This is a genomic window from Vibrio sp. D431a (genome assembly GCF_030248655.1).
In the GTDB taxonomy this organism is placed as follows: Bacteria; Pseudomonadota; Gammaproteobacteria; order Enterobacterales; family Vibrionaceae; genus Vibrio; species Vibrio alginolyticus.
In genome coordinates, this window is record NZ_JAHGAP010000008.1 from 57,672 (window position 1) to 114,871 (window position 57,200).

Here is a 57,200-nt window from a genome sequence, read left to right on the forward strand (position 1 = left end):
CTCATTCAGTTTAGTCGGCGGCGCTGTCGGAGCATATCTGTTGCTCAACACGCCAGAATCGCTATTTATGGAAGCCATCCCTTGGTTACTCTTATTTGCCACCGTGCTTTTTCTCATCGGTTCTCGTTTAACAATGCTAATCAAAACTGTCGCGAAAGAGCACAAACATGCTGGCATACTCGGAGCAATCGCGTTGGGTTTACTACTTGTTGGTGTCTCTGCTTACGGTGGTTTTTTCAACGCAGGTTTAGGGGTTATTGTTCTGAGCTATCTGGTAGTAGCTGGCCACCAAGACATTAATTTAATGAACGGTTTGAAATTGCTCGTATCTACGTGTGTTTCACTCATTGCTATCGTGATTTTTGTTGCCAATGGCTCCATTGACTGGCACACAGGTAGTGTTGTTTTGGTCGGTACGTTGGTAGGTGGGTATCTTGCAGCTCGTGTCTCTCGTCAACTGAATCCTAATCATGTTAAAGGGTTTGTTGCTCTTTCTTCTATTCTCATCACTCTCTACTTTTTCATTGATGTTTATGTTTAAGCAAAACTTGTACAAGTGGATAACACTCCTACAAAAACGCCAGCGCGAAAGATTAATGCAGATGGCTTAACGATTTTTTGTGTCACTCCAGCGAGGTTAGGAATCTAATAGCACTACACTGAGCGGCTAATGAAACCATTTTGATCACAAAGTGCTCGGATGGAAGATCCTGTATCACGCTCCTTCGTCGCTGTACAGGATGACGAGAAATAGAAATATGCCACTCGCGGTTAAACGAGTGGCATTGATCGAGAAAGATGGCGTTTTACATCAATAATAAGAGAAAGTAACGCTTACTTAATCAGCCCTACTTCTTTGTAGTATTTGAGCGCACCTGGGTGAAGAGGCGCAGATAAACCGTCTTTTACCATTTCCTCTTTCTTCAAGTTTGCAAACGCTGGGTGGAGACGGCGGAAATCATCGAAGTTTTCAAATACCGCTTTAACCACGTTATAAACCACATCTTCTGGTACCGCAGTAGAAGAAACAAACGTCGCGCCCACACCAAAGGTTTGAACATCACTATCTGTGCCACGATACATACCACCTGGGACATTTGCGACACGATAGAAGCTGTTGTTTGCAACCAGTTTTTCTACATTAGGTCCAGCTACCGTTACGATATTACTATCACACGACGTAGTGGCTTCTTTAATCGCTCCACTTGGGTGACCAACGGTATAAATCATCGCATCAATTTTGTTATCACAAAGTGCTTTTGATTGCTCTGCTGCTTTTAACTCAGAGACAAGCTTAAAGTCGTCGTTACTCCAACCATACTGGTTCATTAGCACTTCCATAGTACCTCGCTGACCAGAACCAGGATTACCAATGTTAACGCGCTTACCTTTCAAATCATCAAAAGTTTTGATGTTCGCGTCTTTACGTGCAACGACAGTAAACGGTTCTGGATGAACGGAGAATACGGCGCGCAGCTCTTTAAAAGGCCCGCTTTCTTCAAACTTACTGGTTCCTTTGTAAGCATGATACTGCCAGTCTGATTGCGCGATACCGAGGTCCAATTCACCAGCACGAATAGTGTTGATGTTATAAATCGACCCCCCAGTACTTTCTACCGAACAACGGATACCGTGATCTTCTCGCGATTTGTTAACCAAGCGACAAATAGCGCCACCAGTCGGATAATAAACCCCTGTTACGCCACCGGTACCAATAGTGACAAACGTTTCCTCCGCAGACGCAGAAAAGCCTGTTGTGAGTGCCGCTAAAGAAGCAGCAAGTGCGATTTGCTTAAACTTAAACATTGAACATCCCTTTTACCTGTGTTGATGACCGTTTAAGTATAGCAACCGTTAACAATTTGATAACGTTTGAGTTCTCATCCTTGGCGGTTAGCTTAGTAATCACCATTTTATTGGCATATTCTGCCGTTATATAATGGCTCTATATAAGCGTAAACCGTATAGTCTAGAAAATTAAATCTTTAGACTGATATGTCCATTCTAAATTATCTATTAAATAGAAATACTCAGGTCAAATTACTATAATCTTGTTAAATAACCTTTATTCTATATAAATATGATGAGTTATAACTCCAGCCAGAAGACATGATGTACTTGAAATAAATAATACGAATGAGAGAACAAACAATCGTTGAATATGAATTGGAACCTTATCCCTCTTCTCTAACATTTTATATCGTTTCGCATGAAAAGTGCTCAGAAAAACAGTTCCATATTGTAATACTCCGTGACCTGATAAGAATATATTCAGAGTGTAGTATCGAACTCCATTATCAAGAGCATCTTCAAGATACTTCAACCACTTGGATTTCAAATAAATAACAAACAAAAACCAAGCAAATATACCTAAAATTCCAACCGTAGTCAGATAAATCACTAAATCTGATGCTAAACTGATATCTTCCATCTTCGACTACTTATTAAGTTGAGTTTTATATAATTCTGTTCCCAAATACTCACCAGTCGAACTACCATATTTTGTTATTGAGTATCTAATTACACCCTTCACTACAAAAAATTCTTAAACACACTTTTTGTGAATAATAATGGCACTTTAACTTAATTTTACGCAACAAGGCTACTATGAAGTTGTTAGCTTTGAGCTGAGTTCAACAAAAACAGTAACTTTTATGCAATGTAACTCACTACGTTATATTGCTTTACAAACAAATCACCCAGTAAATATCCGTATCTAGTTTAGATAGCTGAAATAAAAAAAGCGTTGTATAAACAACGCTTTGTAGTTAGTGAAACGGATGGTTACACCGTTGGGACTGATGCTCGCCACGCTTGGTTCTGGCTATCTGAGATAGATCGGAACAAGTCACGTAGCTCTTTCAATAAACCTTCTTGGAAACCAATGTTTTCATCGGCTTTCTGTTTGGCTGCTTGTGCGCGAGTCGCTTGTACTTCATCATCTTTGCTGCGCGCTTGCGCTTTGGTTTGCTCTACATTCGATGCTGAGTTTGCCATCTGGCCCAAAGCTTGAAGAATAGCGTTCTTCGCTTGGTTTGAGCTCATCAACTTATCGAACTTACGGCCACCACTTGTCAGCTGCGCTGTCGTGTCTGCGATATTGTCTTTCGCTAGTGAGTGCGCACGCTTAACCTGATCTTGCTGCGTTTTAGACAAGCTATTGTTATTTAATAACTCTTCTGCTTGATCGAAGCCAGCTTTTTGCGTTTTCAGTACATTATTGCTCGCCATTTCATTCTTGATTTCTTTCCCTGCTTTGAAAGAACCAAGGGCACCAATAATTGCGGTAGCACCCGCTAATACACCCGAAACGACTGCCATCGCGATCATTGCGCTTGCCGAATTGTTTAGCTCTGCCGCTTGGCTTTCTAAACTCGCGACGTTTGCTTCAACAGCAATTTCACGTTGTAGCACTTGCTGCTCACGGCTCAGCTTTGATACTTGATACAACAATGTTAATAGCGTCAACGATTGTGATACCGCATCTGATGGTGACTTGATCACCTCCTCACCGTTAAGTGCTTTCATCGTTGTGCTCACTAATGAGCTCACCGTCGGCGCAAGAGCGCTCATTAGGTTTGCAACAACTTGAGCTTGATTACTCACTGTAGGAGCTTTAGGTGTCTCTAACTGGTAGCGTGCTGCACCAGAAACACCTGACTCACTTTGGCTTTTAACGGCGCCCGCTTCAAGCTTTGTTTCCGGCGCTTTTTCTGCTTTGTTGGTTTTAATGGTATCGCCTAAACCGTATAGTTCACCACGACCCGTTCCGCCTACTTTATCTAGCATAATAAACTCCTTATACCGTTGCAGGACGGCTTAACACCGTTTGCATAGTTTCACTTTTCGCTTGAATCATTTGCATGATGAGGCTCATCAACTCTTGGAAGTCTTCCATCAACTTACCAATCTCTTCTTTGAGCTTATCAATGACAGCCTGGCTTAACGTCATTTTGGCTCGAAGGTCTGTGATATCAGCCTGAATCTCTGTCACGTGAGCATTGTTAGCAGCGTGGACACTGTCCGTTGCGCCTTTACCCACATTGACGGCAAGATCGACGGTTTCTGCGCCATAACGAATCGCTTTCGCTGTTGTTGTCGCAGCTTTTGTGCCCATATCCGCCACTTTCGCCATGTTTGCAGCGGCTTTCGTAGCGATTTCTGTGACCTTTTGAGCTACCTTACCAGCACCTTTTGCTGCAAGTTTCGCGATACCGCCAGCTGCTGCACCACCAAACGTCACAACAGCTCCAATAACCGCGACGGCGATTTCTAATGCCATTACGACTTTGTTTAGCACATCGACATTTATGCCCGCTTCTTTTAGCGCATCTTGAACGGCTGGCTCTTGCAGCGCCATGCTCACTGCTCCCATAACGCCACCAGCGATCATAAGTGCACCGGCTGCTGCACCAACACCCGTTGCCACCATTACGGCACCAACAACAATAGAAACCACCGCACTGATCCAACCAAAGATCTTCGCTGCTAAGCCTGATTTTTGGGCTTCTTTTGCAGCGGCTTCCGATTCTTTGATTTTGTCTTGGTTTTCCACCATCTCTTTTTCGTGTTTAGCTTTTGCGACCTTCACTTCCTGAATTTTCAGCTCGTTTTGAGCACTTTTCAGTTTATCCGTGATAGCAGCAAGCTCTACTTCAAAATCATCAGCAGATCCTGCGATGATTTTGACGGCAATCGAACCTGTTTGGTCTGCAACTGCATGGAGAGATTTTGCAATGGTATCGACGATCTTTTGCAGCTGTGCCATGGCTTTTAGCGTCAAATCATTCACTTTGTCACTAACAGCTGCGTTAGGTGCATCTAACTGAACTTTTACTTTTCCGGTGTTCAGTACATCTGCATCTTTACTCTTCACGTTTTCTACCGTCACAGAAGGCGTCGCTGTAGGCGCCGTTTTCTGCACGTTATCTAACGTGGCTTGGCCAGATTCAGGGCTATAAACCTGTGTCTGGATGCGGTCAAGTGCAATAGAACTCATAGTCTAATTACTCCTTTTTATTTCTCACCGCTTCTAACATGATGCCTGCACGCTCATGCAAATCTGCATATTGTGATTTTCCGGCAGACATCTCCTTCGCGCTGTAAAACCCACTCTCTGCTTCTGTCAGTTGTTCCAGTTTCAGGTGACATTCAGCAGAGTGAAAAGGTGGGCGTGGATCATTTACGTCCACTAGCGCTGCGTAGCTGTAGGCGTCTATTGCCTGCAGATACTCACCCAACTCCTGACGAGCCGCGCCAAGGCCAATGAAAAATCGCGCCTGATAATGATCAAGCATGCTGAGTAATTGAAATACTTTCGCTGCTTGCTCAATCTTTCCCGATTGGAAAAAGTTGTAACCTACGGCATAAATGTGTTCGATGGTGTCCTGAGACACATCGTGCAACATTTTTAGCGTGCCTCCCTCTTCCAGAAAAGACAGCAGCTCTTCTGCTTGCATTTGGGATGGATCGGTCGCGTTTGTTTTAGTCATGGTTGGTTATCCTTAAATGGCTCGTAGGATTTCTTGTAAAATACTGTGGTACTTCTGAACAAACTTGTTCATCGCTTCAACGGTCGAGTTGTATTGAGAACTGGTGTCGTTCAGCTCAGTGGTTTTGATTTGCACTTCATCGTTAAGCAACTTGGATTTAGCACTGACAGAACTAGAAAAATTAGACAGTTTTTTCGACTTCTCTTCGTCTTGGTACGACGCACCATCACCGATAGTAATACCTTGTGTTTGAAGGAAGTCTCGATGGTTTGTTATCTTATTATCCGTCAAATACTTGTACTCAGGTGAAGCTTCAAAATCCGTTTGATTGCTGTAGTTAAAGTCACTCGCTTTGAAGTTACTTTCTGGATATCCCGGTTTATAAACCCCATCAACACTTTGCGTAGAGTGAATTTTTGATTGCACAACACCAAAAACTTTAAGCTGTATTGTGAGATCCTCTAATGCCTCTTTCTGGTCATTACGTTTCTCTAAACGGTTAACACGACGCTCATTTAGTGCAAGCAGCACTTGCTCATCAAAACGGTCTCCAATGCTGGACTCAACAACGGCCAACAAATCACGAGCCGTTAGAGAGTGCTCTGCTCTCACCTCGCGATCCGCTTTCTCTTTATCGGTGATATTGAGTAGACGCTCTTTCAATGCCCCTAAGTTCTTGCGCAATGCCTCGTATCGCTCAGTAAATGAAGCCCCGGTAGATTCACCTTTTACTATTTTTTCAAACTGTAATCGGATATCTCGTTCGGTGTTTTCTTTGATCAAATTAACTTGAGCTGCCGTTATCTGTGTCTTTTGGACATCGGCTATCGCGCTGTCCTGGTAAAAGTCGTCGATTTCTATATTTGTTAAACTCACCGCGAAGTTGGCGAACAGACTAGAAAGGGTCAAAGGCTCAGTTCCACCAATGACAGTATTAAGTGCTGCTTTTAGATTGTTCGTTCCACTCGCCTCACCATAAGCTGCGCTATATTGGCCTTTCACTTGAGCGGCCATTTCATCTAACGCTTCTTTAAGCTGCTGTTTAGAAATACCAGGAGTCCAGGTAATTCTGCTAGCTAGCGCACTTGCGTCATCGGTGCTTAAAGTAATACCGATGCCTTGAAAACTACTTTTTAATTGAGCTGAGACTTGAAGAGCGAAACTCTCTTTAGTCAACAGAAAATCCGAGCTCTTCAGTTGCGCGAGATTAACGGAACCTAAGCTACTAAAGGCATTGCGAAGAAAAGAAATAGAAGCATCTCTCACTTCACGGGAGCCCATTTGATTAGCAAGCTCTGCAACAAAAAGAGAAATTTCTTTGGTGGCATTAGCCAGACCTGTCTCGGAGAGGTTGGTGATCTGCTCCGCTTGGTTACTCTGAGTCCCCAAATTGAATTGACTAACAAACTCAGTAGATAACGAGCTATCTACGTTTTCCGTCAGTAACTTACTAAACCAAGCCTGAAACTGATTTGATAGCGTTTGGTTTGTTTGAGCATTAAACTCGGCTGCGGTTAATTCGCCATCTGAGTTAGCACTTTGTAGCGACTTTATCCAAACAGATGCGGTGTCGGTCAATGATATACCAGCAAACGCGTTATTTTTCGCTTTTAGGTTTTCAAGCGTATCAACATAAAGCGCGATGCTTTGTGATTCCGTTTGTCCCGAGATAGTTGGCAATGAAGAGATTAGAGAGGCAAGTTGCTGAGTCTCAGCTTCACCCAGTACAGGGGTAAATGCCTCTATCAAGTTTTGTTGGAAAGTGGGTAATGGTGCACTACTCGCAGCTGTGTCTGTTGCTCCTGTCGTAGAGCCAGTCGTTTTCATATTCGTCATTTCCAAACCTCTAAATCATCATGCCGCGCATCACTGTGGGACGCTTTCTGCGTTTACCTGACGTACCTTGTAGCTGAGTTTGTTGTTGCCGGCGGCGCTGGACTTCGTCTATTAGCTCTTGCTCTGCACGTTTCATGGTATCTGCTGGCGCTTTTATACCGCCAAGTAAAACATCCCCCGCAACAGGACCAACACCTAAGCCTTCCAATAGCTCGTTAAAAATATCGGTTCTGTCTTCAGCTTTTCTAATGGCAAGCTCAGCGTTCTCAATCGCATCGGTAAACGGTTGCTTCATCTTGATTCCTATCTTAAAGCGGGTCATCTCATCGGTGCTGTCAGTAACAGTCGTGAGTTTTTACTTTTTCAACTTTTTCAAAGGTCTATAATCTGCTAGGCGTAAACAGTACCAGTCGTCTAGCTCATCATGGCTTGCACCGCATGCTTTTAGATAGAACTGTGCCAATCGCTGGCTGCTCATGTTGCTACCACGTAACACATCGACATTGCCGCGAATGACCCAATCGGAGGGATAAAGTTGAATGGCATGTTCAGCCAAGAGAAATAAGCCGGCAAAGGGGTTACTCAACCCCAATTTTGGACGAACGCGTTTCAGAAGAACGATGATGATTTCACCGTCCTCCACCCGAAAAACGAGCTCTAAGCCTTCAACTTCAATTCGATAACCAAGTTGAATTTCACTTTGTTGCCAAAAGTATGGCGTCACTTCGATCCCCGCTTGCGCCAGCGAGAGTATTAGTTTTGTTTTCATTACATCCCCACCCTTCCAAGTGGCTGAATATTGATTTGCTGGGTTAGTTCTTGAAATGACAAAACGGGCAGATCGTAGTATTCCGATTCAATAAGCTTTCGCACATATCGGCGTACATCCATAGACACAACTAGCACAGGTTTGTTCGGCATGCGGCTTAAGTCACCAATGGTCTGTTTCACATCACTGACAAATTGTTGCGTTACTGACGGATCTAACGCCAAGTAACTCCCTGCTGAGGTTTGACGAATACCGCTGCGTATCGTGTCTTCGAGATTTTGATCCAATAAGTAAGCGGGCAACATGTTTTGTCCGCTCGCGTATTTGTAGCAAATGTAACGTTTTAAGCTAGAACGAATGTACTCCGTCAGCTGTACAACATCTTTCTCTTTTTGGCCCCACTCAACCATCGCTTCCAAGATCACGCGAAGGTTTCGGATAGAAATGTCTTCAGAAACCAAGCGTTGCAAGATTTCCGTCATTTTTTGCAACGGAACAATACGCTGGGCCTCTTTAACGAGCTCCGAATAACTGCCTTCCATCTGCTCCAACAGATAACGCGTCTCCTGAATACCAATAAAGTCTTGTGCGTACTCCTTAAGAACATGAGACAAGTGGTACGTTAAAATCCTGTCGGGTGTGAGAAAACCGACATGACTGGCTACGAGTTTTTGCTCATAACTCTGTGCCACCCAAATGCTAGAAATACCGGGTAGAAAATCTTCATCTTGCTCATAAGGCACGCCTAATAAGTCGATCTGCTCATTCCCTTCTGTCACCAAGAGTTGGTCTTTTACAATTCGTCCTCGTGCAACCGGAACTTCTTGTAACTGAATTAAATATTCGCCATTTTGCATCCCCTCGTTAAAACGCAGGTGGATACCCGGGAAAGGCACGCCGAGGTCGAGATATAGTGCGCGCCTCACCCTTGCTAGCTCTTCATTTAATGCGACCGCTTCCAAGCTTTCCTGAAGGCTCGCGTCAAGATCAATCAACAGCGGGACCGTCATGGCGAACTCTTCTTGCTCACCTAACTTACCTTTACTGTTTCTAGAAGGCGTAGGTTTGCTTGGCTTCGCTGCTGGCGAACCGGCCCCTTGCGAAACAAAGCTTGATAAGTCGGTGCTATCTGATTCCGCTTGTTTTTTCTGTTGATAGAAAAGGAAGAAACCACCACCACCAACCACGGCGGCCAAGACCAGAAAAGTGATTTTTGGAAACCCAGGGATGAGTGCGAACAGCACCAAAAGCACACCACCAATAAGAAGTGCTCGTGGCTGAGCAATCACCTGCCCACCAATATCCGATCCAAGATCAGAAGAGTCTTCATGAGAAACACGCGTCACGATAATACCGGCGGTAATCGCGATAAAGAGTGCCGGGATCTGCGATACCAAACCATCACCAACGGTCAAAATCGCAAACAATTCAAGTGCTTCAGAAGCACTCATGCCTTTTTGCGTTACCCCGATCGTGACGCCACCTAAGATGTTGACCACAATGATGACCAGACCCGCAATGGAGTCGCCTTTAACGAACTTCATCGCGCCATCCATCGAGCCATACATTTGGCTTTCTTTTTCAATCAGTGATCGTCGGTGCCTAGCTTCGTGTACGTCAATTACTCCGGCACGCATGTCACCGTCAATACTCATCTGCTTACCAGGCATCGCATCGAGTGAGAAGCGCGCACTAACTTCTGCTACCCTCTCTGAGCCTTTGGTGATCACCATAAACTGAACAATGGTAATGATCAGGAACACAACAATACCGACCACTAAGTTACCGCCCACAACGAAGTTACCGAATGTATAAACGATTTGACCAGCATCGCCTTGTAGCAAGATCAAGCGGGTTGTCGTGATAGATAAAGACAGACGAAACAATGTCGTGATCAATAGCACCGCAGGAAATGCAGAGAACTCAAGTGGCGTGGTGATGTAAATCGCTAACATAAGCAGCACCACCGCAATGCTCATGTTGGTGCCAATCAGTACATCCACCAGTGCGGTAGGAAGTGGCAATATCATCATAAAGACGATCGCGAGTAACATCACCGCAAGCATGATGTCTTTGCGTTGCCCTACTTTGTTTAGAATATCGATCAACTTATTCATGTGATTCACTATTTAAAGATTGCAGATAGCGTCGGTGCGCTTGGCGTGCCCCATCGACGTCATTTTGTTTCCAACGCGCTTGGCTTAAACAAAACCAGAGTCCTGCCGAGTCAGGATGAAGGTCGGATTTTAATAAGTGCTCACACACCTCAATCGCCCGGGTATATCGACCACTTTGTAAACACGCCACAGCAAGTGTTTGCATCGCCTCTTTGTGCTGCGGTTCTATTTCTAGAACCGCATCGAGAATAGAAATGGCATGCTCTGGCTTTTGGTATTGAACTTGTAGCGCAGCGTGAACAAGTAAGAGTTCAATGTCTTTGGATCTCAACATGTTGGTTAGACCTGAATAAGGAGATTGAGCGCCATAGTGAGGTAACGCTGATCAAGTTGTGTACTTTGTAGCGTTTCAGATGCTTTGATAAAAGAAGCGGAGCCTGAATCCTGTGCAAGAACTTGCAGCTGAGCTAACGTTTCATCAAATTGTTGGCGGTACTTTTCTGGACGCAACAACTCTGAGTGCAGCAGCTTGGGCTTGGTTAACGCGATGAGATATTGGTCTGAAGGCCGGAGGTCATAGAGCTTCTCTAAATGTGTAGCGACCGCCTGACCATCAGGAAGCAATTGAAATCGCTCTGGGAAATCGGCCTTAACTTCACTATGAGTAACATGCGTAAAGGCTTCGATGCCTACGTTTAAAGTGCTGACTCGAGTCATGAGCCTGCCACATCGTTATGTAGACGAGCCAAAAGCGTAAACGCTTGCTCTAAGGTCGGAAGTGTTACTTCTTCTCCTTTTAGCCTTGCTGAAAAAACCAGAGTTTGTTCATCTAACAAGCCGGTTTTAATTTCGAAAGGCCAGCCCTGATCGGCATGACACAAACACAGTGCACTTTGAATAATGTCACTGGTTTGATGCCAAGATAACGCTCGAGACAACATCAAGAATAACTGCTCACCCTGTCGCTCAATATGCAGCGTACCACTTTGCTCAAAATCCAGCTGCACCCGTCCAGCTGATGAGAAATCGACGGCATCGAGCCCCATTCCTCGGCAAAATTCATCGACGGATGCATCAATCCAACTCATCTTCCCACGCTTCCTCTTCTTCTATATCAATGGCTTCGTCTAGCGCCTTTTGTACCGCTTGGATTAAATTCTGTCGTTGTTCTTCATCGGCGAATACGTCAATTGGGATTGCGCGAACTAACTTATGGAACTCTCGAAAAAAATCGATTTTTTGTTCTACCGCCGTCAATTCCATTGCGTTGGCGACTTTCCATATCTCATCACTGCTTACCCATCGCTGCTCTACCAACGCAATCACATCAGCCATCAAATTAGAAACTTGATAAGCCATAATTCGTCCTTTCCGGTTTAAACATTTGGAACAGCTGACTCACACGATCTTGCAACGTATTTAGAGTTTTGAGTTTTTGCATATCGGACATCAACCACTGCAACTTAACCGAATCGATACTGCTACCTTGAACACTAAGATCTGCACTCATGCCTTGCAGCATAAAGTCAACAGCGGTCGATACCTCCTGCTCACCAAAGCGCGCCACCACATCTTGATAAGCAGCGCCGAGCCCTTGATAACTATGAACGGTATCGCGGTAGAAGCCGCGCAGCTGATGCAAAGAGCTAAACTCTTGCTCTTGGCTGTATTCATCAGCAAAATTTGAGACACGGATTTCCGTATCAATTTGAGACCATGTATCTGGGTTTTGCTCGATTCTTAGAAGTGCTTGGTCAATCAGCGCTAGTAGGTGTTTACTTTCTGGACTCGCACTCAAAAACTTTTTCACGGCTTTTAACGCAAGGTATTGATGGCTTTTCTCCTCTGAAAATCCATTCAAATAAGCTTGCAATTGAGCGATGGTCGAGATATTCCCTCCCGCCATTTTTGTAGCCAAATCTTTGATCTTTTGGTTCTTTTCAAGATCAGGGACTTTTCGCAGATAGTCAGAAACGAGTTCGTGCGCTTCATTAACTCGAACACCACTGTCTTTCACTTTGCGCTTGGTCAGATCTTTCTCTGCTTTTTCGGAACCGAGTGAAGTGAGTTCTTCCATCGCATCAAAAAGTGATTGTGTGGCATTGTGAACACGGACGGTTTCACCGCGATAATTGCCTTTTTGTGAAACGTCGGGACGAGACGATTCCAACCCGTTTTGGATAGACGCATCAAACTTTGGATTTGTTGCGATATGATTGTTGATAATACTCATTCACTTGCACTCCTTCCGCACAATACAGGCGAATTATAGGAAGTGCGCTTTGTTGAAGCTGTCAAAATCAGACGTGTTTTTTTAGTGCGCTTTCAGTTTTCTAAAAACTCCCGACTGATATTCACTATAAATTGATTCTTATACTTTCTATCCTCTCAGCATCAATCATTGCGCATATTTTTACCTTGAACGATTTCTCATACATCACTGATATCCAACAATCTGCGATTAAACACACGCGTTTGATCCAAATTCGCGGGCGCGTTACACAAGTCACCGGCACCATTATCAAAGCTGTCGTCCCTGGCGTTCGTGTAGGTGAACTGTGTGAGTTGCGCAATCCCGATCAAACTCTGTCTTTGTTAGCGGAAGTGGTTGGCTTCCAGCAGCATCACGCTTTGCTCACCCCGTTAGGAAATATGTTTGGGATTTCCTCAAATACAGAAGTAAGCCCAATGGGCAAAATGCACGAAGTGGGTGTTGGCGACCACCTGTTAGGTACAACGCTTGACGGGCTTGGACGTCCTTTCGATGGTACGCAAAGTCAGGAACCAAGTGCTTGGTATCCTGTTTATCGCGATGCGCCACCACCAATGCAACGTAAACTAATTGAAAAGCCAATCTCTCTTGGCGTTCGATCCATTGATGGGCTACTGACCTGTGGTGAAGGTCAGCGCATGGGTATTTTTGCAGCGGCTGGCGGGGGTAAAAGTACCCTACTGGCAAAACTGATTCGCTCCGCAGAAGTTGACGTGACCGTTCTCGCCTTAATTGGTGAACGCGGACGCGAAGTGCGCGAGTTTATTGAGCATGACCTAGGCGAAGAAGGAATGGCCAAATCGGTTTTAGTGGTCGCTACCTCTGATCGCCCAGCAATGGAGCGTGCCAAAGCCGCTTTTGTTGCCACTTCTATCGCAGAATATTTTCGTGATCAAGGTAAACGCGTGCTACTGCTGATGGATTCTGTAACGCGTTTCGCCCGCGCACAGAGGGAGATTGGACTAGCCGCAGGCGAGCCACCAACACGACGTGGCTATCCGCCTTCTGTTTTTGCCGCTTTGCCAAAGCTGATGGAACGAGCTGGACAATCAGACAAAGGATCAATTACAGCACTGTACACCGTGTTGGTGGAAGGTGACGACATGACGGAGCCTGTCGCGGATGAAACTCGCTCAATTCTAGACGGGCACATCATTCTCTCGCGCAAACTTGCGGCAATGAACCATTACCCCGCCATTGATGTACTTCGGTCAGCAAGCCGAGTGATGAATCAAATCGTTGAACCCGATCATCAGGCGTCTGCTGCTCATATTCGCGAAATGTTAGCTAAGTATGAAGAAGTTGAGCTGCTAATCAAAATTGGCGAATACCAACATGGCGCAGATAGTCGAGCGGATTTGGCCATTGCACAAAGTGATGATATACGCGCCTTTTTACGCCAAGGCACTCATGAACCAAGCGATCTTGATGGCGCTATCGCTCAACTTAAAGGGATGGCGAAACAATGATAGAACGCTTATTAGAAATCAAAAAAATTCGCGCTGAACGTGCGGATAAAGCCGTCAAGCGTCAAGAATACCGAGTGTCAAACGCCGCAGCACAGGTTCAAAAGGCCGAACGTTCTGTCGCGGACTATCACGTTTGGCGCCAGGAAGAAGAAGAGCGACGTTTTGCTAAAGCAAAACAACAAACACTCGTTCTCAAAGAGCTAGAAACATTAAGACAAGAAATCGCGTTGTTAAGAGAGAGAGAAGCCGAACTTAAACAACGTGTGGCCGAGTCAAAAAAAGCGCTTGAAATCGAACGCTCGGCACTTAAAGAAAAGCAAAAAGAGGCGCGACAAGCCCATAAAACCAAAGAAAAATTCGTTCAGTTGCAGCAACAAGAAGTCGCGGAAAAATCGCGAGAAAGGCAATACAAAGAAGAACTCGAACAGGAAGAGTTTCGCACTGTCGACATTATCTAAAGGTTCACTATGCGCATTACCCCAACAACTGAAACATCGAATACGCTGCACAAATCAACGCCGGAACAAGTGCCTCTCGAGAAGGAGGCCGAGCTTCAATCACAATTCGAGCATGCAATGACGAAGAAGCCTAGCAAGGGAAAGGAGTCTATCGTTGGGAATCCCCAAAAAAATCATACTGGCGAAGAAGACATACCGCTAAGGCATAAGACATCTCAAAGTCTAGATAAGAAACATAACCTATCGAACCAAGAAGCCAACGCTGACAAAAACATCTCCACTTTAAAAGGCAAAAGTGACGTCGTTACTAAGAGAGACGTAGAGAAATCGCAAGACGACGCAGCAAATAGCGAAGAAATAATTAGCGAAAACAATAAACTGCTTAAAAATGACGGAAAAAGCGATGGCGACACAGTTCTAAGCTCCCCTTCTACCGAGCTTGTTGATCCTCACTTTCAAGCTCATTTGAAAGATGACAAACCGACGCCGATGGATAAACGTATCTCACCGGATTGTCTCTCTACGCTTGAATCTGGCTTGCTCCCCCAAAGTGCGACAGCGACAGAGCTCGCTCAAGATGGGATTAACATTGTTGGCTTAACAGAAAAGCAAACTGAAACAGCGCACAATAAACGCGCAACTCATTCGCTACAGAATACAGGCAAACGATTAGACCAAACTGATGGCCTGCCTGAAACCAAGCCTCTTGAAAAAATCGAGACGAAAAGCGCACTAGTCACCGTTAAAACGGATGAAGAAAAAGTACCTTCTCAGCCCTTTGCAAGTGCGGTAACACAAGGCGATGTCATCCTAAAAAGTGTTGCTTCGCAGGCTCAACCGAGCCCAACGCGAGACGTAAACCAATTACTCCAGCAATTGGTGGATAAAATCTATGTTGCTCTGCCAACCGCATCGGACAACAAAGAGGTTCGGCTGTTTCTAAGTGAAGGACAATTAAAAGGTGGCGAAATCCACATCAAGTTGGACGCTCAAGGGTATAGCGTGACGATTCGACAAGAGCATGCCCTTTCCATTATTAGCCAGCAAGCTAGACAAGATCTTGCTGAACGGCTAAACCGATTCGGTGGTGAGCAGCCACTTCGCTTAGCGATCAGCGAACAAACTCAACAGCTCGATCAACAACAACATGAACAACAACACTCACGCCAACAACGCAGCGTGTATGAAGAATGGCAAGCGGAGAATGACCTATGACACCGTTAATAATACCCAAAGTGGATGCAGAAAGTATCGCGCTCAGCAATCAACTTTGTGCAAAACAGTGCCACTTCCAAGGGACTGATGGTCAGAGCGTATCGATTACTGTTGCTCAAATCCCTTCATTTGAAGGGTTCCGTTTAACCACGTTGATTGGAGGGCAAACCCTACAAGTAGACTTTTCTCGTGCGCAGCTCCAACATTGGCTGAAATCGACCTTAAATGCTACTGCGTTTGAGTCCCTGCCTAACTCCCTCCAGTTAGCACTTTTGAGCTCACAGATAGAACCGCATAGTGAGGCAATCAAAGCGCTATTTGGTCAGTTACCCATTCTTAGTCAACTACAGCCGTTAGAGGCGAGCCAGGCCCAAGAGCATACTTTAATGTTAACCCTCAATAAGCCTAACGGCTCTCTTTGTTTGTGGGTTAGCGAAGGATCAGACGTGTTATTGGATGCGCTACCAAACAGCGCTGCTCTACAAGCTCGACACCTCGCTTTACCTGTGTGGTTAAGTCTTGGAAGGACCCATTTGACGTTAAGCGAATTTAATTCGCTCGAGCTGGGAGATGTCATCTTTTTTGACGATGGTTACATCGCCAAGCAACAAGCCATTTTTCAAGTATCTAACCAGAATCTCTGGCGCTGCCAGCTAGATGACCAAACTCTTCACATTATTGAAAAAGAAACCAATATGAATGACGTAAACACTTCAGAAATGTTAACCGACCACCAGCAACTGCCTGTGGAACTCACGTTTGATATCGGCCATCAAACCATCACGCTAGAGCAGCTTAACCAGCTTCAGCCAGGGTACGTATTCGAGCTAAACCAGCCTGTATCTAAGCCGGTAACATTGCGTGCCAACGGCAAAATCATTGGTGAGTGTGAACTGGTTAATGTTAACGAACATTTAGGTGTGCGCATACTGGAGCTGTTCGGTGGCACGCAGGAGCTAGCATGATCCAGTTACCCGACGAGCTCAATCTCATTGTCAGCTTAGCACTGCTGGCACTGATCCCATTTATCGCCATGATGGCGACGTCGTTTGTGAAACTCGCCGTTGTATTCTCACTGTTGCGTAACGCTCTCGGTGTACAGCAAATTCCGCCGAATATGGCGCTTTACGGATTGGCTATTATTTTGTCAATTTTCATCATGGCTCCCGTCGGGTTTGAAACCTACGACTATGTAAAGCAGCATGATATCTCCCTTGAAGATTCTGCAAGTGTAGAAGGCCTCATTGAAAGCGGTTTACAGCCTTATCGAGAATTTTTGAAAAAGCATATTCGGGAAACCGAAGCCATATTCTTCACTGATGCTGCACGCACATTGTGGCCACAGAAGTACGTAGACCGTTTAGAGTCGGACAGCTTATTGCTCTTACTGCCCGCATTTACCGTCAGCGAGCTTACTCGCGCTTTTGAAATTGGCTTTCTGTTGTACTTACCGTTCATCGCTATTGACCTAATTGTGTCGAATATCCTACTCGCGATGGGGATGATGATGGTATCGCCAATGACGATTTCCCTCCCCTTCAAATTGTTGCTTTTTGTCTTGCTTGACGGCTGGACAAAGCTCACCCACGGCTTAGTGTTGAGTTACGGTTAATCACGGAGAAAGTATGCATTCTGCTGAAATCATTCATTTCACGACTCAAGCATTAACCCTAGTGTTGTACTTGTCATTACCGCCGATTTTAGTCGCAGCATTGGTTGGTACATTGGTGTCGCTTATTCAGGCGTTAACTCAGGTCCAAGAACAAACGTTAGGCTTTGTGGTCAAGCTTATCGCGGTCATTATTACGCTGTTCGTCACAACGCAATGGCTAGGGGCAGAGCTCCACGCCTTCGCCTCGCTTGCTATGGATAAAATTCCTCAAATACGATGAGTTATCACGACTTACACCAGGCTTTATTTTTGTACAGCCTGACGTTACCTAGGTTAATGGCATGCTTCATCTTTTTGCCTATTTTGAGCAAGCAAATGTTAGGCGGCACCATGGTGAGAAATGGTGTGCTTTGCTCACTCGCACTGTTTATATTTCCGATGATTAATCAGCAAACCTTGCCTGCAGAAACCGGCGGCATTTGGCTGATAATGATTTTGGGTAAGGAGGTATTAATTGGGCTATTGATAGGGTTTGTTGCTGCTATCCCTTTTTGGGCGATAGAAGCGGCCGGTTTTCTGGTCGACAACCAACGTGGGGCTGCCATGGCAAGTATGTTTAACCCAACGCTAGGCTCACAATCCACACCAACAGCGGTATTACTGACCCAAACGTTGATTACCCTGTTCTTCTCTGGCGGGGGCTTTGTCACTTTTATCTATGCGTTATTCAAAAGCTATACATCTTGGCCGATCGTGGACTTTTTCCCAACCGTTAGCGACGCATGGGTGAGCTTCTTCTACGCGCAATTTGAACAGCTTATGTGGCTTGGTGTGTTGATGTCCGCTCCACTAGTGTTGGCAATGTTTCTTGCTGAGTTTGGTCTGGCGCTTATCAGTCGTTTTGCACCGCAATTGAATGTTTTTTTCCTTGCCATGCCAATAAAAAGTGCCATCGCGAGTGTTTTACTGATCGTGTATCTCGGAATTATGATGGATCACTTTGAAGTACAGTTTTACGGCATTACCCGATTCGCAGAACAACTCAATACCATTTGGCAATAACGCTTAGGATTCTTTATGAGTGCAGAAAAAACAGAGCAACCCACCGCAAAAAAGTTACGCGATGCTCGGCAGAAAGGTCAGGTTGCCAAAAGCCAAGAAATCGTATCGTCTGCATTAATTTTGGCGCTCATAATTGTACTGTTTGCGTTCGCCGATTATTACATGTCGCACATCTCAGCGCTTATTCTCCTACCAAGTAAGCTTGCTTATCAGGGTTTCCAAGATGCGCTAGTCGATGTCGCTATCGCCATCGCAAAAGAAATTGCCTATCTACTCGCTCCGATTATTCTGGTTGCTGCACTCGTCGCCATCTTTTCCAATATGGGGCAGTTCGGGTTCCTATTTAGTGGTGAATCCGTTAAACCCGACATCAAAAAGATCAATCCCGTCGAAGGGGCCAAACGCATTTTTTCCCTTAAGAGTGTGATTGAGTTTATCAAGTCGATCCTTAAAGTCTCTCTTCTTTCCTGCATTATCTGGGTGACATTACGCGGTAACATCAACGCTTTAATGCAAATTCCAACTTGTGGGCTAGAATGTGTCCCGACCATTACTGGCGTCATGATTAAACAATTAATGATTATCTCTTCGGTAGGCTTCATCGTCATCGCTGCCGCAGATTTTGCGTACCAGAAGTTTGATCACACGAAAAAGCTCAAAATGAGCAAGGATGAAGTGAAGCGTGAATACAAAGAGATGGAAGGCAGTCCAGAAATAAAAAGCAAACGTCGTCAGTTGCACCAAGAGCTACAAGCCTCCAATCAACGCGAAAACGTTAAACGTTCTAATGTATTAGTTACAAACCCAACACATATCGCGGTTGGCCTTTATTACAAGAAAGGCGAAACGCCCCTGCCCGTCATCACTTTGATGGAAACCGATGCGGTAGCCAAACGTATGGTCGCAATCGCTAAAGAGGAAGGCGTTCCTGTGATGCAAAAAGTCCCTCTTGCTCGTGCACTATACGCCGACGGTAACGTCGACCAGTACATCCCAAGCGATCTTATTGAGGCAACTGCGGAAGTGCTTCGTTGGTTGGCTTCGTTAGAGTCCGAGGCGGACTAACAAACCACATCCCATTCAAGATCTGGGCTTACAACTGCCCAGCTTTCAACGCTATAATGCGGTATCCTTTAACTGTATGTTGTTTTTATGAAATCTAGCTTAAGCATTCGCTCCTACACGAAACGTATGAGCCGACATACTCATAGTGATTATCATCAACTGGTGCTTCCTCTCCAGGGCAACATACATATTGATATGGATAGTTATGTCGGAAAGGTGGCGGTTGGCGACTGCATAGTCATCCCCAAAAGTTGTGCTCACGGTTTTAATGCCGAAGAGTCATCACGCTTTATTGTTGCGGATATGACCACTTTGCCCACTCATTTGATGGATAGTAGTGTGGCTGTGTTTTCGATTAGCCCGCCTCTACTGAGCTTTATCCAGTTTGTCGAAAAACAGCTTGAGTATCAGGTTAATGATGAAATTGAAAACTCAATGGTTGCAACCTTCTATCTGTTGCTGGAGCAACAAAAGCGGTCTCGCTCCGTAGATTCGCGTATTCGAGATGTACAGGTTGTGATCGCCGAGCAGCTTGATCAGCCACTCACCATTGCCTCATTAGCGAATGCCGCTTGCTTGAGTCCGACGCAGTTTAAAAAGCTTTTTAAAGAGCAGCTAAAAGTGAGCGTTCATAAATACATTACATTACAACGTATGGAAAAAGCCAAAGCACTACTGACTCATACAGACCTTCCAGTTCAGTTGATAGCTGAACGAGTTGGCTATAGTGACCTTTCCGCGTTTAGTCGACGGTTTTCAATGCATTTTGGCATGTCTCCTAGAGAGTTTTCCCGGTAGTCACTAAAATAGTCCTCTGGAACAAGTATTCCGTCTTTTCAGCACAAAAATCTCTATCGCTTTCTTTTATTCTTTCTACCCTAAAACAGCCATTCACTAGGTAGAAATTACAGTGTTAAAAAAACATTTCACCGACTATCAATTAGGAACTTTATCCATACTTTTTGCTTCAACCCTGTGGGGAACGACGGGCACCGCTGCCAGCTTGGCACCGGATGTCAGTGCTCTCGCCATTGGCGCATTTTCTATGGGTATTGGTGGATTTATGCAAGCATGTCTGTCTGCGAAGTCACTGAAGAGAGATTTTCGAAAAGTCGTACATAAGAAGAAAACGTTACTGGTTAGTATTATCGCCTTAGCCACCTACCCACTGGCTTTTTATTCATCAATGCGATTCGCCGGTGTGGCTATTGGTACGGTTGTTTCTATCTCCACTGCACCTTTCTTTTCTGCTTTGTTAGAGTGTCTCTTTAGCCGAAATCAGACCATAACCAAGCGCTGGATGATGAGTTTCGCAATCGGGGTCATTGGCATTACCTTGTTGTTGGCTTCTGAGTCATCCGCAAATAGCTTATTTGATCATGATATGAAGCATTGGGGTGTATTACTTGGCCTATTGGCAGGTTTGACGTACGCCATTTACTCATGGGGAGTAAAGACTATGATTGACCACGGCATTGAATCGCAAACGGCCATGGGAAGTGTTTTTGGTATTGGTGGAGTTTTGCTTCTACCAACACTTTTCATCACGGGCGATAATCTATTTGCATCATCAACTAATACGACGGTCATGCTCTACATGGCCTTGATTCCAATGGGGTTAGGTTACGTCGCTTTTGGGTTTGGGCTACGGTTTGTTACAGCCAGTGGAGCTAGCATACTCACGCTATTTGAACCTGTTATCGCAGCAGCACTAGCAGTTGCGATTGTTGGGGAAGAAATTTCTTTCATTGGTTGGGTTGGTATAACGTTGACACTTGTGTGTTTGTTTCTTCAGTCGAAAAGTTAAATTCAATGGACATGAGCCAGCCCCAAAAAGGAACGCTGACGGTAGATAAAGTAAGGAGCAGCACCTACCCCCTACTTTACCATTTGAAATTACACCCAGCCTTCAGCCAAGTACATCAATCGCAATTGACTTGGTGAGCCTAGTTTTTCTAGCGCATCTAACTGGACGTCACTCAGGTTTGGGCATTTATCAAGATAAACTCGTCCGTTTGCTGCATCTAGGGGGAGCTTGTAGGTTAGCTTTTCGTTTATTTTACTTGCTTCCCCTTTATCAATCGCTCGAACAGCTGGCATGAGCCAATCCCAATCTTCTCCTAACAGTTTTTTAAACGCCCCGTTAGCAATAGACTCGGTTTTACTTGGTGCATCCTCTGGGCTTAGCTTCAAGATAGAATCTACGTCAGGAACCAAGTGCTCACTTGGCTCTGAACCCAACATCTTTTTCAGTGTTAATCGAGCGGCTTCCATCTCTTGTGCTTCTTTAGGTGCTTGAGGAGAAGTCATTTCAGTATTCTCCTTAGGACCAAGGTACGCCATTAATGCGCGGACAGAAGCCGGATCTTGCATACTAAAGGTAAAGTCTCCTTTGGCATTAGAAACTTCAAGCCTTGGTAAAACACCAGACATCTCACCTTGCATGAGTTGTTCTTTGACTTCTGTATTTAGTCCGTATGCTCCAGCTTGGTTCGCAACAAAACCACCACCACTCATGATAGCAGTCGTTGCCGCAGAACCGATTGCCTCTTTTGCTATCGGTGTGACGCCCACCGTTGCTACAGAGCTAACACCGAACGTGCCCAGGCTCCCCGTCGCCATACCTAACGTAGCTCCAATGCCACCTTCAGCCGACAGTATCGCATGACCTTGAGCCAAGGTTTGCTGCATCGGCATAGAAAGACGTTGATCTCGCCCTGGCAGCTGTGAAATTTGTTCTAACTGATGATGGTAAGCCTCAGCATCACCATTTACGGCCGCTTTGTGCAGCTCTCGACCTGTAGAAATCAATAAGCCAACGCCAGGTAATGCCAAGTTAATAACGGCGTTCACACCAGAACCTTTTAGCTTTTCTTTGCCCATCTGTAACAGTTCAGCAGCGAAGCCATCCATTTTTCCTGGATACTGGGCTTCTAAACTCACCTGCATACGCGGATCTTTGCTGATCGCATCAAACGTATTTTTAAGCTGCTGGTACGCATCGCTGCTCACTTTTATTTCATCCAATAGGCTGACAACTTCTAAGATTTTACGCTCAGTAAGTGGCTCACCGCGATAGCCTGAAGGACTCACTAGGGAGTAAGCCAACAGCGCAACCTCAGGTTTTTCTTGCTTAAGTAGCGCCTGCTTTAAATCAAGGTGAGTTTTGATGTTTTCTTGGAAAAACTTAGTGTATTTGCTTCTCAATACGCCTTCGTGAATAGAAGCAAACTTATGACCTTTGTGGAATGTGGAAGGTTCTTTTACTTCACCTCTTTTACTGATCACTCGGTCATCTTTTTGCGCAGCAACTGCACGAAACTGTTCTAGATCAGGTACTGGGCTTTGGCTGATTTTTTGTGTTGTATTAACCATTTTTCTCTCCTACACACGAAGTGATTGAACATGAGCTTGTTCATGATTAGAGGTGGTTGGAATCGCTTGATCCAACATTGCGAAACGCGCTTGCCACAGCTCGGCCTGTTCAATAACTTCGTGAAACCAAGCGGTAAGGTTCGTCGTATTTAGATGCTCAACGGGTTTACGTCCTGCTAAGACAAGCTGTCGACCATTTGGAGCTAAAGCAAGTGCGAGGCTGCCACTACCAATTCCTTGATAGTTAGCATGAGCAAGAAGCTCTAAGCCTTTTAGTCGTTGTTCACCGGATTTTTCTAACCCTCCGAACGTTACAGACAACATCAAATCATCCGTATCTGTCGCGATGAAATACAACATGTAGCGATCATCGACCAGTAGCTGACAACGTTCATTTTCTTCAAAATTCAGTTCGGGCAACTCATTGAGTTGGCAAAACTCCAAGAGCAGTTGTTGAATCGTGTTCATAACTTTTTCCTTTTGTTTCAATAACTCTATTGAACAACGATTGCAGATTGAACGATGTCGGTAATGGCTTTATTTTTGTCACTTTTTCGCCTTCATTGTGAGGTTTTCCGCAGAAATCTCGCTCTAAAATCGAGTTGCCAGAGTAATAAAAAAGAGCAGCTCAGAGCTGCTCTTTCAATAAAGGTTAGATGCTTAGCATGGTGTATTTGCTCACTTCTTTTGCAGAGTGACTAACCCAGTTTATGGCTATCAAAAATGACTTCTGTTGGCGGGAACATATTCGAAACAGGTGGTCGTTGTGCATCTCCAAACATTGGTGCACCGAATGCAGATGTCGCCCACGGGTCAACAATTTTCACATCCTTACTCCACGTTGATGGATCTTTTATGTCGCTCCCCTCTTGTCGACCAACCAGTACATAAAGGTGTGTACCTGAATGACCCTTTTTAAACGCAACCACTTCTACTTTGGGTTCACTTTCAGGTGTTCCTGACATGCCTTGAATCATCTCAGCGGCGGCAGCAAAGGCAAATGTAGTACAGCAGCCAGCTTTCGCGGTTTGTACTGCCTTAGCAATGTTCTGTAGAGTGCTTAATTGCGGTGCGGTTCCTCTTTGTGCTGCAGCTTGAATTCCGTTTGCGGACATCGTCGCTCTGTGATCTTGCATGATTCGCGCTTGATCCGCGTGAAGCTCTTTTAGTCGTGGCTTTCCTTTTGTTTCATAAAACTGTGACCCCTTAACACCGAACGTATTTAAGTCCGTACAGGCAAAATCACCAAGCTTTTGAAGGTTGGCTCTATGTCCGTTGATAAGCGCGACACTCGATGAGGCTTTATTGGTTTTGGAAGAAGAGGCTGCCGTTTGTGCAGTGGGCCAATTTGAGCTAGGGCCAGACGACAATCTCTCAAGATTTTTCAGGCTCCCAAGCGTTAACTTGTTTTCACCATTCAACACATTTTTCAGCATGAGCTTCGCAACATCTTTAGGAATACCCTGCTTAGTAAGCAGGTTCACTACAATATCTTTCGCTTTATTCTGGTGGCTAATACGCGCGCTGATACTTTTATTTTTTGGTGCGCCCTCTTTAACAAAAATATCTTTGCCGTTGTGTGCTCGAACCTCTTTGTCGTCAGCCTGATTTTGTGTCGCCAAATGTGACGTTAACTGACTCAACGAGTGCATGTGCGATGTATTAATATTGACCATGTGTGATGCCTTAAACTTGAATAAATGCGTGTACGTCTGTTTGGCTAAAATCTACAACCGTGTTGTTTTGAAATAACTGTACCCAAGTATCAACTAATTCACTCAACTGAATGATTAAGTTAGCAATGTTGGTGAGTTCACTTCCAGCCGCGATAGCAACTTGAAGAACAACGTCTTTGCGTGTTGGATTCACACAAAACTGCACACCACCTGTTTCTCGATACAAAAAGTTGTATTCAAGTAAAACTTGAAGTTTATCTAGCGTAATATCATCTTGTTCTATAAGCAGGTTTTTGGAAATCAATAACTCGCCTTTTTCCTCTACGAGCAGAACATCGACACTGTTGTTTTCAGCAAAATGCAGTGACCACATTTGATCGTCATACGCTGTCACGCGCTCAAGGTTCAGCACTTCTCCTAGCTCAGAGAGAAGCATATTAATCTTTCCTGTATCCATGTTGTGTCCTGTCTAATTTATTATAACTAAGTGACATCGATATATTTGTTTCAGCGAAGCCACTTGGGTATAACGGCTCATTTAAATAAGCGAATAAGGATAAAAGAGATTTTATGGCGAGATAGAAACCGACACTTTATTTCAACGTCTCATTTTTATTGCTATTAGCCGTTTTATTGAGAAGAAAAATTAAGGTTAAGCTGGAAAATAAAAGAGCGGCAATCGCCGCTCCAAAAATTAAATAGAAGTAAAAAATCACTTAATACCGTGAAGGCTATTTTCTGCATCCATAGCTAAAGGATTGAACGAGTCGTTACGAAGTTCTGCTATCGCGTATAGCATACGCCCCATGCGACCATTTCCATCGGTAAAGCCATGGTACCCGATAACTCCGGCGAACAAATGTTTACCTAAGTCTTTATCTTCTACAGGGTTCTCTTTCAAAAAGCCTTCAATGTGCTGCTTTAACATGCCCTCACCGCCAATACTTGAAGGCAAAGTACCACCCGAAATATTTGGCCCTCGGTAATCACGCTCAACATTAGGCACCAATCGAGCGTGTAGCTCTTTTAGGTTTTCCATATTCAATAAGTCTTTACCATTAGACGCGTATTCTTTCAGTAAAGACGTAATATTTTCGGCATCGTTTCCTTTAGAGTTAGAAGCATTAATGATCCACGCCGCAGCTCTTTCAACATTATTGGTTACGCCACTTTTGTTAAACGCGTCCTCTGCCAGTCCTTCAGCGTATACACCTTGGCTTAGATCGGTGCTTGCTAGACCTTCGATATGACGTTGCGCCGATTTAAGATGCATCACCTCCATATCAAACACCGCTTGCATTTGATTAATGCTACCTGCCGGGTTTTTCTGCGCTGCAGATACACCACCGCCGTAGTCTTTTACTACACGTCCAGCAAGCGACTTCGCTGCACTTTCGCCAATCAGTGATGTGAGGTTTTTACCAGAATCGGTTTCTAACATTGCCTCTGTCATCGCTCGCTCTGCTAACTGGTTTAGCTCAGCAGAGTTCGACTGAACTGATTTACTGTCTAACTTCGCAAAGGCATTTAAGACATCTGATGCGGTTTTTATGCTTCCATCTTTGAAGAACATTTGTCCATGCTCAACAGAAGAAGCAGCTTGTAAACGCTGAGCTTGTCCTTGCTCATTATCAAATACGGCTTTTGTAAGGGCTTTCGCTACCGATTGTGGGCTACCTTCGCGAAACAGTTTTCCTGTCGCTTCAAAAAATCGCGCTACTGCACCATTCGTAGGATTGGCGCGAGTAAATTCTTGGGTCGCTGCGTTGATTTGGTATTCTTTGCCACCAATACTCAGCTTACCTTCGTTAAGTATCTCGTTACGAGCTTGCGGCATGGCAGCCTGCAACGCGCTAACACTTCCAAAACTGATCATGTTTCAAACCCTTAATGTGGAAAAATGAGTGGTATTCGTTTCCGGTACTTCGGTTGTTTTATTGGTTACTTCTTGTGTATTCGCACTTTTTAACCACTCGATGAAATTCGCAAATGACTCATCGAAAAAAGATGCAGTTAGCAGTTGCTGAGGCAGGTGTATGAAACCGATATATCCGGTCTCTTCCTCCCAGCATACCGCTGGAGAGCCTTGCGTTAAGGCATCTTTCATATGTTGATGCAAAATATCAGCACTCGGTTTATTACCTGAAATCAGCCCGATAAGCGTCACACGATCTTCTTGTGCACGAATTGTGATTGCTGTGTTTTGCTCAACGAGTAGATGGCAACAATCATCCTCATCAAAAACCAGCGGCTCCAATTGGCAGCGGCTGGCAAAATCTGTCAGTAAAGAAGTTATAAATCCATTAGCCATTCGACTAAATAATCCTATTTTTGTTGTTTTAGAGGCGCTGCTTGGTTGCAACACTTATCAACTAAGCAGCTTTCTTAGGTGTATTCTTAAGGATTTATGGCAGTGAATATTTTAGAAATGGTCGGATTTTTTTTGTTTAAAGGCATTAAAATGAAAAAACTCAGCAAGTGCTGAGTTTTTGAGGTTTATTCATGAATCGTAATTTTACGCTCGCTGAGCTGCTTCACCATGGCTTGCTTTAATGCATGCAGCTGTCCATCAATACTGGCGTCGATGATCCCAACTTCTGTTTCCAAAATGCAGCCTCCATTTTTCAAGCGCGCATCTGCTACCACGTCAACGTAACCGACTTCAGGGAAATCACTTAATACACCAACCACCTTTTCTCTCACCTCAACAACCTGTTCTGGGTGGACATGTAAAATGACCTGCTTTTGGTTACTCACCAGTTGCAACGCTTCTCGAACTACACTCACCGTGGTATCGACATCATCGAAGGTATCGATGATCTTGCGTACTGCTTCTAACACCACACCTGTCATTTTTTCTTCGACTTGCTGATAGTAGTCATTACAACGTGCTAAGGTTTCAACCATCGTTTGCGCATTTTCAATCTTGGCTTGTGCAAGGCCATCTTGATAACCACGTTGTTTTTCGGTTTCGTAGGCTTGCTGGGCATTAGCAATGATGCTTTCAGCTTTGGAGTTCGCGGCTTCAACTAAGTGTTGCGAATCCAGATAACTGGCATAATCTTTCGCTTTCAGCACCTTTAAGCCAGGTGCCAGCTGCAAATTGTCTGTTTTTATTTCAACAAATGAAACCATTGAGGAATAACCTGTTTTGCGATTTTTTTTGTGAGTCGATACGCCAGATCTCGTTGATCCGCTTCCAACCAGTTAGCTGTTTCCGCGTTTTCGCTAAGTTGCTTTTCTAATTTGAATTGCCAACGAAGAACAACATCTTCCGGTGAGTTAATCAAAATAAACCTCATCCAAAAATATCCTAGCGCCCTCATGCTTGCTTCAACAGACCTTTCATCCAATAGTTCTGGTAACGAACGCTGCCAGCCTTGCGGCCAGCTGGATAACAGCATCGGCCCGTTTTGAATTAAGAACCGAGCGCCTTCCAAACCAAAAACGTTGTTCAGAACCTGTTTCGGGCGTTTTAAAACAACGCCTCGCATTGCCACACAATGTAAAGCTCCGCCCACCATCAATACGAGTTGGTTCAACGCGTCTGTCGGGAGCAATGCCAAACTATGACAAGGTCTGTTAAAAGCCGTCTCAGGAACGGGAGATAACGTCCACTCATTGATACACCATTGGTTGAACATGGGGTTATCTCTCCAGCCTTCGATATTTAGTAGCCAAGGCTGCTTTTGCTCTATCCAACTTCTATGGATGTACTGGCAAGGCGCATAGTTAAACTGGTGTTGTACCTGCGCGAGTGGTGTTTCTGGTTTAACCACGCTTCGTGTTCCTACGACACCATGTAAAAGTAGCGATATTCGAGCCGATGAGTGCCGCTACCAAGAACACCAAAATGGCGATAAGATTATTCGCCGTCTCTTTGGTGACCTGAACCGACAAAATGCTTTTAAATTGATTGTTTTGAGTAGCAACTCGAACCTCTGATGAGGGTACCATCACTACGCTGATTCGATCGTAGTTCAACCCCTCAATACTGTTGTTCACTAATAATTTGATCTGCGGAACATATGAATCAAGCGCAATATCTGCCGCGTGTTTAATAAATACGGAGGCAGAAGCTGGAGTTGGGCGCTCTCCTGGACGCAGATCTTGATCTTCCAAAACAACATGAACACGTGCCACCAGCACGCCATCAATCTGAGATAAGGTTGACGAGAGCTCTTGAGATTTCGCGTACACCAAACGTGCTCGTTCTGCTAATGGTGACGAGATCAAATCGTCTTTAGGAAACACCTCTTTCAGTGTAGAAAACTGCTCTCTTGGATAACCTTTTCGCTTTAGCGCATCTACCGCGAAGGCGATTTGAGAACTGTCTACCATTAACTTGACGGTGTTGTCTTTGTCAGGTTCTTTTGTTGCAACGACACCTTCGGATAGTAAGATCGACAACATCTCATTACCCTCTTTCTGAGTAACGTTGGTGTATAACTCGGTCTGACAACCTACCAGAAACAACGTGAGCATGATGAAAACTGCTCTCATTTTATTCATCATCACTATTGTGCCTTCAATAAGGTTTCTACGTTTTGTGTGGTTTTACCCACGGTTTTCGCGATCAGCTCTTCTTGAAAAGTAATGCGTGTCAGCGCCCACTGCATTTGCAGTAATTGTGCCGGATCATCACCCACCATCTTCATGTTGTCTTGCAGGTTACTTTTCGCGTTATCGATAGTGTTTTTCAACTCGCTGATGTTTTCTAGCAAACCGCCCTCCAGGCCATTACTTGCCTCAGGAACCGACATGGCTTGCTCAAAACGTTCGCTTAAACCGTCTTCGACTTGCGCATCCTGTAACTTATCAATGTTGGTTTGCATCACCTCGGTGTACTGCGTGTTTATCATATGTACTCCTAAGATAAATCTAACTTGTGACTGTGAGTCATGATGTTTTTCACCATCGCATTTTTTTGGATCATGAAGCTAAGTTCATCACGAACCATGTCCAGTGTTGATGCCATATCAGGTAACGACTTCAACTCTGCCCAGCAATGCCATAAGGCTTGTTCTTTCTGGGCACCCAGTGGAAAATGCTGCGCTAGCATTGCTTTTAGTGCTGTTTTATCAGCAGGTGGTTCGGCAATAAGCTGTCCCGAAAAATTCCCTAGTAACTCCTGCTTCAACACCTTTAACAAATCAGATTGTGGCTGCTCGTTGCCTTTTGCACTCTTCGCCTCATGAAAGGCGTACCACATTGCCTCTCGTTTAACTTGAGGGTCGGAGAACGCTTCATTTAACGATGATAAGACACTTTGTTTACTGACAACCTCTGCGTCTTTTAATGATTCGTACCACGCTTTAATCTCCGCCAGTTTGGCTTCTGTTTTCTCTAGCGTCTCTTTTGGAGAAACATGTGAAACTTGCTCTTGCTTGTTACTTCGCTCCATGAGTGCTTTCATCTTGTCTTCATCGCTCCGCTCATAATGGCGCGACTCCGACTGACGCAAAGATTGGTGTTGAAGACTTAGGTTACTTGAATCAATGATCATCCAAGATTCCTAATGTCCTGAGAAAAGCTCGCAGCAAATGCTTGGCTTTCTTCGCTTCCTTGTGACGCAAGTTCTACCCAGCTTTCCGCTTTGCTCAGTAAACCGGCTTTGGCAGAAGCAAGAGCCGCTAAGCTGATCAGATCTGGATAGGCGTTACAAAGTGGTTCGAGTAATTGATGAGCCTCTTCATACAAGCCTTTATTCATGAGGCTCATTGCACGAATCATCGCAACGGTCTCTTCAGAACCTGAGCTTGCTTCAAGGCCATCTGCAATGGTGTTGGCTTCTTGATGACGATGCATACCTGTTGCCATCAGCGCGATTTCAGCCAGCAGTTGGCGCGTTTCTCGTTCCATGCTTTACACCTTCTGGAGAATCGACTGCATCACATCTTTAATCGCACGAGTGGTGGTCGCATTGATATTGTAAACAACAGACCATTTGTTGATCGCGTGCTGAAGCTCGGCAAGCTTTGATGGATCATCGGCATTGGTTTCTAGGTTCTTGATGGCTGCCGTCACTTCTGTGTTGGCATCTTTCGCTTGTTGTTCTAACTTAGCTTTAACATCATCAAGGTTTACACTGTTACTAGCATCGTAAAATGACATAAGACTTCCTCGTATTTTTTAGTTAGCTTCGTATGATTCAACGACCGCATGGGCGGCTGTGTAAGCTTCATACTGTTTGAGTAGCAATTGGTACTGCTGTGGTGAGCACCCTAAATCCAACTGACGTTTCACCACCGCTTGTGCTTCTAAGAGCTTGCTCTTAATCTTGTGCACTTCCGCACCGTTTGTGTCGTTATTTAAAATTTGTTCAAGATTTGTCATTGTTCGTCTCACCTTCATATCCAAGTTCTATTGTTATCACCCGCCCGCCTTTAACCAACTCAATACCAGCAGGTGTAACACTGGATATTCGGTAGCCCTGAGGCGTTCTTGCACCGACCATATAGCGAACGTTATCGGTCAGAATCACATATGGAACCTGGCCAAAGTTGACGCTACGAAACGGGAAATCGATGTTGGTGCCTTTACTCACCTTAGGTATGGATTTCAAAACTAAGTACGGTTTCTCACCATATTGTTCCCGGAAGTCTCGGGTCACACCGTAAAATCGAGTCGTTTCGATATCATCAAGCTCACCACGAACTTCGATGCGATCACCGCTGGTGACCAACTGGACTTTTTTCAGTAACTCCGCATCCGTCAATAACGCTTTTAGCGTATCCATGTAGGCACCCGCTCGCTGCAGTTCAACCTTCCACGCAATAAGACCCGGCACGTCTCGCTCCAAGATTTGTTCAACTTGGTTCCAGCGGCTTGCATCATCGATATAGCCCGTCAGCAGCAGTGTGCCGGTCTCATCGCCATTTTCGACTTTCACTTGGTGATAGCCGAGGTTGCGCAAAATAAATCGAACCCCGCGACGGATTTCTTCCATCGTTCTTAAGTCACTTTTGTAATTGATGCCCAATACATCAATTCGACCAAGCAGATCGAGTTTCTGTGTTCGGTCTTCAACATAGCCCTCTAAGACTGCTTGGCGTGCGGCGGCATTCCATTCCACACGAACGTCGCTAAGTTTGAGCTCGCCTAAGATGTTACGTACCAAAACAATGGGTTCTGCTTCTGTAACAATTTCATTGTTGTTTCCGTTAGCTTGGCTGTACCACATACCGGCAAAAATGACACTCGGGACAAAACTACAGAGCAAAGCGATGAGCGTTGTTTTTTTCCAGCTAGAGCGTTGCACAGCAACCACAGGTGTATTCTGTTGGCTAGATTCGTCGCTGACGTTACTCACAATTAACGCATCTTCCGCGTATCCCAGAGCGAACTTCACAACGCCGACCGAGACAACAGCATGGCGTGACAACTCGATACCATCACCTGCAACAGCGATGTCTTCACTGTTAATATTTGCCTCTTCGCAGCCTCGTAAAATGACCGAGTCTTGCTGGCAAACGAGGGTGAAATGGTTCGCTTCGACCCCAGCATCAGACAGTACAAGATCAGCAATAAAGTCGTCACTGCCAAGCACGAGAGCACCTTCAGGTAAGGTGACTTCTACTCCGGTATGCACGCCTGATAAAATACGAATTTTCCATTGCTGCATCGCGGTTAAGACTCCTCTGAAGAGCGCACACACTCACTTTGTGAGTCATCACATTCCAATACTTTCACCCGCCAACCCTTTTGCCCTGTTGGTAATTGGCACTGCGTTAATTGAGACGACTTTTGCTGTGACAATAAGTCTTGTTGATAGCGCTCGGCTTGAACCCTCGATGTGCAGCTATATACTTCCACTACCGATTTAAATTCAGCGCTATTGTTGGAGATGTTGTTAAGCTTGCCGATACTTGGTCGCAAGTCATATTCGTTGCCAATCAACACACTATCGCCAATACCATCCACAACAATTCGAGGTTCTAAAATAAACATTCGTACTGTGCGGCGCTTAGTGTTGGTATTACTTCTAAACAGCGCGCCTAAATATGGGATGTCTCCTAGCAATGGCACTTTACGTAACTGATGGCTCACTTCATCTCGGTACACACCACCGATAAGTAAGCTTTGCCCTTGTTTAACCGTCGCTAAGGTGCTGATTTCAGTTTTACGAACGGAAGGAAGATCATCGACGCCACCATCAGCGATCTTTGCACCGTCTTCGAGATGAAGGCTCAGGTTAATTTCAGGTCGTGCAGCAAATCTATCACCAACGATACGTGGGACAATTCTCAGTAACGTGCCATACGTGACCTCTTCCAGCGCTGCGGTTTCTTTACCAACCAGCTTGACGTAAAAAGTGCTGCTGTTGTTCAGTACCGCTTCGACATTTTCCTGAGTTAACAATGTTGGTCTTGAAACCACTTGAGCACTGCCTTTGGATTCCAATAAACGAATTTGAGCCAGCAAGTAATTTAGGTTGGTTGAATCAAGCAAGGACTTAAAGTTCTGTCCACTGCCGAGCGTCACATCCCCCGAATTCACATCACCTGTTGTTTTGATATCGACAATGCGGTTGTTTCCGACAGACACTCCCGCTCGCCAATCCACGCCTAACTGACTTAGATCGTTGGCACTGATATCGACAATCGATAGCGCGACTTCAATTCTTGATTGCGGCTGGTCTAATTGCGCGACCAGTTTACGATAGAGCGGTAATCGTGCTTGAGTATCACGAACGATAATCGCATTAAGACCCGGCTCTGCTTCAACTGTTGCGCCACCATGAACTGAGGCGGTTTTATTACTTTTTACAGGCTTATCTGGACTGGTAACTTCTTTGCTAGACGCACTCGCCACTTGCGTTTGAACACCAGACACGACCCGTTTTAACACCGATGCGATGCCCGGGACCGTAATTGTCTGATCTCGATATGCAATTTCTCTATCCGTTGCAGAAGCGTACTTCAAAGGAATTATCTCAACGAATAATTCGTCGGTTGAATTCGATTTCTGCAGCAAGCGCGTTTCCAATGCCTCCGCCGTTTGTACCACTAAGTCGACATAACGTGGAGGACCCGCAAGATAGACTAACCCTTTGCTCTCAGCAGCTCTCCAACCATAACGAGAATCCCAAACGCCGGTGGAAATTAACGTACTGCGTAGCTCTCTAGCCGTAAGTAATTCCAATTGAAGTAAACGTGAGCGAGTTTCTGTCGCCTTATAGACATGTAAGACGGCTCCATCGAAATACCACATCAAGTTGTACACTTGCGATAAGTAATCGAGGAATTCCGCCGGATCTTCAGGGGTAAAACGCCCATTCACTCGATCGTTGACTTTGTCACTAACAGAAACCGAGACACGATAATTTGCACCGAAGTTATTCAACAACTCTTTTAATGAGTCATTATCTGCATAGTAGCGGAACGGTTGTTCGGGCCAGTGTAAGTCTGTTGCTTGCGCGTATCCCAAAGGAACAACACTCACTGCGCATAACAATGCCTTTGTTGCAGCACGCCTAATGTTGGGAAAGATTTTTAGCATCATGGTAACCACACTGTATGGTTGATTGTGTGGTTCACGCGTTCTTGTTCCAATAATGCAATGTAACGCTCACATAGATTGACGTGCTTAGAAAGCAAAGCAGAGAACCGTTCCACCGAACAGTCCTCAACCCTTACTTTACTTTGCAAAATCAATTGCTGATCATCATTGGTTGTCAGTACGCCGCCATCCTCACGAATGGTTTTTAATGAGAGCTGCATGCAACGTTGTAACGCTTGTTCTTGTTGATAATCTAGATGCTCTTTAAACTGGAAGGGTAACGTCGCTTCCCATAAAATCCATGACGCATGTTGCTTGATGGTCAGTGATAACTGGTCAACCTCGATGTTGTAAGAACCATTTTCTGAGGCAATAAAATCCCCTACCTTTAGCGCTTCCGCTAAAGATTTCATCATCTTATCTAACATTTAACGCCCTATTTAGATCTGGCTGAGGTGATTGCAAGCCTGGCCGCACTGACCACTTTGAGTATCAAAATAGTAGTGATCGATATCACCAACAGTTTGCATGTTCTTGAACCATTGCCATACTTTCGCAACCGCATTTTGGTCGTTGTAAACCACATCGCATGCATCCCAAACTTCGTTCAGCTCGGGGGCTTCAAGTCGCACTTCCGAACACCAATTTTTCCACTCAGAAATAAATTGTTCGGTTGTAGAGGTGTACTCCGCGAACCCTTTCAGCTCGTCTAAAGACGGTTGCCACTTCTCAATTAACAAACGATGACATTCAATCACTTGCAACTGTTGTTCGCTTAACGTCCCAAGTTGCTTTTTAAGTTGATGCTGCTGGCTCTTAATAAGATCGAGTTGCTGTTGAACAAAGACGGCACTGGTGTCTTCCCCTGATAGCTTCGACCAATATTCCTTCTGAATATCGAGTTGATTGATAAGTTGTTCAACTTTAATCGAAGCATGAAGAGCACTTTGATCGACTTGTCGGTTAATCCACTCGTTGAGTGATAAATGGAAACAAAGCATCAACGTTTTTGGGACAGCCAAATTAAAGCGAAAGCCCAGACGAGAGTTGATGTAGTCCAGCCTTTGTTCGAACGTTGTGATTGTGCTGCTATCACTGAGCTGCGATCCAATCTCCAAAAATAAACGCATGGCAAACCGGTCTATCGAAGCACCAAGTTTTTGATACGTTTTAACTAACTGGCTAGCGCATAGGCTATCGACGACATTTCTATCCAACAAGCGTTGAAGTAAAGATAACTGCTCATAATTTATGACGCCTTCACTCAACAATTGTCGGTGATTGACGTGCACAACATTGAGATCCTGCGTAGGTTTCGAGGCGCTTTCATAACGAGCTCCTCTTTGTAAAACAGTCACTTTCCGCTGTGTCACTATGCTGTCTGGAAAAAGCGAACGGCGTCGCCAATGCTGCTTTTTCATTTATGTTCGTCTCCGCACCCCTTTCGAACAATCCAGAAAGAAAGAGATGTAATAATTTTTAATCGTTCGTTGTTACACGATACATAATAGAATTTACACTGGTGAGTGACTTTCAAAATTAGTCAGAAAATTTTAGTCCCAAGTCATTTCATTTCGCGATAGCCACTTGATCGTCTCCCGAACGTACGCGGCTTGGGGTCGTTCCAAAACGACGACGGTAACTCTGCGTAAAGTAAGACTGACTGGAAAACCCTGCCTCCATCGCCACATCTACGATGCTCATCTTGCTCGTCAACAGCAGTTTATGAGCATGCAGTAGTCGACGCTCACTGATCCAAGCTCTTGGAGAAATGCCATAGTGCTCATTAAAAAGCTCTTTAAAAGTGGTTAAGCTGGCACCAAACTCCTGCGCGTAGTCTGTCAACTTCCATTCTTTTAAGTAATGCTGTTCCATAAATCGACGTAACCGTTCCGACGTACGGTTTGTTTGTTGTGACAGCAACGCATACAGTGATTCTCCTCCTTTGCTGTGTAGCAAGAGAATGAGTAGTTCTTCGTATTTTAGGCACATAATGGCATCAGGGTACGCTTGTTGCTCAAGCGTCTGCATGCTAGAAAGCACTTGTTCAACGAGTATGTTCAAACCAAAAGTAAACAAACCAGAACAAACTTTGTCTACCTTAGGCAGCATCATCAAGAGATCACTGTGTTTTTGCAGCAACTGACTAACGAGTTCATTGTCGTAAGCAATAATCGACGCTTTGTATGCCCCATCTAGCGGAGAGTACTCTAACAAGTAATCCCCTTGAGATAGAAATACCCCATTTTCTGCAGCAACATCGATTGTGCAATCACCTGTTTGAACTCGAAGCTGACCATTGTGAACGACAACAATGTGAGACTGGTCTGAGTGAAATACTTCGTCAGATTTTTCATAGCAGGAAAAACTACGAATTTTTCGTGAACTCGAGTCGACCCTTTCTGAGTTTAGTTGGCCTGACACATCCATTTTCTACCCTTCATTATTTTGAGTTTCTCAGTGCAAATGTTGAGAAACTTTCAAAGCACTACTTTGATCGTTGTTATTTCTAAGTACTGCTGTATGAATTAAAGAAGCAAAGAAAAGAGCATAGAAGTTCTATCACTTACCATACCCCCCGAATAATTAGCAAATAACCCAAGCATTACCTTTACCTGAAGGTAAAGGTTTGACTTAGTAAATTTCTGCTGTCCGTCTTTATTATTTTTATCAGATAGCGTTTATCATTAGCCAAAACTTAAATATCATTTCGTTATTTAAGTTTGGTTGTTTTGTTATACATTAGAATACAATTAAATAGATTTCGGCACCGTTTCGAGAACAAAATTAAATTTCCAAAATCATAAAAATGTATATTTTATAGCCTAAAACGCCAAGCCAACGTGTTCAAGGAGCGAGATATAATCATAAAAAATACTGTTTTTGCAACAAGTATGAGTCTAAAAAACAACTGACCCGATGACTTCAAAGTCATGTAATTAATGTTTATAAAAGACAACAAATCTTTCACAACAGGAAAGATATAGTCTTTATTTTTATAAATTAGAAAATTCTAATAAAAATGTAGTGCTTAAAATTTTATCTGTTTATTTTTGGAACAAGAATCAAGTTTTCTTGTTTATTTCCCTCTAAAAATAAATAGTTCTTTTCTTTTTCCGCAACGAGCTCACCGTTTGAATAAAGCTTTCCAATAATCTTCATTTTTCCTTCACCAGCTTGAATTGGTGCAATTAAAAACGAATACTGCACAGGCAACTGAACGCCTTGGTAGCTCTGAGATACCGATTTAAGACATTGATTATCAATAACTTTACATATTTCCACTTCAAGAGAAGTAATCGAAGGTGGAAAGTAGCCGTCGACAGAAACCCAACCATAGACTGATGCCTGACTCTGTGTATCAAAGTCATCCACCCCATTGACGGACACAGTCTGACTGCACCCACTCAGTATGAATAACCCAATAAAACCAGCCCATATAGAATTGTTCATTATGACCCCATAAACTTATTTTATATAATCTAGCTCATTTGAAATCCACACAATTCTTTATGTAAAAATATAAAAGATCAACTTATATTTATACTACAAGCGGACAATAAATCGCATTTTTCAACAACACGTAGTTAACATGGACTGTAATTTCAAAAGCAGTTTCTGCTCACTTTCATTCCTTCCTTAATTGAAGTTTATTAGAGAAAAATGATATTCATATATATCATTACCATCGAGATATGCATCTGAACACATTTACTTTTGCCTTTCTATTTCTCTCAACACATTTAAAAGCCAAAATATAATAACAACCGACTAATATTGATAAACATGAAGAGATACATCTAATATTTTCCTTGATAAAATTTCAAAAGGGACTATTCCTATGTCAGCACGCCAAACTATCGATGAGATTTTGCTAAAGTTTGCTCATCAAATAGGCTTGCCTGCACTGCATCTAACGGAAAATGAAGTAAGCTTAGCCTTTGATGATAATCTAAGGGTGCATATCATCTTTCATCCTGAATCGACAACTCTGCAGCTCGAAGCTGAGATTGTTGGCCTTCAAATTGTAAATTCCGATCTTTATCGTTCTTTCTTGGCCTTTAATTATCACTGGCCTGAGCACCAGTTATTTTTTAGTTTAGATAACCACCGACATGTCCTATGTTTAAACCGACTCATTAACATTAGGCGACTGGATTACGAATATTTTGAAACAGCTTTAGCAGAATTGCTGACGCACAGCGAGTCGTGGGAAGCGTTATTGTCTTCTCATGTAACCATTGATGAGGCACCACCGATGCCACAAACTTTAGACTTGAGAGTTTAGGTGTCTTTATGTCCAATGACATCCAATCCACATACACCAATTCATCGGTTCATGACGCTCAACAAGCGCAGCAAAGTGATGCAGTGCCGCAAGGAACGTTTCATGGCCGTAAAGTCACCCTACTCTCCTCATCAGAAAGCAGTCTGATGCGAACAAGCTCTAAAAGAGAGCTTGGTGAATGTTTAAATCAATTTGCCAGTCTCGAATCTTGCAATCGCGTTTTGGACTTTGATCCACAACTCAATATTGACAAGCAAAACGCCGCCGTAGAAAAGCTTATGGAACGAAAAGTGGCGATAATTCAACGTTCCTGATATCACAATATAAGCAGGTTAAACATCTAAGTTACCCTTCAGCCGACAAGCTCACGCTAATAAAAAACCCCGAAGATTCGGGGTTTTGATTCATACTGCTTTTTCTTTATTAATTACTTAGTTTCACTAGAAGAAGCCTAACGGGTCGATGCTGTAGCTAATCAGCAAGTTCTTCGTGTTCTGGTAGTGATCCAGCATCATCTTGTGCGTTTCGCGCCCGATACCCGATTTTTTGTAACCACCGAACGCTGCGTGTGCAGGGTAAGCGTGGTAACAGTTAATCCAGATCCGACCAGCTTCAATATTACGGCCCATACGATATGCAACGTTCGCATCACGTGTCCAAACACCTGCGCCTAAGCCATATTCAGTGTCGTTTGCGATTTCCAACGCTTCAGCCTCATCTTTGAATTTGGTGATAGCAATCACTGGGCCAAAGATTTCTTCTTGGAAGATTCGCATCTTGTTGTGGCCTTCCAACATGGTTGGCTGAATGTAGTACCCCTGGTTGATAGACTCTGGCTGTTCTGACACTCCACCACCAAAGACCACTTTTGCGCCTTCTTCACGGCCGATTTCCAGGTAACTTAAAATCTTATCAAACTGTTCTTGAGAAGCCTGAGCACCGACTTGAGTATCGGTATCGAGCGGATTACCTTGTTTAATCAGCTGTGCACGTTCCGTCAGTTTCTCTACAAACTTGTCATAAATCGCTTCATGAACCAGTACGCGAGATGGACAAGTACAAACTTCACCTTGGTTGAAGAAACCAAGTAACGTACCTTCGATACACTTATCAAGATACTCATCTTCGTAATCGAAGATATCTGAGAAGTAGATGTTTGGAGATTTACCACCTAACTCAACTGTCGATGGGATCAAGTTGTCTGCTGCACATTTCAGAATGTGGTTGCCAACTTGCGTAGACCCGGTAAAAGCGAGTTTCGCAATGCGGTTGCTGGTTGCTAATGCTTGACCCGCTTCAGAACCATATCCGTTTACAACGTTGATGACACCAGGAGGAAGAAGGTCACCGATTTTTTCCATCAGAACCAGAATGGATGTTGGGGTTTGCTCTGCTGGCTTCAATACCACACAGCAACCCGCCGCTAGTGCCGGTGCTAGTTTCCAAGCCGCCATCAACATTGGGAAGTTCCACGGAATAATTTGACCCACCACACCAATCGGTTCTGGGAAGTGGTAGCTTGCGGTGTGCTCATCCAGTTCTGCCGCACTGCCTTCTTGTGCGCGAATACAGCCAGCGAAGTAACGGAAGTGATCCACTACTAAAGGTAAATCTGCCGCCAAGGTTTCGCGAACTGGTTTGCCGTTTTCCCAAGTTTCTGCAACTGCAAGCTCTTCTAGATGCTGCTCAATACGGTCAGCAATTTTCAGCAAGATGTTCGAACGTTCTGTCACGCTGGTTTTGGCCCATTTTGCTCTGATGTTGTGCGCGGCATCCAGTGCTAAATTAATATCTTCCTCGCCGGAGCGAGCAACTTTACAATACGCTTGTCCGTTGATTGGTGAGATATTGTCAAAGTACTCACCACCCGTTGGTTTTACCCATTCCCCACCGATAAAGTTATCGTAATGCGATTTAAAGTTAACAATGGCATTTTCACTACCTGGCTGTGCATAAATCATAACTCTTCCTTTTGTTTCTCGTTCAATGTGTTATTGCAGTGTCGTATCGCACTGTTCACAAAGAGCATTACGCAAGTCACACGCCAACTACGCCACACTTGTTGTTAATTAAATGTAAAACTATGATTACCAAGCGATAACAAACCAAGTGAGCGATGTTTGAGCGGATGTATGGTGTGAACACCAATGTTCAAGTGTTCCAAAATGGCACACCCTCACTGTGACAAAATGGTACAGTCATGGAACTTCAACACATTAGCGATAACAATTGGCTTTCAACTTCATGGGTCAGAAGTGAACAAGCGGGTTTAAAACAGCGTCGACGCCCTGAAGATATTCGAGTAACGCCAGCAACGCTCCAAGATAGGCGTCACCAACTCAATTTTTTGCTAGAGGCAGTCACTCAATGTGCACTCCCTTTGTTTAATCAGCTATTTGCTCATAGCGACAGTCGCTTAATTTTGACAGACTCAGATGGTGTCATCATCGGCAGTTGGGGACAGCCTAGATTTCGTGAGAAGTTAACGGAAATCTCGCTAAGCTCTGGAGCATGCTGGCAAGAAAAGGTCAAAGGCACCAACGCGATTGGTACAGCCTTGGTTGAAGCAAAGCCCGTTTCTGTTATTGGTGATCAGCACTTTATCCAACACCATCGTTTTATTAGCTGTTCGGCTAATCCTATTTTCGATCATCTTGATAACCTCATTGGCGTATTAGATATTACGAGCGAGCAAAAGAGACATGACTTCTCAACGCAAGTACTAGTACAAAACATGGTCCAGCAAGTGGAGAATCAACTACTTAACTTGATTCCACAAGGGCATATTCGTGTGGATTTAGCGTGCGAAAAAGGTTTACTGAATAGTGGTTGGCAAGGAATTATCATTGCAAATGAAGACGGACAAGTTTTGGCTCACAATCAAGTAGCCTCTCAACTTTTTGCGCAAAAAAGTATCATTGGGCAATCCTTAGACGACATTCTATCCACTCGGGGAAATGAGCACCCTTTCGTTTTCAAAACAAAACCGCTTACCGATAAAGATAGCAAGGTCAAGTCTCGTGCTGTAGCGGCGTCCAATGATCTTCATTATGGCGACTCCGCTGTTGAGCACTGTTGGCAGCAAGCCAATCGCGTCATCGATAAAGACATCAGTTTGTTGATTCTCGGAGAGACTGGTGTTGGCAAAAACGAGTTTGTGAAAGCGCTTCATAAAAACAGCCAGAGAAAAACGGGACCGTTGGTTTCCGTTAACTGCGGAGCGCTACCAAAAGATCTGGTTGAATCTGAATTATTTGGCTACGTAGCCGGTGCCTTTACTGGCGCAAACAGCAAAGGTTATCAGGGGAAAATTCGCCAAGCACACAAAGGGATTTTGTTTCTGGATGAAATCGCAGATTTACCCTTGGAAGCTCAAAGCCGCTTGCTCCATGTATTGCAAGATAAAACCGTGCTTCCCGTGGGTTCAAACCAAAGTATTCAAGTCGATACGCAAATCATTGCAGCCACGCATAAAGATCTGGAACATTTGGTCAGCGAAGGATTGTTCCGCCAAGATTTGTATTATCGCCTTAATGGCTTGATCATTGAGCTACCTCGCTTTGAGGAACGTGATGACAAACGACAACTGATTGAGAACATTCATCGGCGTCACGCCGAATCTGAACAACAGCTTTGCCCTCACCTACTTTCTCTGATGCTGTCTTACTCATGGCCAGGAAATTTGCGTGAACTCGATAGTTTAATCAAAGTATCCGCCTTAATGGCGCAAGGTGAAGAAATATTGGAACTCACACACGTCCCAGCCCACCTAAGTAAGAAACTCAGCCAAGCTCAAGAAGGAGCAGCATCCGCTGAACCAACTTCAGAACTGCGTGCAACCGTCGAAGATAAGTTGCTCAAAACATATCAAGCCAACCAGGGGAACATTAGCAAAACGTCTCGTATGCTTGGTGTGAGCCGAAATACCATTTACAGAAAGTTGAAAAGCCTTGGCATATTAAGTTAATTCTACGACCTCAGATACAAAAAGAGCACCGTTGCGGTGCTCTTTCTCTTTGAAACCTAGCTTACAGGCCGCCTTGTTGTTGTGCCTGTTTTACTAATGCCTGACGTTGAGTTTCCTTCTCAGAGATCACTTGATTGTCCTTGTGCATTTCCTGTTCCAATTCTGCTGGAATGAAAACAAAGTACTTGTTAAGAGTCATCTTAGAACCTCAATTTGCTGTGTTAATTACCTTCTTGGTCGACGTAAACAAAACCAGAAAAACATGTTTTACTGGATCCTTGTTGCTAGTTTCAAAAAATAAAGGATGTTCATATAATAAACATCCTCCATGTAGGCGCTAATTATAGGCGTAGTTTAGAGGCTTACCTAGCACTCTTTTTCACCTTTTGTGCAATCTGAGTTTCGATCGAAAAACAGATTTAATTGCCCGTAGTTACTAAGGTATTGTTAAACAGAGAAAAAAGCTTTTACTGTAACTGACGACAGGGATGAGCTTACGAGTGTAGGTTCACTTGCAATTGTGTATCGTAGAGTTCGAATACGATAATAATAGCGCTACATGCCCTTAATCTGCGTAGTTAAAAACTTTGAAGTGATAGACAACCGAAGTCATATCTGTGCAACTCAGTTTAACGATTTGTCTACCAGTTCAATATTTCACCTTTTTTGAGAAATCTTTAGCCACTTTTTTGTGTGAAACGTCCCAAAAGAGCAGACAATTAAAAGTGTGGCATATGACCACAATTGTCTATCCCCACTTAGCTTCGGGAGGCGTTTATGAAAAGTAACAAACTTGGCCATGTGATGTCTTTCAGCAGAATGTTTTCCTTCATTGCATTCTTGACGGCCACATTCGCATGGATTCTCAGCATGTACGCCCTATTCACTGTTTCTTTAGTGGCTCTTGTGGTCAGTGCAATTCTCTACCTAAAAGACAGATTTTATCAAAACAAGAAAACGACCACTGAAAAGAACGCCTAGGCGCTCTTTTCTATTGAATGTCATTTCTATGTGACTTGATATAGTTATCAATCCGTTCGAGTTCGTGAAAATAACCATACATACCAATACGATTAATTTCTGGTTCTATACAGTATTTTTCTTCTTTTACCATAGCTTCTACAAACATTCCGCTTGATGCAATTGTGAAAGGTGGACATGTCAAGTAACCGTTGGTTTCGGCAATATTTTGCAGTCGTCCGAACTCCCAAAGTCTTCCAGGAATAGCAACTAGCAAAGCAAGTACAGTTGCAAAACCCATCCATTTGATCGATACACTTGAAGATTTAAAAATAACACGAGAAGCTATAAATACACTTAAAGTCGGAGCTAGAATCAGGCCACTAACACTAATCACATGAGACGTACTTAAATATATGACTAAAAAGTTACTATTTATTTGATGTTGGAGAGACTCTAATGTTAAATACTCATACAACCGATAACTTGAGTACGCACTCAAGGTAATACATATTACCAAAACGAAAGCTGAATGCGCCGGGTGCTTCTGTTCTATCATAAGAAAATAGCCTTGGTGGTAGCACGCTTAAGTTGACTTATAGATTTGCGTCTCACAATGTCTTCATTGATTTCGTCAATTGCTTGTATAGCCCTCTTCTCAAAGTGCTCATCGATAGCCGCAATAACTTTTTCTTTCAATTCGAGCTTTCCTTCCAAAGAATTTAGCACCTCTCCAACTAATAAAGCAGCAACAATACCAACTCCAATAGGTAATAATACGACTCCTGTAGCACCTATAAAATAAGCTCCTGCTAAGTATCCAATTGTCGCTGAAATTGAAGCTTTTATAACGTCAGAACTCACATTGACAACCCAATTACTGAACAAATAATCTTTTTTAAATGCAAGCTCTAGAGTTCGATAGGGGACTGAATAAATAATTGTGAGAAACACTCCACCTTTAGCACTCACTTTCAGACCAGCTTGTCCTATTCCTAAAGCCAAAATGTTGGCATTGTTCAAAAGGTAACGTGTGCCTTTTACTATACTTCTGAGTCTGTGGTTGCCTTTAAAGGTGATGTAACTTTTAGAACCATTCCTAGTTATCTCATATTTCCCGATTATCGTCCCTCCTTTATGAAGGTCTTCTGCGAGTATATAGAATGCGGCAATATCATGTAATAAACTTCCCCTCGAGCTAACAAACTCAGCAACTTTCATAGATGCTGCAAGATCCTTAACTTGTTCTTCACTTAATCCTTTGAATCTTTTTTCAAATATCCAAAGATCAACGAGGCCTCTGCTATCTAATACATATATATCTACTTCATTTTCTTCAATTTTCTTTAAGCAACCATTTCTTTTAACTTTATTTCTTTTACTCAAACACTGAAACTTATCGGTGGTCATCTCCACTATTCCTTAGACTTTTTAACTCGGCATATTCTAATCGGAAGAAAAAAACCTGCTCTCCCATTTCTGAGAAGTGCGTGACGAATCAACGTTTAATGTAACTTTTAAATCTACCAATATCTTACAGACACAAAAAAGGATGCCACTTGGGCATCCCTTTATATCTTTATATTTAGTCGGTTTACTTAAAACGATTACACGTCGTAAGTTGTAGACGCTGTGTCGCCGCCTGTACCAGTCCAGTTAGTGTGGAAGAATTCACCACGTGGACGGTCAATACGCTCATAAGTGTGAGCACCGAAGTAGTCACGTTGAGCTTGAAGCAGGTTCGCTGGTAGACGAGCTGTTGTGTAACCGTCTAGGAAAGATAGCGCAGAAATCGTACATGGCATTGGGATACCAGACTCTAGAGACTTCGCTGCTACTTTACGCCATGCTGCTAGGCTGCCTTGTAGGATGTTTTTGAAGTACTCATCAGAACCTAGGAATGCGATGTCTGGGTTCGCTTCGTACGCATCACGGATGTTGCCTAGGAACGCAGAGCGGATGATACAACCACCACGCCACATTAGGGCTACGTTACCGTAGTTTAGGTCCCAACCGTTCTCGTTCGATGCTTCGCGCATTAGCATGAAGCCTTGAGCGTAAGAGATGATCTTAGAAGCTAGTAGCGCTTGACGTAGTGCATCAACCCACTCTTGCTTGTCGCCTTCAACTGGAGTGATTGTCTTACCGAATAGAGATTCAGCTTCAACACGTTGGTCTTTCAGTGCAGATAGACAACGAGAGAATACAGACTCAGAGATAAGTGTTAGTGGAATACCTAGGTCTAGTGCGTTAATACCAGTCCATTTACCAGTACCTTTTTGGCCTGCTGTGTCTAGGATCTTCTCAACGAGAGGCTCACCGTCTTCATCTTTGTAGCCAAGGATGTCAGCCGTGATTTCAACAAGGTAGCTGTCTAGTTCAGTCTTGTTCCAATCAGCGAATACTGCTTGCATCTCGTCAGCAGACATACCAAGACCGTCTTTCATGAACTGGTAAGCTTCTGTGATAAGCTGCATGTCACCGTATTCGATACCGTTGTGTACCATCTTAACGAAGTGACCAGCACCGTCGTTACCAACCCAGTCACAACATGGCTCACCAGCGTCAGTTTTCGCAGCGATACCTTGGAAGATAGGCTTAACCGCTTCCCATGCTTCAGCAGCACCGCCAGGCATGATAGATGGACCGAAGCGCGCACCTTCTTCACCACCAGATACACCAGTACCGATGAAGTGGATACCTTTTTCACGTAGTGCAGCAACACGACGGTTTGTATCTGGGTAGTTAGTGTTACCACCGTCAATAATGATGTCGCCTTTGTCTAGCAGAGGTACTAGCGCTTCGATGAACTTGTCTACAACGTCACCAGCGCGAACCATCAACATTACTTTACGCGGCGTTTCTAGCTTCTCTACTAGTTCTTCTAGAGAGTATGCACCGATGATGTTCGTGCCTTTTGCTGGACCTTCCAGGAACTCGTCTACTTTAGCAGCAGTACGGTTGTGAGCAACCACTTTAAAGCCGTGATCGTTCATATTTAGGATAAGGTTTTGACCCATTACTGCTAGGCCAATTACACCGATATCACCTTTCATTGTTTCTCTCCAATTTTATTTCATCGACGAGCAGCGTCTTAAGCAATTTTTGCTGCCGCGTCTAAATCTAAATACCATTCCGTTAGGCCCGATTTCGCTTGAATCTTAGCCGCTGGGTATGGCAGTGCGTGTGCTGGTGAACTGTTAATTTCTTCAACAATGTCCGCTTTTCCTGCACCAAGCACTAAGTAACTAATGCGTTTCGCTGCTTCTAATACGCGTGCGGTTTTCGACACACGAAGTTGGCCCGATTCAGGATGCGACGCCACAAGAGATAGGTTCGCATCATCATAATTCGTTTGGCCAGGGAACAGAGAAGCTGTATGACCATCTGCACCAACGCCTAATAAGATCCAGTCAAACACAGGTGTGCCGTTTTCATTCGGGATTACCTCTGCCATCTCTTTTGCAAAGCGCTCGGCTTCTGCTTTAGGCTCATCTTCGCCACGGATGCGGTGAATGTTTTCTGCAGGAATATTTACTTGGCTAAACAACAACGTGTTCGCTTCACCGTAGTTGCTTTCTGCATCGTCAGGGGCAACACAACGTTCGTCACCCCACCAAAAGTGGAGGTTTTCCCATTGAATGGAGGTTGCGTAAGCCTCTGAAGCCAGTAGTTTAAACAGCATTTTAGGAGTGCTGCCGCCAGAAAGAGAGATGTGAACAGGTCTGCCCATTTCGCTAAACGCTTTCATATCGTTAGCTAGGCTTTCAACTACCTGTTCTGCTGTTTGGTAGATCTTATGGTTGATCATAGTTCACAGTAATCCGTATCTGTTAAGTTTTTACATGGGAAACGCCAAGCGCGGCCATCACGCTGTAACAAGTCATCTGACTCTTTAGGTCCCCAAGTGCCGCATGCGTACCCGAAGAGGGATTGTGGATCTTGCTTAAAATCTAAGATTGGCTGTACGTATTGCCAGCACGCTTCCACCGCATCACTACGTGCAAATAGCGTAGCATCACCATTCAAAGCATCAAGTAGAAGGCGCTCGTATGCCGTTAGCATTTGCGTTTCTTGCAGGTCAGCGTAATGGAAGTTCATTTTCACTTCCTTCGCTTCAAAGCCTGCGCCTGGCTCTTTCAAGCCAAAGCTCATTTGAATGCCTTCGTCTGGTTGAATACGAATGATCAGCTTGTTTTCTGGTGCGTTTTGACCAAACACAGGATGCGGTGTTTGTTTAAAGTGGATAACCACCTCAGTAACGCGTGTTGGAAGACGCTTACCAGTACGCACGTAAAATGGCACGCCATTCCAACGCCAGTTGTTGATGTACGCTTTCAAACCGATGTAAGTCTCTGTACGAGAGTCGTCTGCAACTCCCGGCTCTTCACGGTAGCCGCGTAGGCTTTGCCCACGGACTTCAGACGCCGTGTATTGGCCTAATACTAGATCGTTGCGCAGAGCGTTTTCGTCTAATGGCTTTAGGCATTGAAGCACTTTTACCACTTCATCACGCATCGAGTCTGCATTGATTTGCGCTGGTGGTTCCATACCTACCATTGCTAATACTTGTAGCAAGTGGTTTTGGAACATGTCGCGCACAGCACCAGAGTTGTCGTAGTAACCACCACGCTCCTCTACGCCAAGGAATTCTGCGCCTGTGATTTCAACGTAATCAATGAAGTTACGGTTCCAAAGCGGCTCAAACATCGCATTAGAGAAACGAAGCACAAGTAGGTTTTGTACCGTTTCTTTACCTAAGTAATGGTCAATTCGGTAGATTTGATGCTCTTGGAAGTGCTCGTGAATTTCTTTGTCCAGAATACGCGCCGATTCAAGATCATAGCCGAATGGTTTCTCAATGATCAGGCGTTTCCAGCCATCCTCTTCACTGTTAAGACCATGTGCTGCAAGACTTGCAGGGATCACACTGTATAAACTTGGTGGGGTTGCTAAGTAAAAAAGCGTATTGCGTTGCTCGAATTGATATTCGTCCGCAAGTTGGTCTAAGCGAGAAGATAGCTTACCGTAATCTTGTGTGTCAGAAGTATTAATTGCTTGGTAGTGCAGATGGTTAATAAATGCATCAAGCGTTTCTGGCTCAGTCTTTTCCATTTCCTGAAGCGATTTTTTCAGCTTCGCGCGGTAAGACTCATCACTGTATTCAGTGCGACTTACACCCAGAATGGCAAAATTCTCTGGAAGCTGCTTGTTCGCGTAGAGGTGGTATAAAGCAGGAATGAGCTTACGGTACGTAAGGTCACCTGAAGCACCAAAAATAACGATGCTGCTGTTTTCTGGTATTACCATCATCTTTCCCTTAAAAACGAGGTACTTATTGTGTGCCCGGATACGGCTAGAGAATGAGCCAACCCTATCAATGGCACCTCAAAATAGAAAATTGGTCTTACCTATTACGTTGATAGGTAAAGTCTATGGGCCCAAAGAACCTCAAGAAGTTGCATTTCCGATTCTTGGAAACACGACGTATTGAGGTCATTTAAGTCACTTATGTCTCAAAAGTACACACTGTACTCGCTGGAGGAGAGTCCGACACGGGGCAATATTGTCTACGACTATTTGATTTACATCAACACTTGCCAGTGCAAACGTTTAAATAAGTTGCACAAAACGTCATAAGTGATTGTATTTTATTGATAAAAAAAGTTTCATCTGAACGCTCCAAAATTTAAGCAAAAACTCTAATATGGGCAATAATTACTCATCCTTGCAATCCATTACAGTTTTATCGTGATCTGTGTTACTTACTTTTTATTTCATCACCCTATTGATAATGATACTCAATTAAAGATAATGAAATCACTATTAATGTGAAAGTAGAACGCCATGAAATCAAGCGCCATTAACCCACATCCCATAAACCGAATACAATCGGTGCTTGACTACATTCACACCAACTTAGACAGCACTCTGAGCGTAGATGAAATATCGAAAGCAAGTTGTTGGTCGCGCTGGCAACTGCAACGCGTATTTCAACAACACACTGGCGTATCCGTCGCTCACTACATCAGAGAGCTTAAACTTAGCCTTGCGGCTGAGCGCTTAATCCATACTTCTGACCGCTCGTTAGATATAGCGATAGAAATGGGATTTACATCTGAACACGCATTTAGCCGTGCGTTCAGGAATATGTTTTCAAAAAGCCCCCGCGAATATCGAAAAACGCAACAACTCTCCGGGTTGAGGCAACCTTTGACGCTGCGTAAGACACCAGAAGAAGAGAAAAAACATCAGCGCTTTATTGAAGTTCGAATAGAAACAAAACCGGCTTTTGAACTTGCTGGTTATCATGAACCTATTCACGGATTGTTTTCCGCTACGCCCGATTTCCAATCCAAAGTACCGTCACTTTGGTCACGTCTTTATTCATCTGAAAACCTTAACAATTCGGAAAGTAGTTACTTTGGCGTGATTGATGTGACTCAAGCGTATTCAAACAACCAACAACTTGAGTATTGGGCAGGTTATGAGTGCAGTCCAACAGCAAACGCACCAAGATCAACGAACTCTTCCAACTCGGGGTTAGACCTCTTGGCTGTTCCTGAGCAAACCTACGCCGTCATTACACACATAGGCAAAGCATCAGAGCTCGCCTCAACGCTGGAATGGTTTATTTTACATTGGCTACCCTACTCTAATTATCATGCTATCGATGGTTATGAGTTAGAGCTTTATCCAGAAGGTTATGATGTTGATAGCGAACAAGCACAAATGCAGTATTGGATTCCTGTAGAGCCAAACGACGCGCTATCTTTAAAACCTAAGAACAGAAGAATAAGTTCCAAAGATTAGTGTTTTGCACCAAATTGTTAACTTTTCCTATTTCTTTGAATATAGAATACAAATAACAATCATTATCAATAAATAGAAAAAGTAGTGGAATTTATAAATATGGAAAGTCCGATTCGATTTCATCGTTCAGCGGTTGCTATCGTCGTATCCGCATTGCTCGCTGGCCACGCCAATGCAACTGAGAGCACATCCCAACACGAAACGATTACGGTGCTAGGAGAAACATACCGAAACACCGCAACTAAAACCGTTTTAGAACCGGAGGAAACACCGCAAGCGATCACGGTAATCACTAAAGATGACATGGACCTGCGCGGCGTAAACTCGGTGAGCGAAGCATTGCGTTATGCACCTGGCGTAAATACAGAATTGCGTGGCGGTGCCGTTTCCCGACTTGACCTATTCAATATTCGTGGTTTTATTAACTACACCAACTTTTATGATGGTCTTCCTTTGCTGTACAACGGTTGGAACCTTCAACCGCAGGTCGATTCCGTTGCTCTTGAGCAAATCGAGGTTTTTAAAGGGCCAACGTCTGTTCTTTACGGCAATATTCCACCAGGAGGTATGGTCAACATTATCGCCAAGGCGCCTCAGTCAACACCCTCGCACTCTGTCTCGATTAGTACAGGGACTAACAGCCTAAAAGAACTGACGTTCGACACCACAGGACAAGTTGGTGATTCTAATGTTGATTACCGTATCGTCGGCCTGGCAAAACAGCGAGATGGTCAAGCCGATACGTCTGAAGACGAACGTTACGTACTCGCCCCATCTTTCAATTGGCAAGCGACAGAAAACACATTAGTGAACGTGAATGTTTACTATCAAAATGATCCATCAGCAGGTATCTACACGACTGTGCCTGCGTCTGGCTCAGTGATTAAAAACCCACTTGGCTCGATGTCACCAAGCACTTATTTGGGGGATGAGGACTGGAACACTTACGAACGCGAAGTTCTGATGATGGGTTACAAAGTCCAACACGACTTTAACAACAATTGGCAATTTCTACAGAATGCCCGCTACATGACCGCCGATGCCTATCAGGAAAACACATATAACGGTGCACTTGAAGCGGATAACCGTACCGTTGGTCGAAATGCCTATTTAACCGATGAAAAGTCCAAATCCTTTGTGATTGACAACCAACTATCTGGCTACGTTAAAACAGGAAATTTTGAACATAACTTATTGTTCGGGCTTGATTATCAGTATCTAGACTCAGATGTAAAATACAAAGACACGCTTGGGTATTCGCTAACTCAGGACATTTTTAATCCTGACCACAACAGCATTGATCGTAATGCACTGAATTTCCAATACAAACAAAACTTAGATATCAAAACGAAGCAGATTGGCGTTTATTTCCAAGATCAAGTTCGTTACGACCAACTTGTAATGATTGCAGGTCTTCGTTGGGATAAATACGATTCAAATACAGACGCCGTTAGCGATTATCTAGGAGCAGTATCCAACAGCAAGGAAGAGTTAGACGATACCAACGTATCTTTCCGAGTCGGTGGTTTGTATGAGCTAGACTTTGGCCTCTCGCCATACCTTACTTACTCGGAAAGTTTTGAGCCAATTGCGGGTGCCGACTCTTCTGGTAAAGCATTTGAGCCATCAACCGGTCATCAATGGGAGTTAGGCTTTAAATACGCACCATTATCTGGTGATATCTCAGGTAACTTAGCACTCTTCCATATTACGAAGAAAAACGCGATCTTGACCGATCCGAATAATCCATATGCACCGAACTATCAAGCGGGCGAAGTGGTATCACAAGGTATTGAACTTGAGGCAAAATGGCAAGCCACAGCACAAGCTGATTTCACTCTAGGCTATACATATACCGATATGGAGATTACCGAGGACAGTTATTACAACCAAGAAGGTAAAACGCCGGTTTGGGTACCTGAGCAAACGGCCTCTCTATGGGCAAATTACTTCTTTGAAGGAAATCTTTCAGGCCTTCGTACCAGTGCTGGCGTTCGCTATGTCGGAGAAGCACAAATTGATGCACAGAATAGTCAAAAAGTACCGGACTACACCTTGTTTGATTTAGCAGCAAGTTACGATTTCTCAACGGTATCTGAATCAATGAAAGGGGCTAGCGTCACGCTTTCTGCAAGCAATCTATTCGATAAAGAATACTATTCTTGTTACGACAAAAATAACTGTTGGTTTGGCGCTGAGCGCTCTATCGAAGCGAAGTTAGAATACAACTTCTAACCTCTTAGAGCGGAACAGCAGTAATTTGTAAAGCGATGGTTTCTAAAACAAGCCATCGCTTTTTATTTTGCATAGAGCATCAATATAAATGCTACCGTGTCACTTTTTTATAGCACCTTTCTGGCCTACCAACAGAGCCATAGTTTAAATCAGCCTCTAGTTCACCAGTAGTGATAAGATACTCCAAATAACGCCTTGCCGTTGTTCGGCTCACTCCGATTTTTTCACCTGCCTCATCAGCGGTTAGCGCACTGCCATTTGGAAACAACTCCCTGATCTTGTCTAGCGTTACACCATCAATCCCTTTCGGTAATCGGTTCGGCAAGTTGTCTTGATTGGCGTGAGACTGCAGCATTTTATCAACGAGGTTCTGATCCAAACTCTCTACGATGTCTAGTTGTTGGCGTTGGGACACATACTTTTTCAGTGCGGCATCTAAACGTGGAAACATCACTGGTTTTAGCAGGTAATCGACAACGCCACCTCTCATTGCCTGTTGTAACGTATCGACATCCCTTGCGGCTGTAATCAAAATGACATCACACGTTTGGTTACTTGCACGCAGTGTATTTAGTATCTCAAGCCCTGTGCCATCGGGAAGATAGACATCCATCAATAGTAAATCTGGCTTAAGAATGTCGAGTTGCATTTCCGCTTCCATTCTCGTGGTCGCAATTCCAACCACTTCCAAACCTGTCAGTTGGCTTAAGTATTTGTGGTGCAGCTCAGCAATAGCCAGATCATCTTCAATGATCATTACGCGAGTCGCCATACTCATAATTGTTCTTCCTTGGGTAAGTACACCGTTATTCTTGTCCCATAATTTGTATTGGGTATCATCTCAACATGGCCGTGATATCGAGTAGCAAGCTGATTGACAAGGTGCAACCCAACACCTCGATTTTGACGAGATTTCGTTGAAACGCCTTTTGTAAATAATGTTTGTGGATCCATTGTTTTTGGGAGGCCACAGCCATGATCTATCACCTCAAGTATCACTTCATTTCCGTAATCGCTAACGGACACATCAATGTTTCTGCGTTCTGACGCAACATTTGATTCATCGCGAATTGAAGTTAACGTGGCATCGAAAGCGTTATCAATCAAATTACCCAAAATTGTGACAAGATCTTCCGAATTTAGCCACTCAGGCAGGGGCTCCAGACGACTGCCTTCCTCAACCACCAGTTGTAAGCCTAACTCGCGAGCGCGTTCAGTTTTTCCAAGCAACATACCTGCAATTAGCGGGTCCTTAACGGTATCTCTTAAAAACTCAATCATTGCTTGATAGTGTGCGGTTTCTTGTCCAATTAACTTTTGCACCGCATCAAGCTCACCCATTTGTACTAGCCCGCTGATAGTGTTTAGCTTATTGCGATGCTCATGGGTTTGCGAACGTAACAAATCTGCATATTCCTTGGTTTGTGATAGCTGCTCGGTTAGATCATTGATTTCATCCCTTAAACGGAAACTCGATACCGCCCCCACGATTTTTCCATCAACATAAATTGGAGAGCGATTTGCAATCAGGCGCTTATGATTAAGGAATATCTCAATATCATGATCTTCCTGCCCGCTTTCTAACACTGTATATAGATCGCTATCACGCAGCGTATCAGTCAAAGGTTTATTAAGCGCTGATTCTCTATCAATACCGAGAATCTGGCAGGCACTACGATTTATCGAGCGAAGTATCCCTTGGGCATCAATGCTTAACACGCCCTCTTTGATGGTGCTCATCGTCACTTCTAATTCGCCGTACAACCGCCCTATCTCTTCAGGCTCAAAGCCTAAAATGGCGCGCTGAAACTTTCTCGACGCATAATTGGATACAATGGCGTTAGCGACGACAACTACGATGACCATTAAAATCAAAAAGGCCAAAAATGGTTCGATGCGGTCTTGCAGTCGGTCGAGCAAATAGCCAACCGAAACCACACCAATGATGTTCCCTTGCTCGTCAAAAATCGCAGCTTTACCACGAACTGAATAACCTAACGAGCCCTGTGCCGTCGAAACATAAGACAACCCCTGTTCTAGCGCTCGACGATTGTCGCCACCTCTCATTGGCTTGCCCAACCGCTCATCAACAGGGTGGATTAAGCGTACTCCCTTATGGTCGCCAATAACGATGAATGCAGCACCTATGGCTTCGGTTAATTCTCTAAAGCGAAGTTGGTATGGCTGGGGGTTTTGGGTTTCGATCATTTCACGAACAACCGCTGAGTCCGCTAAAAAACGGGCAACACCCAGTGCTTTTTCTCCCATTTCTTGCTCTTGATTGATTTTGAGATAAGTGAACCCCGCGGCGACAAGCAATAACAGCTCTATCAACCCCGATAGCGTCATGATAATGAGCATCCGCTTACGAAAGCTGATGGTTTTCCAACTCATTGATACATCCTTGTGATTCACTCTTGAGCGTAACGTTAACACTCAGTTAACAGCATGACGTTGTCGCGGTGATAAATCTGTGAGGAAGGCAAACAAACCGCAGAGTTTACGGTTAATTAATCGACGAGCTGAAACATAAAATTACAACCATTCACCAAATTTAGCATTCCTCTCTGATACTCAATTCCATACATAAATTGCCCTTAAAATCATGATCGCGATCACACCGATTTTAGCGGTTTTTGAGGCGTTTTTAGACTTTACAACGTATAATTTTTAATCAACGAAACCAATGAGAGTTTCGGTTTGAAAGCAGTGAAGCTGGAAGTCTATTAAAAGCTCAACATTGATGTCAGTGATTTGGACACAAATAAAACAAAACACAAATACTGACTATATGACAAACACTTAGACACCATCTGAAAACTGGAAAACTATAAACAGAGGTGCATTTATAGTTAGAAGGAACACCAAACATGGAACGCGATACCTTTGGAATATGCCTGAATAAGGCGATGCTGTCAGAGAATATGTATTCAACATTTACACACGTCAGGGCTTATGAAAAAAACGGAGGCGGTACTTCTGATCTAAAAGTCCTGTTATCGTTCCCTCAAATGAGTGGAAAAGATCTATTGAATACGATGCGAGGTTCTCGTCAGCTCGAGTGGAGAGCAGAGTTTCACTGTCCATATACAAAATAAATTTGTAACATCTCCCGCGCCCAGCACAAATATAACTGGGCGCATACTACTGCCCAATTTTCCCTCCTACTTAACACGCAGTTACGAATCCTTTATATTAGAGCTAATACTCTACGACAAAGCAGCCATTATGAAAAAAACAGGAAAGGTTTGGATACTGGGCTTACTTAGCAGCTCGATTTCCCTTGCCTGTCATGCGGCACCGATCACTTTTGATACCGCATGGCAGCTATTGCTAGAAAACAACTATTCTCTCAAAGCTCAACGCTCAAACGTCGAGAACTACCAATACCAAGAGAGTGCCACCAGCAATCTCAACTTACCTCAGGTTACTATTGGCGCGAATTACACGCGTTTAGATACCGATATCACGCTGTCGGGAAAACAGATCCTAGACAGCACAGGAGCACACACTAACGTACCTCCTGCTTTTCAGCCTATTTTTGGTGCCTTAGCTAATACCACTTCGACCATAACCGAGCGCGATATTTTCTCTTCGTCTATTCGTGCCATTTGGCCAATTTTTACTGGTGGTCGAATTTCTGCGGCTCAATCAGCAGCAGAAGGCAAAACGGATGAGGCGAAAAGTCAGCTTTTAATGGAACAACAAGCGCGTTTTGAAGATTTATCGAAGTACTACTTTTCTGTCGTACTGGCAAAGGAAGTACTCGCAACGCGGCAAGCGGTTGAAGCAGGGCTAAAAAAGCATCGAGATTTTGCCATTAAGCTTGAAGAGCAAGGACAAATCGCGCACGTTGAGCGCCTGCAAGCAGAGGCTTCTTTAGATAAAGCATCTGTAGAAACACGTAAAGCAGCCAGCGATTTGAGTATCGCTCAGGCTGCATTAGGTAAATTACTCGCGCAAGATGATGCCGTAGAGCCCGCTGAATCTTTGTTTATCAACGACAGTCTTCCCCCTCTTAGCGCTTTTGTCGATCAAACGCTGCTTACCTATCCGGGGTTAGAACTTCTGAGCGCTAAACACAAACAAGCCTCTAGCTTAATCAAAGCAGAAAAAGGGAAATACTACCCTGAAGTTTATCTTTACGGCGACTACAGCTTGTATGAAGACGATTCTCTCGCAAGCCAAATGAAGCCTGACTGGTTAGTTGGTGTTGGTGTCAGCATTCCACTGATTGAATCATCAGGGCGAAGCGAAAAAGTCAAAGCCGCTCAAAGCGTCGTCTCGCAGGTCGACTCATTAAAGTCCCAAGCCAAACAAGACTTATCGCTGTTAGTCCAAAAGACATACTTGGAGGCTCAGCAAGCCATTGATGAAGTACAAGGGCTCGCATCTAGCATTGAACTCGCTAACGAAAACCTGCGCTTGCGTGAAAAAGCATTTACTCAGGGTCTGTCGTCTTCTCTGGATGTTGTGGATGCACAACTTTATGTCGCGAGTATAGAAACACAGCGTTCAGCGGCGCGTTTCCGCTATTTAATATCTTTAACCAAGCTACTCGCATTGAGCAGTGAAATGAACAGCTTCGAACAATATCAAAATACCGCTTATATCCCTGCTTCAACATCCAAAGAGGTGAAATAAATCATGGCAGCTAAATCACTAAAACCCGTTTTACTCTCACTTTGTGCTTTGGGTGTTGCCTCTTGGGTTGGGTATCAATTTTACCAAGCCTATCAACCGGAACCGATCCGCTTACAGGGATTAATTGAAGCCCAGCAATACAGTATTTCCTCAAAAGTTCCAGGGCGTATTGATGAGGTCATGGTACGTAAAGGCGACGATGTAGAGAAAGGTCAGCTTATTTTTACCCTTCATAGTCCTGAAATTGAAGCGAAGTTAGAACAAGCAAAAGCAGGTGAAAAAGCGGCGGACGCCTTAGCTCAAGAAGCTGAGAAAGGCGCACGTGAGCAACAAATCCAAGCAGCAAAAGATCAGTGGATGAAAGCCAAAGCCGC

General features: G+C 44.1%; 63 protein-coding genes (2 of these 63 cut by a window edge). 20 read left to right on the top strand and 43 right to left on the bottom strand.

Translation table 11 applies throughout. From position 1 onward, the window contains the following. Positions 1-541, top strand: the 3' portion of a protein-coding gene (locus tag KJB35_RS05790) for a sulfite exporter TauE/SafE family protein (protein ID WP_213908117.1). 230 nt of this gene lie to the left of the window's left edge; 541 of the gene's 771 nt are visible here — the last part of the coding sequence; the start codon falls outside the window, past its left edge; its stop codon occupies positions 539-541. Between the two features lie 293 nt (positions 542-834). On the opposite strand, the gene KJB35_RS05795 is transcribed toward KJB35_RS05790, so the two are convergent. The 14 genes from KJB35_RS05795 to sctW all read right to left on the bottom strand — a co-directional run bounded on the left by KJB35_RS05795 (position 835) and on the right by sctW (position 12,447). Continuing rightward, positions 835-1,806, bottom strand: coding sequence for a TAXI family TRAP transporter solute-binding subunit (locus tag KJB35_RS05795; RefSeq protein WP_017821698.1), 972 nt, complete (start codon positions 1,804-1,806; stop codon positions 835-837). A 259-nt stretch (positions 1,807-2,065) separates the two neighbouring features. Continuing rightward, positions 2,066-2,431: a hypothetical protein gene (locus KJB35_RS05800; protein ID WP_017821699.1), complete on the bottom strand. Its 366-nt coding sequence runs from the start codon at positions 2,429-2,431 to the stop codon at positions 2,066-2,068. Positions 2,432-2,784: 353 nt separating this feature from the next. Next, positions 2,785-3,789, bottom strand: a complete 1,005-nt coding sequence (gene vopD, locus KJB35_RS05805; protein WP_017821326.1) for a type III secretion system translocon subunit VopD — start codon at positions 3,787-3,789, stop codon at positions 2,785-2,787. A 10-nt stretch (positions 3,790-3,799) separates the two neighbouring features. Continuing rightward, the gene (gene vopB, locus KJB35_RS05810) at positions 3,800-4,999 is read right to left on the bottom strand and encodes a type III secretion system translocon subunit VopB (RefSeq protein ID WP_017634540.1); all 1,200 of its coding nucleotides are present in this window, start codon (positions 4,997-4,999) and stop codon (positions 3,800-3,802) included. 7 nt (positions 5,000-5,006) lie between these two features. Further along, positions 5,007-5,492 carry a SycD/LcrH family type III secretion system chaperone VcrH gene (gene vcrH / locus KJB35_RS05815; protein WP_005377258.1) on the bottom strand — a complete coding sequence of 162 codons (486 nt, stop codon included), beginning with the start codon at positions 5,490-5,492 and terminating at the stop codon, positions 5,007-5,009. A gap of 12 nt (positions 5,493-5,504) precedes the next feature. Continuing rightward, positions 5,505-7,328, bottom strand: coding sequence for a virulence-associated V antigen (locus tag KJB35_RS05820; RefSeq protein WP_274615494.1), 1,824 nt, complete (start codon positions 7,326-7,328; stop codon positions 5,505-5,507). Positions 7,329-7,338: 10 nt separating this feature from the next. After that, positions 7,339-7,623, bottom strand: coding sequence for an LcrG family type III secretion system chaperone (locus KJB35_RS05825; protein WP_053304395.1), 285 nt, complete (start codon positions 7,621-7,623; stop codon positions 7,339-7,341). 60 nt (positions 7,624-7,683) lie between these two features. After that, positions 7,684-8,097 (bottom strand): LcrR family type III secretion system chaperone, encoded by a 414-nt coding sequence (locus tag KJB35_RS05830; RefSeq protein ID WP_053304394.1) that lies wholly within the window; start codon positions 8,095-8,097, stop codon positions 7,684-7,686. Further along, on the bottom strand, positions 8,097-10,223 hold the full coding sequence (gene vcrD, locus KJB35_RS05835; protein WP_086013006.1) for a SctV family type III secretion system export apparatus subunit VcrD: 2,127 nt from the start codon (positions 10,221-10,223) through the stop codon (positions 8,097-8,099). Before vcrD ends, KJB35_RS05830 begins: the two co-directional genes overlap by 1 nt. After that, on the bottom strand, positions 10,207-10,548 hold the full coding sequence (gene vscY / locus KJB35_RS05840; RefSeq protein WP_005377248.1) for a type III secretion system chaperone VscY: 342 nt from the start codon (positions 10,546-10,548) through the stop codon (positions 10,207-10,209). The genes vcrD and vscY overlap by 17 nt, the downstream gene beginning before the upstream one ends. Before the next feature lie 5 nt (positions 10,549-10,553). Beyond that, positions 10,554-10,931 (bottom strand): type III secretion system protein VscX, encoded by a 378-nt coding sequence (vscX, locus tag KJB35_RS05845; RefSeq protein ID WP_005377246.1) that lies wholly within the window; start codon positions 10,929-10,931, stop codon positions 10,554-10,556. Next, complete coding sequence (sycN, locus tag KJB35_RS05850; RefSeq protein ID WP_005377240.1) at positions 10,928-11,302, bottom strand: type III secretion chaperone SycN; 375 nt, start codon at positions 11,300-11,302, stop codon at positions 10,928-10,930. The genes vscX and sycN overlap by 4 nt, the downstream gene beginning before the upstream one ends. Continuing rightward, on the bottom strand, positions 11,289-11,573 hold the full coding sequence (locus tag KJB35_RS05855) for a TyeA family type III secretion system gatekeeper subunit (protein ID WP_005377239.1): 285 nt from the start codon (positions 11,571-11,573) through the stop codon (positions 11,289-11,291). The genes sycN and KJB35_RS05855 overlap by 14 nt, the downstream gene beginning before the upstream one ends. Beyond that, entirely contained in the window at positions 11,554-12,447 is an 894-nt protein-coding gene (sctW, locus tag KJB35_RS05860; RefSeq protein ID WP_017821331.1) for a type III secretion system gatekeeper subunit SctW, read from the bottom strand. The genes KJB35_RS05855 and sctW overlap by 20 nt, the downstream gene beginning before the upstream one ends. A gap of 185 nt (positions 12,448-12,632) precedes the next feature. Here sctW and vscN point away from each other — a divergent pair, with 185 nt between their 5' ends. The 10 genes from vscN to KJB35_RS05910 all read left to right on the top strand — a co-directional run bounded on the left by vscN (position 12,633) and on the right by KJB35_RS05910 (position 21,174). After that, a complete protein-coding gene (gene vscN / locus KJB35_RS05865; protein ID WP_017821332.1) occupies positions 12,633-13,955 on the top strand; it encodes a SctN family type III secretion system ATPase VscN in 1,323 nt (440 codons plus the stop codon). After that, complete coding sequence (locus KJB35_RS05870) at positions 13,952-14,413, top strand: type III secretion protein (RefSeq protein ID WP_025768127.1); 462 nt, start codon at positions 13,952-13,954, stop codon at positions 14,411-14,413. The genes vscN and KJB35_RS05870 overlap by 4 nt, the downstream gene beginning before the upstream one ends. 9 nt (positions 14,414-14,422) lie before the next feature. Continuing rightward, complete coding sequence (locus KJB35_RS05875) at positions 14,423-15,628, top strand: type III secretion system needle length determinant (protein ID WP_213908120.1); 1,206 nt, start codon at positions 14,423-14,425, stop codon at positions 15,626-15,628. Further along, positions 15,625-16,593, top strand: coding sequence for a type III secretion system cytoplasmic ring protein SctQ (gene vscQ, locus KJB35_RS05880; protein WP_213908121.1), 969 nt, complete (start codon positions 15,625-15,627; stop codon positions 16,591-16,593). Before KJB35_RS05875 ends, vscQ begins: the two co-directional genes overlap by 4 nt. Continuing rightward, on the top strand, positions 16,590-17,240 hold the full coding sequence (gene vscR, locus KJB35_RS05885) for a SctR family type III secretion system export apparatus subunit VscR (RefSeq protein WP_005377232.1): 651 nt from the start codon (positions 16,590-16,592) through the stop codon (positions 17,238-17,240). The genes vscQ and vscR overlap by 4 nt, the downstream gene beginning before the upstream one ends. A gap of 13 nt (positions 17,241-17,253) precedes the next feature. Next, entirely contained in the window at positions 17,254-17,520 is a 267-nt protein-coding gene (gene vscS / locus KJB35_RS05890; protein WP_005377227.1) for a SctS family type III secretion system export apparatus subunit VscS, read from the top strand. Further along, on the top strand, positions 17,517-18,302 hold the full coding sequence (gene sctT, locus KJB35_RS05895; RefSeq protein ID WP_203345978.1) for a type III secretion system export apparatus subunit SctT: 786 nt from the start codon (positions 17,517-17,519) through the stop codon (positions 18,300-18,302). Before vscS ends, sctT begins: the two co-directional genes overlap by 4 nt. Before the next feature lie 15 nt (positions 18,303-18,317). Then, positions 18,318-19,367, top strand: a complete 1,050-nt coding sequence (gene vscU / locus KJB35_RS05900) for a SctU family type III secretion system export apparatus subunit VscU (RefSeq protein WP_005387129.1) — start codon at positions 18,318-18,320, stop codon at positions 19,365-19,367. Between the two features lie 87 nt (positions 19,368-19,454). Beyond that, positions 19,455-20,165, top strand: coding sequence for an AraC family transcriptional regulator (locus KJB35_RS05905; RefSeq protein WP_031781101.1), 711 nt, complete (start codon positions 19,455-19,457; stop codon positions 20,163-20,165). 106 nt (positions 20,166-20,271) lie between these two features. Further along, positions 20,272-21,174 carry a DMT family transporter gene (locus KJB35_RS05910; RefSeq protein WP_372035280.1) on the top strand — a complete coding sequence of 301 codons (903 nt, stop codon included), beginning with the start codon at positions 20,272-20,274 and terminating at the stop codon, positions 21,172-21,174. An 89-nt stretch (positions 21,175-21,263) separates the two neighbouring features. On the opposite strand, the gene KJB35_RS05915 is transcribed toward KJB35_RS05910, so the two are convergent. From KJB35_RS05915 to KJB35_RS06010, 20 genes are all read right to left on the bottom strand, one after another. Further along, on the bottom strand, positions 21,264-22,742 hold the full coding sequence (locus KJB35_RS05915; RefSeq protein WP_238951947.1) for a CesT family type III secretion system chaperone: 1,479 nt from the start codon (positions 22,740-22,742) through the stop codon (positions 21,264-21,266). 9 nt (positions 22,743-22,751) lie between these two features. Next, the gene (locus KJB35_RS05920) at positions 22,752-23,210 is read right to left on the bottom strand and encodes a CesT family type III secretion system chaperone (protein WP_005387141.1); all 459 of its coding nucleotides are present in this window, start codon (positions 23,208-23,210) and stop codon (positions 22,752-22,754) included. Between the two features lie 230 nt (positions 23,211-23,440). Beyond that, positions 23,441-24,418 (bottom strand): type III secretion system effector VopR, encoded by a 978-nt coding sequence (vopR, locus tag KJB35_RS05925; RefSeq protein ID WP_285355972.1) that lies wholly within the window; start codon positions 24,416-24,418, stop codon positions 23,441-23,443. A gap of 10 nt (positions 24,419-24,428) precedes the next feature. Then, positions 24,429-24,875: a type III secretion system chaperone gene (locus KJB35_RS05930; protein WP_065274577.1), complete on the bottom strand. Its 447-nt coding sequence runs from the start codon at positions 24,873-24,875 to the stop codon at positions 24,429-24,431. Between the two features lie 255 nt (positions 24,876-25,130). Next, entirely contained in the window at positions 25,131-26,294 is a 1,164-nt protein-coding gene (locus KJB35_RS05935) for a VopS family T3SS effector adenosine monophosphate-protein transferase (protein WP_025768118.1), read from the bottom strand. Positions 26,295-26,297: 3 nt separating this feature from the next. Continuing rightward, on the bottom strand, positions 26,298-26,783 hold the full coding sequence (locus KJB35_RS05940; protein WP_237288962.1) for a type III secretion system chaperone: 486 nt from the start codon (positions 26,781-26,783) through the stop codon (positions 26,298-26,300). A 131-nt stretch (positions 26,784-26,914) separates the two neighbouring features. Further along, the gene (locus KJB35_RS05945) at positions 26,915-27,553 is read right to left on the bottom strand and encodes an HrpE/YscL family type III secretion apparatus protein (RefSeq protein WP_258515383.1); all 639 of its coding nucleotides are present in this window, start codon (positions 27,551-27,553) and stop codon (positions 26,915-26,917) included. After that, on the bottom strand, positions 27,532-28,197 hold the full coding sequence (vscK, locus tag KJB35_RS05950) for a Yop proteins translocation protein K (protein ID WP_213885706.1): 666 nt from the start codon (positions 28,195-28,197) through the stop codon (positions 27,532-27,534). Before vscK ends, KJB35_RS05945 begins: the two co-directional genes overlap by 22 nt. Further along, entirely contained in the window at positions 28,190-28,936 is a 747-nt protein-coding gene (gene sctJ / locus KJB35_RS05955; protein ID WP_086012989.1) for a type III secretion system inner membrane ring lipoprotein SctJ, read from the bottom strand. Before sctJ ends, vscK begins: the two co-directional genes overlap by 8 nt. Then, positions 28,936-29,280, bottom strand: a complete 345-nt coding sequence (sctI, locus tag KJB35_RS05960; RefSeq protein ID WP_005387149.1) for a type III secretion system inner rod subunit SctI — start codon at positions 29,278-29,280, stop codon at positions 28,936-28,938. The genes sctJ and sctI overlap by 1 nt, the downstream gene beginning before the upstream one ends. Before the next feature lie 8 nt (positions 29,281-29,288). Continuing rightward, complete coding sequence (locus KJB35_RS05965; protein ID WP_005377201.1) at positions 29,289-29,924, bottom strand: YopR family T3SS polymerization control protein; 636 nt, start codon at positions 29,922-29,924, stop codon at positions 29,289-29,291. Beyond that, entirely contained in the window at positions 29,921-30,280 is a 360-nt protein-coding gene (locus KJB35_RS05970) for a YscG family type III secretion system chaperone (protein ID WP_005377200.1), read from the bottom strand. Before KJB35_RS05970 ends, KJB35_RS05965 begins: the two co-directional genes overlap by 4 nt. A gap of 3 nt (positions 30,281-30,283) precedes the next feature. Then, entirely contained in the window at positions 30,284-30,532 is a 249-nt protein-coding gene (sctF, locus tag KJB35_RS05975) for a type III secretion system needle filament subunit SctF (protein ID WP_005377199.1), read from the bottom strand. Between the two features lie 18 nt (positions 30,533-30,550). Then, positions 30,551-30,754: an EscE/YscE/SsaE family type III secretion system needle protein co-chaperone gene (locus tag KJB35_RS05980; protein WP_005377198.1), complete on the bottom strand. Its 204-nt coding sequence runs from the start codon at positions 30,752-30,754 to the stop codon at positions 30,551-30,553. Next, positions 30,741-32,042, bottom strand: coding sequence for a type III secretion system inner membrane ring subunit SctD (sctD, locus tag KJB35_RS05985; RefSeq protein ID WP_005377197.1), 1,302 nt, complete (start codon positions 32,040-32,042; stop codon positions 30,741-30,743). Before sctD ends, KJB35_RS05980 begins: the two co-directional genes overlap by 14 nt. Positions 32,043-32,047: 5 nt before the next feature. Next, positions 32,048-33,922 carry a type III secretion system outer membrane ring subunit SctC gene (gene sctC / locus KJB35_RS05990; protein ID WP_033906172.1) on the bottom strand — a complete coding sequence of 625 codons (1,875 nt, stop codon included), beginning with the start codon at positions 33,920-33,922 and terminating at the stop codon, positions 32,048-32,050. Beyond that, positions 33,919-34,347: a YscB family type III secretion system chaperone gene (locus KJB35_RS05995; RefSeq protein ID WP_005377195.1), complete on the bottom strand. Its 429-nt coding sequence runs from the start codon at positions 34,345-34,347 to the stop codon at positions 33,919-33,921. Before KJB35_RS05995 ends, sctC begins: the two co-directional genes overlap by 4 nt. Positions 34,348-34,359: 12 nt before the next feature. Further along, the gene (locus KJB35_RS06000) at positions 34,360-35,340 is read right to left on the bottom strand and encodes a T3SS regulon anti-activator ExsD domain-containing protein (protein ID WP_005377193.1); all 981 of its coding nucleotides are present in this window, start codon (positions 35,338-35,340) and stop codon (positions 34,360-34,362) included. A gap of 148 nt (positions 35,341-35,488) precedes the next feature. Next, a complete protein-coding gene (locus tag KJB35_RS06005; protein WP_005377191.1) occupies positions 35,489-36,349 on the bottom strand; it encodes an AraC family transcriptional regulator in 861 nt (286 codons plus the stop codon). Positions 36,350-36,958: 609 nt separating this feature from the next. Beyond that, positions 36,959-37,372 carry a YscW family type III secretion system pilotin gene (locus KJB35_RS06010; RefSeq protein ID WP_031778954.1) on the bottom strand — a complete coding sequence of 138 codons (414 nt, stop codon included), beginning with the start codon at positions 37,370-37,372 and terminating at the stop codon, positions 36,959-36,961. Between the two features lie 388 nt (positions 37,373-37,760). Here KJB35_RS06010 and exsC point away from each other — a divergent pair, with 388 nt between their 5' ends. Further along, a complete protein-coding gene (exsC, locus tag KJB35_RS06015) occupies positions 37,761-38,207 on the top strand; it encodes a type III secretion system regulatory chaperone ExsC (protein ID WP_005377174.1) in 447 nt (148 codons plus the stop codon). Between the two features lie 8 nt (positions 38,208-38,215). Beyond that, entirely contained in the window at positions 38,216-38,521 is a 306-nt protein-coding gene (exsE2, locus tag KJB35_RS06020; protein ID WP_005387156.1) for a T3SS regulon translocated regulator ExsE2, read from the top strand. A gap of 126 nt (positions 38,522-38,647) precedes the next feature. On the opposite strand, the gene KJB35_RS06025 is transcribed toward exsE2, so the two are convergent. Further along, a complete protein-coding gene (locus KJB35_RS06025; RefSeq protein WP_005377169.1) occupies positions 38,648-40,168 on the bottom strand; it encodes an aldehyde dehydrogenase family protein in 1,521 nt (506 codons plus the stop codon). 239 nt (positions 40,169-40,407) lie between these two features. On the opposite strand from KJB35_RS06025, the gene KJB35_RS06030 reads away from it, so the two are divergent. Beyond that, a complete protein-coding gene (locus KJB35_RS06030; RefSeq protein ID WP_213894313.1) occupies positions 40,408-42,174 on the top strand; it encodes a sigma-54-dependent Fis family transcriptional regulator in 1,767 nt (588 codons plus the stop codon). A 61-nt stretch (positions 42,175-42,235) separates the two neighbouring features. Here KJB35_RS06030 and KJB35_RS06035 read toward each other — a convergent pair whose 3' ends face one another. Continuing rightward, positions 42,236-42,373: a hypothetical protein gene (locus tag KJB35_RS06035; protein ID WP_005377165.1), complete on the bottom strand. Its 138-nt coding sequence runs from the start codon at positions 42,371-42,373 to the stop codon at positions 42,236-42,238. Between the two features lie 578 nt (positions 42,374-42,951). Between KJB35_RS06035 and KJB35_RS06040 the strand changes: the two genes are divergently transcribed. Beyond that, the gene (locus KJB35_RS06040; protein ID WP_213908125.1) at positions 42,952-43,155 is read left to right on the top strand and encodes a hypothetical protein; all 204 of its coding nucleotides are present in this window, start codon (positions 42,952-42,954) and stop codon (positions 43,153-43,155) included. Between the two features lie 10 nt (positions 43,156-43,165). Here the strand turns inward: KJB35_RS06040 and KJB35_RS06045 are convergent, their stop codons facing one another. From KJB35_RS06045 to zwf, 5 genes are all read right to left on the bottom strand, one after another. After that, entirely contained in the window at positions 43,166-43,693 is a 528-nt protein-coding gene (locus KJB35_RS06045) for a hypothetical protein (protein WP_053350328.1), read from the bottom strand. Further along, positions 43,690-44,544: a hypothetical protein gene (locus tag KJB35_RS06050; protein WP_053350327.1), complete on the bottom strand. Its 855-nt coding sequence runs from the start codon at positions 44,542-44,544 to the stop codon at positions 43,690-43,692. Before KJB35_RS06050 ends, KJB35_RS06045 begins: the two co-directional genes overlap by 4 nt. 197 nt (positions 44,545-44,741) lie before the next feature. After that, positions 44,742-46,190 (bottom strand): decarboxylating NADP(+)-dependent phosphogluconate dehydrogenase, encoded by a 1,449-nt coding sequence (gene gnd / locus KJB35_RS06055; protein WP_005377160.1) that lies wholly within the window; start codon positions 46,188-46,190, stop codon positions 44,742-44,744. A 38-nt stretch (positions 46,191-46,228) separates the two neighbouring features. Next, the gene (gene pgl, locus KJB35_RS06060) at positions 46,229-46,945 is read right to left on the bottom strand and encodes a 6-phosphogluconolactonase (RefSeq protein WP_005387158.1); all 717 of its coding nucleotides are present in this window, start codon (positions 46,943-46,945) and stop codon (positions 46,229-46,231) included. Then, on the bottom strand, positions 46,942-48,444 hold the full coding sequence (gene zwf / locus KJB35_RS06065) for a glucose-6-phosphate dehydrogenase (RefSeq protein WP_017634563.1): 1,503 nt from the start codon (positions 48,442-48,444) through the stop codon (positions 46,942-46,944). The genes pgl and zwf overlap by 4 nt, the downstream gene beginning before the upstream one ends. Before the next feature lie 537 nt (positions 48,445-48,981). Between zwf and KJB35_RS06070 the strand changes: the two genes are divergently transcribed. Together KJB35_RS06070 and KJB35_RS06075 are read left to right on the top strand one after the other, a co-directional pair. Beyond that, entirely contained in the window at positions 48,982-49,947 is a 966-nt protein-coding gene (locus KJB35_RS06070; protein ID WP_033906176.1) for a helix-turn-helix domain-containing protein, read from the top strand. Between the two features lie 99 nt (positions 49,948-50,046). Continuing rightward, a complete protein-coding gene (locus KJB35_RS06075; RefSeq protein WP_149192517.1) occupies positions 50,047-52,182 on the top strand; it encodes a TonB-dependent siderophore receptor in 2,136 nt (711 codons plus the stop codon). Positions 52,183-52,273: 91 nt separating this feature from the next. Here KJB35_RS06075 and KJB35_RS06080 read toward each other — a convergent pair whose 3' ends face one another. Further along, positions 52,274-52,960, bottom strand: a complete 687-nt coding sequence (locus KJB35_RS06080) for a response regulator (RefSeq protein WP_138939089.1) — start codon at positions 52,958-52,960, stop codon at positions 52,274-52,276. Further along, complete coding sequence (locus KJB35_RS06085; RefSeq protein ID WP_053306993.1) at positions 52,957-54,576, bottom strand: sensor histidine kinase; 1,620 nt, start codon at positions 54,574-54,576, stop codon at positions 52,957-52,959. Before KJB35_RS06085 ends, KJB35_RS06080 begins: the two co-directional genes overlap by 4 nt. A gap of 476 nt (positions 54,577-55,052) precedes the next feature. Between KJB35_RS06085 and KJB35_RS06090 the strand changes: the two genes are divergently transcribed. The 3 genes from KJB35_RS06090 to KJB35_RS06100 all read left to right on the top strand — a co-directional run. Beyond that, positions 55,053-55,280, top strand: a complete 228-nt coding sequence (locus KJB35_RS06090) for a hypothetical protein (RefSeq protein ID WP_005377125.1) — start codon at positions 55,053-55,055, stop codon at positions 55,278-55,280. 130 nt (positions 55,281-55,410) lie between these two features. After that, a complete protein-coding gene (locus KJB35_RS06095; RefSeq protein ID WP_064376718.1) occupies positions 55,411-56,826 on the top strand; it encodes a TolC family protein in 1,416 nt (471 codons plus the stop codon). A 3-nt stretch (positions 56,827-56,829) separates the two neighbouring features. Beyond that, positions 56,830-57,200, top strand: the start of a protein-coding gene (locus KJB35_RS06100) for an HlyD family secretion protein (protein WP_005377122.1). Its footprint extends 610 nt past the window's final position; 371 of the gene's 981 nt are visible here — the first part of the coding sequence; the start codon lies at positions 56,830-56,832; the stop codon falls past the right edge of the window.

Coding starts and splice junctions, on each gene's coding strand:
- KJB35_RS05795 (WP_017821698.1), bottom strand. CDS start 1,806: ATGTTTAAGTTTAAGCAAATCGCACTTGCTGCTTCTTTAGCGGCACTC.
- KJB35_RS05800 (WP_017821699.1), bottom strand. CDS start 2,431: ATGGAAGATATCAGTTTAGCATCAGATTTAGTGATTTATCTGACTACG.
- vopD (WP_017821326.1), bottom strand. CDS start 3,789: ATGCTAGATAAAGTAGGCGGAACGGGTCGTGGTGAACTATACGGTTTA.
- vopB (WP_017634540.1), bottom strand. CDS start 4,999: ATGAGTTCTATTGCACTTGACCGCATCCAGACACAGGTTTATAGCCCT.
- vcrH (WP_005377258.1), bottom strand. CDS start 5,492: ATGACTAAAACAAACGCGACCGATCCATCCCAAATGCAAGCAGAAGAG.
- KJB35_RS05820 (WP_274615494.1), bottom strand. CDS start 7,328: ATGACGAATATGAAAACGACTGGCTCTACGACAGGAGCAACAGACACA.
- KJB35_RS05825 (WP_053304395.1), bottom strand. CDS start 7,623: ATGAAGCAACCGTTTACCGATGCGATTGAGAACGCTGAGCTTGCCATT.
- KJB35_RS05830 (WP_053304394.1), bottom strand. CDS start 8,097: ATGAAAACAAAACTAATACTCTCGCTGGCGCAAGCGGGGATCGAAGTG.
- vscY (WP_005377248.1), bottom strand. CDS start 10,548: ATGTTGAGATCCAAAGACATTGAACTCTTACTTGTTCACGCTGCGCTA.
- vscX (WP_005377246.1), bottom strand. CDS start 10,931: ATGACTCGAGTCAGCACTTTAAACGTAGGCATCGAAGCCTTTACGCAT.
- sycN (WP_005377240.1), bottom strand. CDS start 11,302: ATGAGTTGGATTGATGCATCCGTCGATGAATTTTGCCGAGGAATGGGG.
- KJB35_RS05855 (WP_005377239.1), bottom strand. CDS start 11,573: ATGGCTTATCAAGTTTCTAATTTGATGGCTGATGTGATTGCGTTGGTA.
- sctW (WP_017821331.1), bottom strand. CDS start 12,447: ATGAGTATTATCAACAATCATATCGCAACAAATCCAAAGTTTGATGCG.
- KJB35_RS05870 (WP_025768127.1), top strand. CDS start 13,952: ATGATAGAACGCTTATTAGAAATCAAAAAAATTCGCGCTGAACGTGCG.
- KJB35_RS05875 (WP_213908120.1), top strand. CDS start 14,423: ATGCGCATTACCCCAACAACTGAAACATCGAATACGCTGCACAAATCA.
- vscQ (WP_213908121.1), top strand. CDS start 15,625: ATGACACCGTTAATAATACCCAAAGTGGATGCAGAAAGTATCGCGCTC.
- vscR (WP_005377232.1), top strand. CDS start 16,590: ATGATCCAGTTACCCGACGAGCTCAATCTCATTGTCAGCTTAGCACTG.
- vscS (WP_005377227.1), top strand. CDS start 17,254: ATGCATTCTGCTGAAATCATTCATTTCACGACTCAAGCATTAACCCTA.
- sctT (WP_203345978.1), top strand. CDS start 17,517: ATGAGTTATCACGACTTACACCAGGCTTTATTTTTGTACAGCCTGACG.
- vscU (WP_005387129.1), top strand. CDS start 18,318: ATGAGTGCAGAAAAAACAGAGCAACCCACCGCAAAAAAGTTACGCGAT.
- KJB35_RS05905 (WP_031781101.1), top strand. CDS start 19,455: ATGAAATCTAGCTTAAGCATTCGCTCCTACACGAAACGTATGAGCCGA.
- KJB35_RS05915 (WP_238951947.1), bottom strand. CDS start 22,742: ATGGTTAATACAACACAAAAAATCAGCCAAAGCCCAGTACCTGATCTA.
- KJB35_RS05920 (WP_005387141.1), bottom strand. CDS start 23,210: ATGAACACGATTCAACAACTGCTCTTGGAGTTTTGCCAACTCAATGAG.
- vopR (WP_285355972.1), bottom strand. CDS start 24,418: ATGGTCAATATTAATACATCGCACATGCACTCGTTGAGTCAGTTAACG.
- KJB35_RS05930 (WP_065274577.1), bottom strand. CDS start 24,875: ATGGATACAGGAAAGATTAATATGCTTCTCTCTGAGCTAGGAGAAGTG.
- KJB35_RS05935 (WP_025768118.1), bottom strand. CDS start 26,294: ATGATCAGTTTTGGAAGTGTTAGCGCGTTGCAGGCTGCCATGCCGCAA.
- KJB35_RS05945 (WP_258515383.1), bottom strand. CDS start 27,553: ATGGTTTCATTTGTTGAAATAAAAACAGACAATTTGCAGCTGGCACCT.
- sctI (WP_005387149.1), bottom strand. CDS start 29,280: ATGATAAACACGCAGTACACCGAGGTGATGCAAACCAACATTGATAAG.
- KJB35_RS05965 (WP_005377201.1), bottom strand. CDS start 29,924: ATGATCATTGATTCAAGTAACCTAAGTCTTCAACACCAATCTTTGCGT.
- KJB35_RS05970 (WP_005377200.1), bottom strand. CDS start 30,280: ATGGAACGAGAAACGCGCCAACTGCTGGCTGAAATCGCGCTGATGGCA.
- sctF (WP_005377199.1), bottom strand. CDS start 30,532: ATGTCATTTTACGATGCTAGTAACAGTGTAAACCTTGATGATGTTAAA.
- KJB35_RS05980 (WP_005377198.1), bottom strand. CDS start 30,754: ATGACAAATCTTGAACAAATTTTAAATAACGACACAAACGGTGCGGAA.
- sctD (WP_005377197.1), bottom strand. CDS start 32,042: ATGCAGCAATGGAAAATTCGTATTTTATCAGGCGTGCATACCGGAGTA.
- sctC (WP_033906172.1), bottom strand. CDS start 33,922: ATGATGCTAAAAATCTTTCCCAACATTAGGCGTGCTGCAACAAAGGCA.
- KJB35_RS05995 (WP_005377195.1), bottom strand. CDS start 34,347: ATGTTAGATAAGATGATGAAATCTTTAGCGGAAGCGCTAAAGGTAGGG.
- KJB35_RS06000 (WP_005377193.1), bottom strand. CDS start 35,340: ATGAAAAAGCAGCATTGGCGACGCCGTTCGCTTTTTCCAGACAGCATA.
- KJB35_RS06005 (WP_005377191.1), bottom strand. CDS start 36,349: ATGGATGTGTCAGGCCAACTAAACTCAGAAAGGGTCGACTCGAGTTCA.
- KJB35_RS06010 (WP_031778954.1), bottom strand. CDS start 37,372: ATGAACAATTCTATATGGGCTGGTTTTATTGGGTTATTCATACTGAGT.
- exsC (WP_005377174.1), top strand. CDS start 37,761: ATGTCAGCACGCCAAACTATCGATGAGATTTTGCTAAAGTTTGCTCAT.
- exsE2 (WP_005387156.1), top strand. CDS start 38,216: ATGTCCAATGACATCCAATCCACATACACCAATTCATCGGTTCATGAC.
- KJB35_RS06025 (WP_005377169.1), bottom strand. CDS start 40,168: ATGATTTATGCACAGCCAGGTAGTGAAAATGCCATTGTTAACTTTAAA.
- KJB35_RS06030 (WP_213894313.1), top strand. CDS start 40,408: ATGGAACTTCAACACATTAGCGATAACAATTGGCTTTCAACTTCATGG.
- KJB35_RS06035 (WP_005377165.1), bottom strand. CDS start 42,373: ATGACTCTTAACAAGTACTTTGTTTTCATTCCAGCAGAATTGGAACAG.
- KJB35_RS06040 (WP_213908125.1), top strand. CDS start 42,952: ATGAAAAGTAACAAACTTGGCCATGTGATGTCTTTCAGCAGAATGTTT.
- KJB35_RS06045 (WP_053350328.1), bottom strand. CDS start 43,693: ATGATAGAACAGAAGCACCCGGCGCATTCAGCTTTCGTTTTGGTAATA.
- KJB35_RS06050 (WP_053350327.1), bottom strand. CDS start 44,544: ATGACCACCGATAAGTTTCAGTGTTTGAGTAAAAGAAATAAAGTTAAA.
- gnd (WP_005377160.1), bottom strand. CDS start 46,190: ATGAAAGGTGATATCGGTGTAATTGGCCTAGCAGTAATGGGTCAAAAC.
- pgl (WP_005387158.1), bottom strand. CDS start 46,945: ATGATCAACCATAAGATCTACCAAACAGCAGAACAGGTAGTTGAAAGC.
- zwf (WP_017634563.1), bottom strand. CDS start 48,444: ATGGTAATACCAGAAAACAGCAGCATCGTTATTTTTGGTGCTTCAGGT.
- KJB35_RS06070 (WP_033906176.1), top strand. CDS start 48,982: ATGAAATCAAGCGCCATTAACCCACATCCCATAAACCGAATACAATCG.
- KJB35_RS06075 (WP_149192517.1), top strand. CDS start 50,047: ATGGAAAGTCCGATTCGATTTCATCGTTCAGCGGTTGCTATCGTCGTA.
- KJB35_RS06080 (WP_138939089.1), bottom strand. CDS start 52,960: ATGAGTATGGCGACTCGCGTAATGATCATTGAAGATGATCTGGCTATT.
- KJB35_RS06085 (WP_053306993.1), bottom strand. CDS start 54,576: ATGAGTTGGAAAACCATCAGCTTTCGTAAGCGGATGCTCATTATCATG.
- KJB35_RS06090 (WP_005377125.1), top strand. CDS start 55,053: ATGGAACGCGATACCTTTGGAATATGCCTGAATAAGGCGATGCTGTCA.
- KJB35_RS06095 (WP_064376718.1), top strand. CDS start 55,411: ATGAAAAAAACAGGAAAGGTTTGGATACTGGGCTTACTTAGCAGCTCG.